The organism is Micromonospora sp. NPDC049679, from assembly GCF_040659735.1.
Taxonomy (GTDB): domain Bacteria; phylum Actinomycetota; class Actinomycetes; order Mycobacteriales; family Micromonosporaceae; genus Micromonospora_I.
On sequence record NZ_JBFANZ010000017.1, the window covers coordinates 1 to 55,728 of the forward strand.

Consider the following 55,728-nt stretch of genomic DNA (forward strand, 5'->3'; position numbering starts at 1 on the left):
GTGGCGTGGCCACCCGCCCCCCGCGTTCAGGTTCAGCGCTTGAGGTTGACGAGATCCTGCAGCAGCTCGTCGGAGGTCGTGATGACCCGCGAGTTGGCCTGGAAGCCGCGCTGCGCGATGATCAGGTTGGTGAACTCCTGCGCGAGATCGACATTGGACATTTCCAGCGCGAGGCCCTGCAGAGCGCCCCGGCCACCCGTGCCGGCGGTCCCGAGCTGCGCAACGCCGGAGTTGACGCTGGTCCGGTACATCGAGTCGCCGACCTTCTCCAGGCCGGGCGGGTTGTTGAAGTTGGCCATGGCGAGCTGCCCCAGCGACTGCTTGAGGCCGTTGGAGAAGACGCCGACGAGGGTGCCGTCGGGCGAGATGGTGTACGCCTGGAGCGAACCGGCCGCCGACCCGTTCTGGCTGCCGACCGACACCGTCTTGTCCCCGGCGTAGCTGGTCAGCTTCGCGAAGTCGACGGTGATGCCGTTGAAGACCATCGAGTTCGGCGCCGGGGTGCTGCCGTCGGCGGCGAAGATGACGCTCTGCGCGGGCGACGTCGCCCCGCCGTGGGTGACCGTTGCCGACCACTCGGTCGAGCTGACCTTGGTGAACTCCGTCGTGACCGTGACCTTGTTGCCCTGCTGGTCGTACCCGTCGATCGAGACGCTGATCGGGGTCGGGCTGGCGGTGTCGGCCGGCAGGTTGCCGCCGACGGTGACCGTCGTCGTCTTGGTCGCCGGCACCGTGGCGCCGAGCGGCAACCGGATGTCAGTCTGCGTCGCGTTGGTATCGATCACGCCGTTGGTGGCCATCCAACCCTGCACGACCCGGCCGCCGCTGGCGACCAGCCGCCCGTCGGTGTCGAAGTTGAAAGCGCCGGCGCGGGTGTAGAGCTGCTCGTTGCCGGAACGGACCACGAAGAACCCGTCGCCCTGGATCATCAGGTCCGTGCCGCGACCCGTGGACTGGACCGCGCCCTGTCCGAAGTTGGTGTTGATACCGGCGAGGCGCACGCCGAGACCGACCTGCGCGGGGTTCGTGCCGCCGTTGCCGTTGCCGGGGGCGCCCGCCGCCTGCACGAGCTGGCTGAGGGTGTCCTGGAAGGTAGCCTGGCTGGACTTGAATCCGGCGGTGTTCACGTTGGCGATGTTGTTGCCGGTCACGTCCATCATCTGCTGGTGAGCGCGGAGGCCGCTGATGCTGGAGAAAAGGGAACGGAGCATAGGTCTCTTCCTTCGCTGGTCTGTCGGTCGGTCTGTGGTGGTCGTGGCCCGGTCAGGCGCTGCGGCGGATCTCGGTGACGGCGAACATCGGCACATCCACGTCCCCGACCCGCAGGGTCGGCGAGCCGCCCGCGAACGAAGCGGAGGTCACGACCCCGGTGACGGGCTCGCCGTCTTCGCCCGGATAGCTGACGCTGCGGCCGATGAGACTGCCCGCGTTGAGCATCATCTGGCCGTAGAGCAGGTGCTCCTGGTCGGCGGCGATCTGACCCAGCTTTTCCACCTGGGTGAACTGCGCCGTCTGGGCCAGGAAGGCGGTGCCGTCGGCCGGATTGGTCGGGTCCTGGTACTTCAACTGCGCGACGAGCAGCTTGAGGAACGCGTCCTGCCCCATGCTCTTGTCGCCGGTCGTCTTCGTGGTGCTCGAACCGGTGTTGCCGGGCTTGCCGGTCACCGGCGTGTAGATGTCGGACGGAATCGGACTGGTCATCGTCGTCCCCTCAGAGGTGCAGGTCGAGTCGGCGGCCGCTGCCGTCGCCGGCGGATGCCGGGGCGGGCGCCGGCAGCGGTGCGGGCGCGGCGAGCGCGGTCCCCGGTTCCGCGTGGGCCGGTGCGGCCAGGGCCTGCCGGAAGGGGTGGCCCCCCTGCGGCGTGTCCTGGCGCAGGTCCAGAGAGCAGTTGGTGAAGCCCGCCTGCTGCAGTTCCCGACGCAGGTCGGTCAGCGCGCCACGCAGCGTCTCCCGTCCGGCTTCGGTCGCGCCGGCCAGTTGCAGGTGGATGCCGTTGTCGCGGATCTCCGCGAGCAGGCTGACCGGACCGAGTTCCTCGGGATGCAGGTGGACGGTGAGTCGGTGCACCCCGTCGACGTCCCGACGCAGCGGCACGACGTGCATCGCGATCTGGGTGGCTGGCGGGGCAGGCGGGGCGCTCGCCGTCGCGGGCGTCGTCGCCGCGGCGACCGGAGCGCTCGCCGGCGGTGCGCCGGCGATGAGCGTCATCGGTGCGGTCGGGTTCACGGAGGCCGGCGCGGTTTCCGCGGTCGGTGTGGCCAGGTTCGCTCCGGCGACCGGCGGCAGCATGCCGCGACCGGCGTCCGGCGCTGTCGTGCCGGGCGCCAGGGCGGCGTCGGTCGCGGTTGCGGGCGACTGCTGGCCACCCCGCGCGTCGCCGCCGGCCGGATCGCCGTTTCCCGCAGCGGCCGGCGGCAGGGTGATCGCCGGGTGCGGCGTCGCGGCGGGCTCGACCGGGCTGACGGGGGTGAACCCCGCGGGCAGCGGGATGTTCGCGCCGGCGCCGGGGAGCACGGTGGGCGCGCCGGGCCGCACATCCGTCGCGGTCGGTGGGGGAGTGGCGGGCCCGCCGGCCGGGACGACCGTGGGCGCATCGGGGTCGGCCGGTGCCGGTTGTGTGCCCGGCAGGGTCTGGCCGGTGAACGCGGCGGTGAACGCGCCGGTGAACGGGGCGACGGCGGGCACGGTGGTCGGCAGGTCGGCGGCCGCGGGTGCGGCCGTCGGTGTCGCCGTGGGCAGGGCCGCGGTGACGCCGGGCGCCGGAACGATCGCGGCGGCGGTCGCGCCGGTCACGGCGACGCCGGCGGCCGGATCGGGAGCCGCGGCCGGGACGGTCGTCATGCCGGCGCCGCCGGTGACGAGCATCGCGAGGATCGCCGTGAACTCGTCCGCGGCGGGCGCGGCCTCGCCGGGCTCGCCCGTCGTGCCGGCTCCACCTGTGTTGCAGCGGGTGGCGGGGGCGTCGGGAGTGCCGCTCCGCATCGACGGGGACAGCATCGTGGGCATGGTCATGGGGTGCCTTCCCAACCCAGGGCGGCCATGGCCGCCTGCACCTTCGGGACATACGCCTGGGTCTCCGCGTACGGCGGGATCCCGCCGTGCTTGCGCACCGCGCCGCCGCCGGCGTTGTACGCGGCGAGCGCCAGGGGCACGGAGTTGAACTCCTTCAGCAGGCTGGCGAGCATCCGGGCGGCGCCGTCCACCGCCTGCTTGGGGTTGAACGAGTCGGTGACGCCGAGCCCCTTCGCGGTGCCCGGCATCAGCTGCATCAGGCCCTGCGCGCCGGCCGGGCTCACGGCCTTCGGGTTGTAACCCGACTCGACCTTCGCCACGGCGGCGAGCAGCGTCGCGGGGACCCCGTGCTTCGCGCCGGCCTGCGTGAACAGATCCGCGTACGGCACACCGGCGAGGTTCCCCGCGCCGCGCAGCGCCTCCGGCCGGACAGCTGCCGGAACGCCGGCGGCGGGCGCGTCGGCGATGACGCGCCGGATGGTGACCGGCTTCTGGTAGACGTCCTGGATCTTCACGTTCTCGCCCGGCTGCGGCGCGGCGATCATCTTGCCGCCGCCGATGTAGATCGCGATGTGGTCCACCGGGGTGTTGAAGGCCAGCAGGTCGCCCGGGCGGGCCTGGGCCAGGCTCGGCACGGCCGTGCCGACCTTGGCCTGATCCGCGGCGATCCGCGGCAGCTTGATCCCCAGGTCCTGGTAGGCCCGCTGTACCAGCGCGGAACAGTCCAGCCCCTTCGCCGGGTCGGTGCCGCCGAAGACGTACGGGACGCCGAGGTACTTGCGGGCGGCCGCGACGACGTCACCGCCGGTCGCCGTGCCCGCCGAGCGCGACGCCGGATCGGTGGCGGACCGCGCCGCGGTGAGTTCGCTGGCGAAGGCGCCGGCGCTGCCCGAGGCGCCCCGTACGGCCACGCCACCGAACTGCTGCTGGATCTGCTGGACGCGGGAGACCAGCTCGATGATGGCGGTCACGACACCGTCTCCTGCATGGCGGCCCGCTGCGGACCGGTCGCCGCGAGTTCGTCGAGCACGCGCTGGTCGGCGGCGCGCGCGAGACGCTGCTCCTCGACGGCGTGCCGCTCCACGAGCTTCTCCACCGCGCGTCGGTTCTTCGCCTTCTCGGCGAGGTCGTTGATCCGCTCGGCGGTCTCCTGCTCGGCCTCGGCGACCAGTTGCCGCGCCATCGACAGCTCCGCGGCGAGCGTCTGCCGGGCGGCGAGCGCGGCGACGACGGCGCGGGCGACGCCCACCGCCGGCACGTCCGTCTCGTTCAGCGTCGTCTCGCGCTGGCTCGCCAGCGATGCGGCGTGCCGCGCGGCCCGCCGGACCCGGACGACCTCGCCCTTGGCCGCGTCTTCCTGTGCCTGACGCGCCCGTAGTACGGCGCCAAGGCGGAACAGTCGGCTCATGACAGTCTCTCCGGATCGTGTGTCGTGTCGAGCAGCGCGCTCAGCGCCGCCCAGGAATCCGTCATGCCGCACCGCTCGTCGAGTCCTTGCCGAAGGAAGGACTCGATGCGCGGCCACAGCGCCCGGGCCCGGTCCGCGTCCGGGTTGGTGCCCGGCACGTACGCGCCGATCTCCACGAGTTCGCGGATGTCGCGGTGCGCGGCGAGCAGTCGGCGCAGGGTCGTGGCATCGGCCCGCTGCGCCGGCGTGGTGACCGTGTTGGCGAGCCGGGAGATCGACTCCAGTGCGTCGATGCTCGGGAAGTGCCCGGCCGTGGCGAGGCGACGGTCGAGCGTGATGTGCCCGTCGAGAATGGAGCGTGCGGTGTCCGCGATCGGCTCGTTGTGGTCGTCGCCCTCGACGAGCACGGTGTAGAGCCCGGTGATGCTGCCGACGGAGCCGGGACCGGCCCGTTCCATCAGGGCGGCGAGCATCGCGAAGACCGAGGGCGGATAGCCGCGGGTCGCCGGTGGTTCTCCGACGGAGAGCCCCACCTCGCGCTGGGCCATGGCGGCCCGGGTGACGCTGTCCATCATCAGCAGCACGTCGGCGCCCTGGTCCCGGAAGGATTCGGCGATCCGGGTGGCGACGAATCCGGCCCGGAGCCGGACGAGCGGGGGCTGGTCCGCGGTGGCGACGACCACCACGGATCGGGCCAGGCCTTCGGGGCCGAGGTCGTTCTCCAGGAATTCGCGCACCTCCCGGCCACGCTCGCCGACGAGCGCCACGACGTTGATCTCCGCGCTGGTGCCCCGCGTGATCATCGACATCAGCGTCGACTTGCCGACGCCGGAGCCGGCGAAGATGCCGATGCGCTGCCCGCGGCCGCACGGCACGAGGGTGTCCAGGGCCCGGACGCCGAGTCCCATCGGTTCGGCGACCCGTTGCCGGTGCAGCGCCGACGGGGGCGTCGCGTCGACGCCGACCCAGTCGCAGTCCACCAGCGGCCCCGCGCCGTCCATCGGTCGGCCGAGCCCGTCGAGCACCCGTCCGCGCAGGCCGGGTCCGATCGGGATCTGCAGCGGCGCGCCCGTGCTGGTCACGGGACTGCCGGCGCCGATGCCGGTCAGGGGAGCCAGCGGCAGACAGCTGAGCCGGTCGCCGTCGATGGCGGCCACCTCGGCCAGCACCCGCGTCGGACCCTCGCCGATGTGCACCAGGTCGCCGACCCGCGCGGTGAGGCCCTCGGCCGTGACCCGCAGGCCGACGGCGCTGGTCACCCGTCCGGAGACGCGGGGGCGGGCAGCCTGCATCGCTGCCGTGAGGCGGTTGCGTAGCGCGGTGGTCACCGGGCAAGCACCTCTTTGACCCGGGCGAGCGCGGCGGGGAGCGTGGCGTCGACGGTTGTCGCGCCGGCCTCGGCGATGGCGTCGCCGGGCTGGAGCATCGGATCGGGCCGCAGGCGCACGGCCCGCCCGTCGATGTGGAACTCCTCGGTCCAGTCTTCCCTGAGCAGCGTCTGGTAGTCGTCGGGGTGGAGCCGGACGGTCACCGGTTCGGCCGGTGGCGTCAGCGACATCGCCCGACCTATCGCGTCCAGCGCGCGCGAGTCGACGGTCGCGAGCTCGCGCCCGAGGATGGCCTGGGTGAGCTCCACAGCGGCGGCGAGGATCAGCTCCTCCATCATGGCGATGGTCGGCGCGGTCCGCTGTTCCAGTTGGGCGGCGGCCTGGCCGAGCGCGCCGAGCGCCCGGCCCAGCGCCGCCTCGGCGGCGGCAGCCGCGGCCTGCTCGGCGGCGGCGGTCTGATCGGCCGCGGCGCGCGCGGCGATCCGCGCCGCCCGCTGTCCCTGCGCCCAGCCCTCGGCGTAGCCGGTGGCCCGAGCGCTCTCCCGGGCGCTGGCCGCGACGTCGGTGGGGGAGCTGGTGCTCGCCCGCAGATCGGTGTCGAAGCGCGCCGGGGTCACCCCGTCGGTCCGCGATCCGCGCAGCACCGGGTCGAGCCCGTGGAACTCACGCGACGAATTCATCCTCGTCACCGCCCCGCTGGATCTCGACCTGGCCGGACTGCTCGAGCGAGCGGATCACCTGCACGATCTTGGCCTGCGACTCTTCGACATTCCGCAGCCGCACGGGGCCGAGCAGCTCGATCTCCTCGACGAGGTTTTCCCGGGCGCGCTCGGAGAGGTTGCGGACCACCTTGTCGCGGACCTCATCGGCCACGCCCTTGAGCGCGGTCGCGAGGTCGACCATCTCGACCTGGCGGAGCACGAGCTGGACGGCCCGGTCCTCCAGCATCTTGATGTCCTCGAACATGAACATCCGTCGCCGGACCTCTTCGGCGAGCTCCGGGCTGCGCCCTTCCAGGCCCTCGAGGATGAGGCGTTCGGTGCCGCGGTCGGCGCGGTTGATGATGTCGACCAGCGGCTGCAGGCCACCGACGGTGGAGAGCTCGCTGGGCTGCAGAACCGAGGAGAGCTTGCGCTCCAACGCCATCTCGACCTGTCGGATGATCTCCGGCGAGGTGCGGTCCATCACCGCGATGCGGTGCGCCACGTCGGACTGGAGGTCCGGGGCGAGACCGGAGAGGATCGGCGAGGCGAGCGTCGCCGGCATGTGGGCGAGGACCAGCGCGATGATCTGCGGGTGCTCGTGCTGCACGTACGAGAGCACCTGACGCGGGTCCGCGTGACCGAGGAAGCCGAACGGCATGTCGGTCATCGAGACGGCGAGCCGATCCAGGATCGCCTTCGCCGCCTCCGCCCCCATCGAGGCCTCCAGCAGGTCGCGGGCGTAGTCCATACCGCCCTGGCCGACGTACCGGTGGGTGGTGGCCAGGGTGTGGAACTCCTCGAGGACCTGGTCCGCGACCGTGACGTCCAGCGCGCCGAGGCGGGCGATCTCGGCGGAGAGCTCCTCGACCTCGTTCTCGCGAAGGTGGGCCATCAGACGAACCGAGTCGTCCTTGCCCATCTGCACCATGAGCATCGCGGCCTTGCGCAGGCCGCTCATCGTCGCCGTCTCTGTCATCGGGTCACCTCCCTCGGGTCGTTGTGTGTGAGTGCGGGGACAGCTCTGTCGCCCTGGTCAGGCGCGCGCGACGGGATCATCGGCGCTCCGCCAGCCAGCCGCGGAGCAGGCTGGCCACGTCCTCCGGCTGATCCGCCACCATCTCGGTCAACTCGCGCCGACGCATCTCGCGCTGCTCGTCCTCCTGCGTGAGGCGGTCCTGGTCGGCCGAAGGACCGGGCCCGAGCGCGGCGGCCGCCTCGGCCTGCGCGCTCGCGATCGCCTGGAGGCGACTCTGGTCCAGCGCGGCCTGCATCTCCTCCAGCTGGGCCAACTCCTCCGGCGACAGCGCGGACCGCTTCTTCGCGCGGCGGTTCGCCCGCCAGGCCATGAAGAGCAGCACCAGCACCACCAGCGCCATCGCCCCGGTCTTCGCCCAGGACATCAGCTGCGCCTGCCGGTCGGCGGCGCTGGCATCGGCCACCGCCTTGTTCGCCTCGTCGGCGACGCCGGTGTCGAACGGGAGCGCGGTGACCGACATGCCATCGCCGCGGGCGGTGTCCAGGCCGGCTGCGGCCGTCACCATCTGCTGCACCTGGGCGTTGTCGATGCCCGCGGCGGTCTTGCTGTTGAGCAGGACCGAGACGCTGAGCCGGCGGACGTTTCCGGGGGCCGACTTGCGGGTCTCGGTGACCATGCCGACCGCGTTGTTCTTCGTTTCCTTGGTGGACTCGTAGGTACCGTTACCGGCCCCACCCGGCACCTGGATGTTGTCCGGGCCGAGCACACCGCCGGTCGCTCCGCCGGTGCCGGTGTACGTCTCCTTGGACGTGCTCTGCGACAGCGGCGGAATGGCCGGGTCGGCGGCGTAGCGCTGGCTCTTCGTCTCGGTCTGGTCGAAATCGAGGTCGGCGGTGGTCTGCACGACCGCGTTACCCGGGCCGACGACGCTGTCGAGCATGCGCTGCAGTGCCGTGTTCATCCGCTGCTCGAACTGGCCGGTCTGCTGCGAACGCAGGTCGCTGTCGGCGGCGAGCGACTGCCCGTCGCCCGCCGAGAGCACCTTGCCGTTGGAGCCGGCGACGGTCACCTGTTCCGGGCTGAGCCCCTCCACACTGGAGGCGACCAGGTGGACGATCGCCTGCACCTGGCTGTGCGCGACGGTCTGGCCGTTCTCGGAGGCCACCAGCACGGAGGCGGTCGGCTTCTTCTGGTCGTTGGAGAAGATGTCCTTCTGCGGGATGACCAGGTGCACGGTGGCCGCCTTGACCCCGTCGATCGATTTGATCGTCTTACTCAGCTCGCCCTCCAGGGCACGCTGGTAGCCGACGTGCTGCATGAACTCCGACGTCGTGATCCCCTGCTTGTCCAGGAGCGAGTAGCCGGTGTCGGCCTGCGCGGGGAGACCCTCGCCGCTCATCTGCAGCCGCACGTCGTACACCTGGTCCTGGGGGACCAGGATCGTCTGGCCGCCGTCGGCGAGCCGGTACGGCGTCCCCGCCGCGGTGAGCTTCTCGGTGATCGCGCTGGCGTCGGTGGCGGCCAGGTTGTTGAAGAGCGGCGCGTACGACGGGGTGGCCGCCCAGTTGGCGAAGAGCACCCCGCCGACGGCGAGCGCGACCACGGCGAAGACGGTGACGGCCTTCTGGCCTGCGGTGAACGAGGTGAAGATGTCAATCGGGCGCCGGAGAAACCCGGGGATCCGGTTACGCATCAGGCCTGCATCCTCATGATTTCCTGGAACGCCTCGACGGCCTTGTTACGGACGGCGACCGTCAGTTGGACGGCGAGCGCGGCCTCGGTGCTGGCGATCGTGTAGTCGTGCACGTCGGTGAGGGACCCGGTCGCCGCCTTCACCCCGAGGTCGCTGGCCTTGTCCTGCAGGGCCTGCACCTCCTGCAGCCCTTCCGCGAGCCGGGTGGCGAAGTCCTCGCCCGAGCCGGCGGCTCCGGTGGCCGGGGTCAGCGACGGGGTGGGGATGATCGGCAGGGCGGCGCTGATTGCGGAGATCGGTGCGGTCATCAGGCCCTCCCGAGCTGGATGGCGGCCTGGTAGGCGTCCTTGGCCCGGTCGACCACGGCGAGGTTCGCCTGGTAGCCGCGCTGGGCCATGATCAGCTGGCTCATCTGGCCGCTGAGGTCGATGTCGGGGTAGCGGACGTAGCCCTCGGCGTCGGCGAGTGGGTGCTCCGGCTCGTAAACGGTCCGTCCGTTCGCGTCGCCGAGCACGATGCCGCCGACCTGCGCGCCGTTGCCGTCGGCGGCCGGCTGCGCGATCACGTACCGCGCGCGGAACGCCTCGCCGTTCGTCCGGCTGGCGTTGTTGATGTTCGCGATGTTGTCGGAAACGGCGTCCAGCCACTTGCGGTGGACGGTCACGCCGGTCCCCGCGATCCCGATGGCGTTGAAGATGGTCATGTCAGCTACCCCGGATAACGGTGCGCAGCGTGTTGTACCGGCCGTCGAGGGCGCGCAGCGCGAGCTGGTAGCGCAGGCCGGTTTCCACGTTGGAGAGGGTTTCCTGGTCGAGGTTCACGTTGTTCCCGTTGAGCCGGGTGGGCTCCAGGGACTGCTCGACGCTCGGTCGTACCTCGATGGGGGAGCGACCGGCGGAGACGGCGCTGGCCAGCGCGCCCTCGAACTTGACCTTGCGGGCCCGATATCCCGGGGTCTCCACGTTGGCGATGTTGTCCGCGATGGCGCGCTGGCGCATCGCCAACCCGTCCAACGACACGCGCATGGCCGCCGACGAGACGTCGTCGAACACGGCAGCTCCCTTCAGGTCGTTCCAGGCCGCCGGTCCGTGGCGAGAAGTGAGCGCTCCGTGCTCTTTCCACCGATCGGCGGTCGGGGTGAAGTGTTGAGTTTTTTTCCGCCGGGTTTGGCGGAAGGCCGTAGCGCGCTGCCCCGGCGCCCTTCAGGGGCGCCGGAGGAACGCGCAGGTGTCACATGTCGCAGTCGACGTACGCCGGGCGGTTCAGCGACTCGCCGGTTTCGATCCGGGCCACCATCGCCGTCTGCTGCCGGTTGGCGACCATCTGGCGGGCCAACGCCTGCGCGGCGGCGGTCTGCCGGGCGAGGAGACGCTGGGCGCGGGGGAGCAGCTTCAGCGGGAGCGGGCCGATGCCGGCTGGTGGGCGCCACGGGTCGGGCAGGGCGGTGTCGCTCGCCCGGTGCGTCTCCGTGAGCAGCGCCTCGGCGGCCGCCACGTCCAGCTCCATTTCGTCGAGCGCCCTGGTCCAGGCCAGGCGCCAGTCAACCGTCACGGCGGTCATCCCACCGTGGTGGGGACTGCGGCGGCGGCTGCCGCGACGGCCGCTTCCCGCCACGCGTCGCGCAGGGGCTCGATCACCTGGCGACAGGCGGCCACCCGGTCCGCGTCACCGCGGACGTTGGCGGCGACGAGTTCGGTGAGCAGGAAGCCGTAGAGGCTCGCCAGCCCCGGGGCACCGGACCAGGCCGAGGTGTCGAGCGTGGTGCGCAGCTCCAGGATGATCTCCTGGGCGTGCATCAACTGCTCGGTGGCGGCGGCACGGTCGCCAGCGGTCAGGGCATGCTCTGCCCGGGCGAGGTCGAGCAGGAGCCGGTCGTAGAGCATCACCAGTAGCTTGGCCGGCGACGCCGTGGTGACGGAGTCGGCGAGGTAACGCTCGCGCAGGGCAGAGCTGGGCGTGGTCATCAGCTACTCAATTCATTGTCGGAAGACTGGCGATCTGCCCGGAGAGCCAGGAGGACTGCTGCTGCAGCTTGCCGAGGGCGACCTCCAGGCCCGAGAACTGCTTCTTCAGCGCCGCCTCGCGCGCCGCCAGTCGCAGGTCCCAGTTCTCGACCTGCTTGTTCAGATCCGTGACGAACTCGTTGCGGCGCTTGATCAGGCCGGGGATCAGCCCTTCCTTGGGTGCGTTCACCGGATCCGTCGGCAGAGCGATTCCCTCGGTGGCCTTGAGGCCGATCGTCTCCAGCTTGCGGGCGAGGCCGTGCGCCTTGTCGTGGCCGGGGTCGAACGCCGTCGTCGCCCGGCCGCCGGTCACGTTGTCGTACGAGTCGAAGAACTTCTGGGCCTTCGCCGGGTCGGCGGCGAACGCGTCGAGGAACTTCTGCTTGTCGAAGGAAAGGTTGCCCTTTTTGTCGAGCTCGATCCCGACGGCCTTGAGGCTGCCGAGCGCGCCGGCTCCGCTGCCGACCGCGCTGAGGATGTCCTGGCTGAGCTGACGCACGAGGGGGTCGCCGACCAGGGTTCCCGCCGGAGTGCTGCCGTTCTTGACGGCGCTCTGCGCCTTCATCTCACCGAGCGCGATGTTGGCGGCCTCGAACATCGCCTGCACCTTGGCGGCGATGCCGTCCTTGTCGGCGGCGACGCTGACCGTGACGGGCGCGTCCGTGGCCGATTGCACCCTGGCCACGGTGACGCTGACCCCGGGCATGATGTCGGTGAACGTGTTGCTGGTGGACGTCATCGTGTACGTGGCCGTGGTGCCGACGGTGAGCTTGGCGTCGGCGCCCTGCGTGGTGACGGCGGTGCTGCCGAGTCCGTCGAGCCCGGTCGGCACGTAGACGTCCGGGGCGGCGGCCGCGGAGGCGTTGGCGAAGGCGGAGGTCCCGCCGGAGGCGCTGGCCGTGAGCTGCAGCGAATACTGCCCCGGCGCGACCTGCACGGCGGCGGCCTTGTACGCGGCGTTCGTCGTTCCGTTGATCGCGGTCACGACGGATTGCAGTGACTTGTCCGTGGGCGTGACCGTCTTCGTGGTGCCGTCCGCGAGCAGCACGTCGAAGGTGTCGCCGGACATCACCGGCGCCGCGGTCGCATCGGTCAGCGAGGAGACGCGTCCGGTGAAGGTGACGGTGTGGGCGGCCGCGAGGCGGTCCACCTTGAAGGTGAGGGATCCGTTCGCCGCGCCCGGGGTGGCGGTGACGGCGGCGGCGTCCGAGTTGCTGGTCGCCTTCATGGCGGTCCAGGTCTTCGGGTCGTTGAGCGCCTTCGCCGCGTTGGTCAGCGCGGCCATCTTGGTGTTCACGTTCTGGAAGGCCGAGACGGCCCTGTTCTGGACCGTGACCTTGTTCTTGAGGGCCGTCTGGGGCATGGCCTCGATCTGCATGAGCTGCGAGATGAGTTGGGTCGTGCTCATACCACTGACAAGGCCGTCGAGACTCATGGCCATCGGTCGTACTTCCCTCCGTGTGCCGGATAAAAAAGGGGTGGGGCGGCCGGCCGTTTGCCAGCCGCCCCACCTATTCAGTTGTGAGTTCGGTATTCAGTTGTTGTTCTGTTCATGAAGTTGTGTGTTCAGTTATCAGCGGAGCAGCGAGAGCACCGACTGCGGCGCCTGGTTGGCCTGCGCCAGCATCGAGGTGCCGGCCTGGGACAGGATCTGGGCCCGGGTGAACGAGACCATCTCCTGCGCCATGTCGGTGTCACGGATGCGCGACTCCGACGCCGACAGGTTCTCGACCGCCACGTTCAGGTTGTTGATCGTGTGCTCGAACCGGTTCTGGTAGGCACCCAGCGTGGCTCGCTGGGTGGAGACCTGACCGATCGCGGTGTCGAGAAGGTCGATCGCGCCCGAGGCGTTGCTCACCAGGTCGACCCCGCCGAGACCGAGCGCGGAAGCGTCGACCTTCGCGATCGAGATCCGGATCTGCTCGGCGGAGTTGTTGTTGGCACCCACCTGGAACGTTCCGCCACCGACACCGGTGGTGGTCGAGGTTCCGCCGGCGGCCATGCCGACCGCGTTGCTGGCCGCGGCGATGACGAACGCCGCGCCGTCCGGCGCGGTGCCGGCGTCGGCACCGTCGGCCTGCAGAGCCTTGTCCGAGGTGAGCTCCACCTTCCAGACGCCGCCACCGTTGTCGGTGACGTTCGCCTTCACCGTGCCGGCCGAGAACCCGTCGCCGGTGAGCGCCGCGTCCAGTCCGTCCTGCACGGCCTTCTGGTAGGCGCCGGCGGAGTTGTAGGTGCCGGCCGCGACGGTGACGGTGAGGTCACCGCTCGGCGCGGCGAACGTGCCGTCGGACTTCTGGAAGCTGGTGCCGGCCGCCGTGATGTCGAACGTGTCGTCCGTGCCCGCCACGACCGTCAGGCCGCCGGTGGCGCCGGTGATCGCGCCGGAGATGCTGGCCGACGTGTTGCCGTAGGTGCCGTCGAGCAGCTTCGACTTGCCGAACGAGGTGGTCGAACCGATCCGGTCCAGCTCGGAGGAGAGCTGGTTGAACTCGGTCTGGGCCGCCGTGCGGGCCTCGGTGTTCTGCGAACCGGTGTTGTTCGCCTGAACGCCCAGGTCACGCATACGCTGAAGGATCGCGTGCACCTCGGTGAGCGCACCTTCAGCCGTCTGCACGACGCTGACACCCTCCTGCGCGTTGCGAACGGCGACCTTGAGGCCACCGATCTGGGCGCGCAGGCCCTCGCTGATGGACAGACCCGCCGCGTCGTCGGCCGCCCGGTTGATCCGGAAGCCGCTGGAGAGCTTCTCCAGAGACTTGGACATCTGGCCGTCGGTGACGGACAGGTTCCGGTAGGCGTTCTGAGCGGCGATGTTCTGGTTGATACGAAGACCCATGGTGATTTCCTCCTTGAGATCGGGTCCCTGCCGGCCCATCCGTGAGCCGTACGCCGAATCAATCGGCGGCAGGTCGTCTGGCTGTAGAACTCTGTGGGGACTTTTTCCGGTGGTGGCCGGCCGTCAGGCCGAGACCGCCAGCGGAAGTCCGAGCTGGTCCGTCATGGCCAACCGGGTACGCAGGTCACCGCGGGCGGCGATCTGGGCGTAGTAGGCGGTGCGCCGGCGGGCGACGCAGCCGTCGGGGCGCTCCTGCTCGGCGACGAGGCCCGGCTCGAGCTGGGTGTTGAGGCCGTCGCGGAGCAGCTCCAGCGCCTCGGCGCGCAGCTGGGAGACGCGGGAGCCGGTGACGCCGAGCTCGTCGGCGATCTCGGCCATCGGGCGCTCCTCCAGGAAGTACTGCTGGACGACGAGCTTCAGCCGCTCCGGCAGCGCCTCGATGGCGTCGTGCAGGTAGCCGATCCGCTCGCGGTGGATCAGCAACTCCTCCGGCCCGGCGGTCCGCTCGATCACCATCTCCTCGGCGGCGCCGGCGGTGAAGCCCTGCAGGCTCAGCACCACGGCGCGCTGCACGTCCTCCTCGACCGACTCCAGCTCCTCCATGCCGATGCCGAGGAACGCGGCCAACTCGGTGGACTCGGGCGTGCGGCCCAGCGTCGCGGTGAGCTCCTGGCGAGCGGTCTCGGCCCGGCGGGCGCGGTGTCGGACGGAGCGGCTGGCCCAGTCGAGTCCGCGCAGCTCGTCGAGGAGGCCGCCGCGGATCCGGGTGGTCGCGAAGCGGGCGAACGGGATGCCCCGCTCCGGGTCGTACGCCTTCGCGGCGGAAACCAGTGCGGCGAGACCGGCGGAGGTCAGGTCGTCGCGGTTGACGTGTGCCGGCAGCCGGTGGAGCAGTTCGCGGACCAGGTGGCCGACGAGAGGGATGTGCGAACGGATCAGGTCTTCCCGATCGCGGTCGATAGGGGTGGCGGCCGAGACAGCGGTCATGGGTTTCCCTCCGTGGGTGGCGACCCGCTGTCGCGGGGGCGCACCGAAGCTGATGGGGAAACACTCAGTGACCGGGGGTTCGAGTCGGTTTCGCGTTCCGTTGCCGCTCGGTTGCTGTTTTTTCACCCGATGGGCATGACCGGCGGGCGAAGTCCTCAGAATCCGGACGCTCCTGCCGACCACAAACATGACGAGGCGCGCGAGCGGGCGCACCCCTGGCGGCGGAGGAAAGCGTGAGCCTGACGGAACTGTCCAGCGTGCTCTGGCGTACCCGGGAGTTGCTGGAATTGCTCCTGTTCAAGCTGGAGGAGGAGCAGTTGCTGCTCGCCTCGGGCCGATCCCGGTGGTTGGCGCACGCCACCCGGGAGGTGGAGCTGGTGCTCGACCAGATCCGGCAGGTGGAGGTGCTCCGCGCGACGCACGCCCAGGCCGCGGCGCTCGACCTGGGGCTGGACGCCTACGCCAGCCTCGGCCAACTCGCCGACACCGCGCCGATGCCCTGGTCGGAGATGCTCCACCAGCACCGCAAGGCGTTCCTGACCCTCACCGCCGAGATCTCCGGTCTGGCCGAGACGAACCGTGAGCTGATCACGGTGGGGCAGCGCGCCGTCCGGGAGACGATGCTGATCGTCGCCGGCTCGGCGGAGATGGAGACCTACGGCCCGCAGGGCCAGACAGTGCCCGGAGCGCGCCGCGCCCGGCTCGTGGATGAGGCGATCTGATGAGCAGCAGTTTCTCCGGTATCTCCGGCGCGCTGAGCGCGCTGCACGCCGCCCGTCGCGGCTTGGACACCGCGGGCCAGAACATCGCCAACGCCAACACCGAGGGTTACACGCGGCAGCGGGTGAACCTGCAGGCGGTCGGGGGACAGACGATCCCCGCGCTCTTCGCCACGGACTCGGGGACGAGCGGTGGCGTGACGGTGCGTGGCATAGACCGGCTGCGCAACGACTTCCTGGAGGCGCGGGCGCGCGCCGAGCACACGCAGAGCGCCAACCTCGACGCGAAGCGGCAGGTGTACGCGCGGATCGAGGATGTGTTCGCCGAGCCGAGCGACACGGCGGTGCAGTCGCAGCTCTCCGAATTCTGGGCGGGCTGGGACGACGTGGCCAACAAACCGGGCGACGGCGGAGCCCGTACCCAGCTCATCCAACGCGGTTCGGTCGTCGCCGACGGGCTGCGCGCCGCGCACGAGGGGCTCTCCTCGCAGTGGCGAACCATCCGTACGCAGAGCGACGCCTACGCCCGCGACGTCAACGACAGCGCGGCGGCCGTGGCCCAGCTCAACCAGACGATCATGCGGGCGCAGGCCGCGGGAGTGCCGGTCAACGAGCTGGCCGACGAGCGCGACCTGCATCTGCTCAAGCTGGCCGAACTGGTCGGCGCCACCGCGACGCCCCGCCCGGACGGCACCGTTGACGTGCTCCTGGACGGTTCGGCGCTGGTCAGCGGGGGGCGCGCCCGCGCGATCGAGGTGGCCGGGGCGGCCGCGCTCGCCGACGAGACCGCGAATCCGGTCCAGGTGCGCTGGGTGGACACCCAGGCGGCGGTGACCCCGGGCGGCACGATCTCGGCCATGACGGAGACGCTCGGGGACATCCTGCCGACGTACGCCAAGGGCCTCGATGATGTGGCGGCGAAGCTCGCCGCGCTGGTCAACGCGCAGCACAGCATCGGATACGCCGTGGATGGGGGGACGGGTCGGGCGTTCTTCACCGGGACCACTGCCGCCACCATCGGCGTCGCTGTCACCGAGCGGCAGCTGGCGATCGCCAGCTCCGCCGGAACACTGGACGGGTCGAACGCCGACAAGTTGAGTGAACTGGGCCGGCGGACCGACGGCCCGGACGCGCTGTATCGGCAGGTCGTGGTCGGCCTCGGGGTCGCCGCGCTGGCGACGGACCGTCGGGCGGAGATCCAGGCCGCGGTGACCGCCAACGTGGACGCGGCGCGCTCGGCCGAGGCGGGGGTCAACCTTGACGAGGAGATGGTCGGTCTCCTCGGCCACCAGCGCGCCTTTGAAGCCGCCTCCCGCGTGCTCACCACGATCGACGGGATGCTCGACACCCTCATCAATCGCACCGGCCTGGTCGGAAGGTAGTCATGGCCATTCAAATGCGCGTCACCCAGCAGTCCGTCGCGGCCCGGGTCATGACCGGGCTGCAGGGAAACCTGAACCGCCTCGGCGACCTGCAGGAGCGGCTCTCCAGCGGGACGATGATCTCCCGACCCTCCGACTCGCCGACCGGAACCGTGTCGGCGATGCAATTCCGCAGCGAAATGCGTGCGGCGACGCAGTACGCCCGCAACGCGGACGATGGCCTGGGTTGGCTCAATACCGCGGAGGGCGCGTTGGGCAGTATGTCGACGCAGCTGAACCGGGCGCGCGACCTGGCGTTGCAGGGGATGTCCTCGGGGGCGGGCGGGTCGACGGAGGCCCGCGAGGCCCTCGCGGTCGAGGTCGACCACATCCGGGAATCGCTGATCGGCCTCGCCAACACCCGCTACCTGGATCGTCCCGTGTTCGGGGGCACCACGCCCGGCGACGTGGCCTACGACCCGAGCGGGGCGTATGTCGGCGACGCCGGCCAGGTGAACCGCACCATCGGGGATGGCACGAAGGTGCGGGTGGACGTGACCGGGCCGGAGGCCTTCGGGAGCGGGCCCGAGCAACTCTTCACCGTTCTCGCGTCGCTCGCCCAGAACCTGCGGCGGGGCGATTCTGCATCGCTTGGCGCGGACTTGGACAATCTGGACGGCGGTATGAGTACGATCAGGTCCCAGCTCGCTGATGTGGGAGCTCGAGCAAACCGGGTGACCAACATGCGCCAGACCGCAGAGGACAGGCTATTGACACTGAAGAGCCAGCTGTCCGACGTCGAGGGCATCGACCTGCCGGACACGATCATGCAGATCAAGCTGCAGGAGGTGGCGTACCAGGCGGCGCTCGGGGCGAGCGCGAGGGTCGTGCAACCATCGCTGATCGACTTCCTCCGGTGACCCGGTGCCCATGGTGATGCCCGCCGCTGCTTCGGACCGCTCCGAGGACCACGTGCCCGCTCAGCCGGCGGGCACGTCGGCCGTGCACACGCTGCCGACGATCGAGCTGGTCCATCCGATGCCGGGCTTTCCCGGCCACCGCAGGTTCGTCCTCGTCCGGCTGGACGAGGACGGCCTGCTTTACGCGTTCACCTCGGCCGACGATCCCGACCTGCGTTTCCTGGTGGTGCCGCCGCTGGCGTTCTTCCCGGACTACGCTCCCGAGATCGATGACGAGACCATGCAGCTGCTCGGGGTCGACGACCCCGAACGGGTGCTGATCCTGCTGGTGGTGACGGCGGGGGAGTCGGCCACCGACGCCACCGCCAACCTGATGGCCCCGGTCCTCGTTGATCAGGTCAACCGGCGGGCGGTCCAGGCGGTACTCACCGGCAGCGGGCTGCCGGTGCGCGCATCGCTCACGAGCTGACGGCAAACCGGTCGGGGCGCTCGCGCCCCACGATGCAAGGGGGGAGTCGTCGGTGCTCGTACTGACCCGCCGTCCCGGAGAGAGTGTGATGATCGGTGACGACGTCGTCGTCACCGTGCTGGAGGTCCGCGGCGACGTGATCCGGCTCGGGATCCGCGCGCCACGGAGCATCCAGGTGCACCGGGAAGAGGTCTACCGGGAGTTGCAGGCGGCCAACCAGGAGGCGGCCTCGCCGAGCGAGGACGCGGTCCGCAACCTGGCCCAGCTGCTGCGTCCGCCGTCCGGTGGGCAGTGACATCCACTGACCGGTAATCCGGCAGTCAATCTACAAATGGGGCCGTACCCGACACGTCGGGTACGGCCCCATTTGTATGCGCCGGATCAGAAGTAGACGCCCCGGGCGGACAGGAACGTCCGCGGGTTTGTCGCGTTCGCCCGGGTCGCCGGCGCGGCCCCGGTGTGCACCTCGAAGTGCAGGTGCGGCCCGGACGAGTTGCCGGAGCTACCGACGTTGCCGATGAGCTGTCCGGCGTTGACCCACTGGCCGACCCTGACGGGAGGGCGCCGGACCATGTGGCAGTAGCGGGTCACGACCCGGTTGGCGTGTTGGATCTCCACGTACCAGCCGCAGCCGTAGACGCTCGGTGAGCCGTCCTTGTCGCAGTTGTACGTCGACGAGTTGCAGACGACCACGATGACCGTGCCGGCCGCGGCCGCGACGATCGGCGTGTTGCGGTACGTCGAGAAGTCGATCCCGTCGTGCGTGGGCCGATCCTTGGTGCGGTAACCGCTGCCGCCCGGCGCCGGGACCGGGGCGACCCAACCGGCCAGCGAGGCCGGAAGCGGCGCGCACCGCGGCGGTACGACGGTACGGACGACGAACGCGTCCGACACGTACGTGCCGTTGGCCAGCCTGTTCCACATGTTGGTGCTGCGGACATTGCCGCTGATCTGCTCGCCCGCCTGCTGGCACGAGATCGTGATCGTGCTGCCGTCGGGCAGGGTGGCGGTGACGGCCGCATTTGTGCTGGGGCCGTACCGCACGTTCAGCTGCACGCCGTCGCTGTCCACCTTCCCCGTGGCGGGCGGCGGTGGCGGCGTCGGCTTCGGCGTGGGCGTGGGCGTGGGCGTCGGCTTCGGCGTGGGTGTGGGCGTGGGCTTCGGTGCGACCACCGGCAGATCACATCGTTGCGGGGTCACCGTCCGTTTCACGAACGCGTCCGCCACGTACTGGCCGTTCGTCAGCCTGTTCCACATGTTGGTCGTGCGGACGTTGCCGCGGACGCTCTGGCCCGGCTGCTGACACGCGATCGTGATCCGGCTACCGTCGCGGAGCGTGCTCTTGACGGCTGACGCGGTGGTCGCGCCGGCGCGTACGTTGAGCAGGCTGCCGCGCGTGTAGATCTGGCCGCTGCTGTTCGCCGCCGAGTTGCCGCCGGTGCCGCCCGTCTGGTCACAGCGCGGGGGGGTCACCGACCGCCGCACGAACGCGTCCGACACGTAGGCGCCATTGCTCAGGCGGTTCCACATGTTGGTCGACCGGACGTCTCCGCGGATCTGCTGCCCCGGCTGCTGACAGACGATCGTGACCTGGCTGCCGTCCGCGATGGTGCCGGCACGGGCGGCAGTGGTCGTCGGCCCGCTCCTCAGGTTGAGCGGCACGCGGTTGGTGCTGACTTGGCCGGTGACCGTGGCGGCCTGGGCCGCCGCGGCCGGGGCCGCGGCGACGATTCCGCCTCCCATGATCGGCCCGGCCATCACGAGCAGGCCGAGGAGGCTCTGATGTCGTCGTTTCATGGACGGTGTCCCCTTACTGGCGCGTCCGGTGCGCGCCATAGGGGTCAGGCTGCCCACCGAGGGCTGACGGTCCAGGTGCCCGACGGTCGCAGGGCGGTTGCAGCCGTCGATTTGCTCGGGTTCAGGTGTGAAACGCTTTAAAGGATCTTGATTTAGCCGAATTTTCGCGTAACGGGCATTAAATCTGAATTTGCGGAGGGTTCCATGGCGCGACTGGCCGATCTCGCTGTCGCGAAGCGGTTGTCACTGATCGTCGCGGCCGGCGCGATCACGGCGGCCACGGTCGCGGCCGCGGGCATGTTCTCCCAGCAGACGCTGAACACGCAGGCGGAGTACCTCCGCAACCTGCAGGCGGCGAAGGGCGCGCTGAACCACCTGGACACCCGGCAGAGCGAGCTCAAGGTGGACGGTTACCGCGCGGTGACCGGGGTGGAGCTCGACAAGATCGCCGGTGAAGTGAAGGGCGACGTCGCCTCGGCCTCGGATGCGCTCGCCGCCGTCGAGGCGCTCAACCTGCCCGCCGATGTGCGCGCCCAGCTCGACGGCGTGAAGCCCGATGTCGAGGCGTTCGGCCAGCTCATTGAGAATGTCGTCGCGACCGCGCAGAAGAGCCCGGCGGGCGCGCGGGAGCAGATGCCCGCGATCGCCGAACGCAACCACAAGGTGGACGACAAGCTCGGCGCGTTGCACGACGCCCTGGACGCGGATATCGCCCGCGAACGTGCCGACATGCAGAGCACGGTGGCGACCGCCCGCACGACGGCGATCATCGTGTCCGTGGCGGGCATCGCGCTGCTCGTGCTGCTGTCGATCCCGCTCACCCGGTCGATCATCCGGCCGGTGCGGCGGGTGGGGGAGGTCGTCGCGGGGCTCGCCGAGGGTGACCTGACCCGCCGGACCGGCGTGTCCAGCCGGGACGAGCTGGGACGGATGGCCGCAGGACTGGACCAGGCGGTCGAGAGCCTGCGACGGTCGTTCCACGTGATGGGCGGCAACGCGGACACGTTGGCGGCCGCGTCGGCGCAACTGTCGACGGTGAACACCGAGATCGCCGGCGCGGTGGAGGAGACCAGCAGCCAGACCAACTCCGCGTCCGGGGAGGCCGACGAGATCTCCCGGCACGTGCAGACCGTCGCCGCCGGCTCCGAGGAGATGGGGCTCTCGATCCGCGAGATCTCGCGCAGCACCAACGAGGCGGCGCAGATCGCCGGGACGGCGGTCGCGGAGGCGGCCCGGGCGACCGGCACGATCGAGCAGCTCGGGACGTCGTCCGCGGAGATCGGCAATGTGCTCAAGCTGATCACCTCCATCGCCGAGCAGACCAATCTGCTCGCGCTGAACGCGACCATCGAGGCCGCGCGTGCCGGCGACGCGGGCAAGGGCTTCGCCGTGGTGGCGAGCGAGGTGAAGGACCTGGCCCAGGAGACCGCGAAGGCCACTGAGGACATCAGCGCGCGGGTCAGCGCGATCCAGAACGACACCGGCGACGCGGTCGAGGTGATCAAGCGGATCAGCGAGGTCATCGGAAAGATCCACGAATACCAGACGACGATCGCCAGCGCGGTCGAGGAGCAGACCGCGACCACCCAGGAGATGAGCCGCAGCATCGCCGAGGTCGCCTCCGGCGCCTCCCGCATCGCCGGCAACATCGCCGACGTGGCCAGCACCAGCTCCGCCTCGATGGGCGGCGTCAACCAGGCCCGGCAGGCCAGCACCGAGGTCGCCCGCACCGCCGACGAGCTGCGGACGCTGGTGGGTCAGTTCCGGGTGGAGTGAACGGCACGCCCCACCGGCGACGTGTCATCGGGTGCGGCTCGAGTGCAGGCGCTGCACCCGAGCCGCACCTTTGCCGTACCCGACGGATAAACGGCCGCGCCGTTGAGTGGTGGTTATCACCAGAGGAGGTGGCCAATGTCCCGCCCGATGCTCATCACCGCCCGCGCCGAGGCACTCTGTGCCTCTTTGGCACCCACCGGCGCCCCGCTGGACCGCGCCGCGGCTGATGCCGTCATCGAGGAAGCGGTGCGCGCGCACGGGGTGCGCGGGTGCGCCGCCGAGATGGCCTACGAATACGGCGAGCACCCCGAGATCGCGATGCGGCGGATGCGCTGGGCTCTCGAGCTCGTCGACGCCCTTTACACCCAGCGATGAACCATCACGGCGTCGGTGGGAGCGTCCGTCGGTAGGACCCTCGCCCGCGTCACGCCTGCGACGTATCGACCGACGCGCTATCCGGGTGAATGCGCCCCGGCCGCCGGCTCGAGCCGGAGCACCAGCCGGGCGCCCCGCGGCTCCGCCGGCTCGTACCGGATCCCGCCGCCGTTGGCCTCGACGAGGTGTCGGGCGATGAACAGCCCCAGCCCGCCCCCGCGGCCGAACCGGTCGAACAGGCGCGGGGCGGCCTCCGCCGGCACGCCGGGCCCGTGGTCCCGGACGGTGATGATCAGCCCGTCCCGGTCTTGGCTGGCCGTGATCTCGATCGGTGGCTCACCGTGCCGGATCGCGTTCGACACCAGGTGCCGGACGACCTGCCAGAGGTGTGCCCGGTCGCTCAGCGCGTACAGCTCCGCGTTCATTGTCACGGTGATCGTGGGAGCGGGCGCCGGCAGGGCCTCGATGACCGCCTCGACGATGTCGGCGACGGGTACGGGGGCCCGCCGGGCGGTGACCGCGCCGGCGTCGAGCTGAAAGAGCAACGTCATGTCGCTGATCATCGTGATCAACCGTCGGGTGTTCTTGTCGATCTTCGTCGCCAGCTCGAACCGGATGTCGTCCGGCAGCTCCGACCAGTCCGAGGCGAGCAGCTCGGCCAGGCTCGCCATCGAACTGAGCGGTTGCGATATCTCGTGGGAGACCATCGACATCAGGTCCGACTTGAACGCGACGCCCTGCTCCAGCCGACGGTTCGCGTGCCGGAGCTCGTCGTTGACCTGTTCCAGCGCGCTCGCGTGGGCGGCGAGAAAGTCCTCGGTACGCTTGCGATCCGTGATGTCCACGTAGGTCGCGACGTAGGCGCGCGGCCGACCGTCCTCGGCCGGCACCTCCGCGGTCGCGGTCAGCACCGGCACCATGCTGCCGTCCGGGCGCCTGATGAGATCGTCCGGAGCGTCGCCGCCGTCGGTTGCCGGCTGCCACGGGTACGGCGGCGCCTGACCGATCAGCTCGGCGCGCGACCGGCCGGATAGCTCGCACCAGCGGCGGTTCACCTCGATCACCCGCCGGTCGGCGTCGAGCACCACCACGCCCTCGTTGAGCGACTGCAGGAGCGTCGCGGTGAAATCGCGCTCGTCGCGCAGGTCGGCGAAGAGCGTGCGCTGCCGCGCGTCGGTGTCGTTCAGTGCCCGGACCGTGCGCGCGACGATGAAGACCAGGATCAGGATGGTCAGCACAGTGCTGACGGTGATCGCCGCTCCCGGGCGGCCCAGACCGGCCCGGACCGCCGCCATGCTGAGCATGCCGGTGCCGAACGGCAACAGGATCAGCGCCGGGGCGAGTCGGCGGGCGACGGTGTTGCCCAACCCGGTGCCGAAGAACGCGTTCAGCGGGCCGTGTTCGGGGCGGGCGAACATGATCCCCAGCGAGAGTTCGAGCAGCGCCAGCGCCGCGAGCAGCGGCATCGCCGCCAGCGGCTGTGCCGCGGGGTGGTAGGCCTGCTCGAACACGTAGCCGAGCATGGCGACGAGCGCGACCCCGACGGCGGACGTGACCAGCGCGCCGGTCAGCGCGACCCGCCATCGGGGTCGGACGTCGAGGCTGATCAGTGCCGCTCCGTTGAGCAGGAGGGCGACGGCGGCGGCGGTGGCGGGCTGCTGGTGCGCGGAGGCGGGGGAGCCCAGCAGCCAGGCGGTCGTGGAGGTGGCGAACTCCCCGGCGGCACCCGTGCCCGGCTGGATCAGGCCGATGAGTCCGGCGGTGGCGGTCAGCGCGCCACAGATCCGGCCGGCCCGGCGTCGCGCCGCCGCGGGCTGCGGCCGCGCGAGCAGCAGCAGGCCGATGCCGCCGCAGAAGAGGCCGGCGGCGGCGAACGGGGTCAGCGGGACGACGGTGGGGAGCACGGGAAACTGTTCGAGGTGGACGATCCGCCACTCGGCGAGCGCCAGGAGCCCGATCAGTGTCACGGCGATGCCGGCGCCGACGGAGAGGATGCTGCGCAGCCGCGGCGAACGCACCCAGACAGCAGCCGCCGTGGGGTCCCCGGCCCGGGCCACGGCGTGCAATTGGGATCCGATCGCCTGAAAAGGCACGAAATTGATCGTAACCACGGAAGTCGAAACTTAAGGGTATTGACCAGCTCAACGGCGCGCGTGGCGTCGCCGCCGAGCCCCGCTACCGCGTCAGCTGACTGGCCCCGGTCCAGTCGAATCCGTCTTCGAGGATGATCAGACGAGCCGTGCGCACGATCCTGTCCGCGTGCCGGTTGGCGTGATGCCCGCAGAACGTCAGTTCTCCGCCGTTCGCCAGCCGCAGGCCGAGTCTCGCGGCGGCGCCGCAGCCATCGCACTGGTCCTGTACGGACGGCACGACCTCGACCTGTGGTGACGGGACCAGCACGGGCCTCATGGGGCCTCCTCGTTCCGGGATCCGATCCAACTCTCGGGAGATCGGCGCGGACCGCGCGGGGGTTAGCCGATTCGGCGCGCGCGGATGTGTCATGCGCCTCCGCCGCGTCGCAGGGCCGGTTGCGGCCACGGCGGCAACCGTCCGGCAACCGACCTGAACCCGGACGGATCCCCACGAGCCGCAGGATCGGGGCCACCGATCCCGACCGGCGGAGGAACTGATGGCGCACGACCGACGCATCCGGCTGGTGACGCGCTCCGTCCTCGTCGGCGCCGTGACGCTGCTGGGCCTGAACACGGCCGTGCTTCCCGCATCGGCCGACCCGACGGGACCGGCGATCCTGCAGGAGGGCGCGGCCGGCGCGGTGAAGGACAGTTACATCGTCGTGTTCCGGGCCGACGCTCCCGAGTTTCGCCGCGCCGCCGTAGCGGCGGGGGAGCTGAGCCGCCGGTACGGCGCTGCCGTACGCCGCTCGTTCACCGCCAGCGTACGTGGCTTCTCCGCGACCATGCCGAGGTCCGCCGCCCGGCGGCTCGCCGGGGACCCGTCGGTGGCCTACGTGGAGCAGGACCGGCTGGTGCGGCTGGATGGCGCCCAGGCGGACCCGCCGTGGGGGCTCGACCGGCTGGATCAGCGTGACCTTCCGCTGTCCCGGTCGTACACCACCCCCCGCTCCGTCGGGGTGACCGCGTACGTATTGGACACCGGAATCCGGACCAGCCACCGTGACTTCGGCGGCCGGGCCAGGTACGGCTGGGACTTCGTGGACAACGCCGCGACCGGCGGCGACTGCAACGGCCACGGCACACACGTCGCGGGCACGATCGGCGGCACCACGTACGGCGTCGCCAAGGACGTCAGCCTGGTCGCCGTCCGGGTGCTGGACTGCACGGGCTACGGCAGGTACTCGCAGATCATCGCGGGGGTCGACTGGGTCACCGCCCACGCGGTGAAGCCGGCCGTGGCCAACATGAGCCTCGGTGGCCCGGGCAGCACAGCTCTCGACGACGCGGTGCGCCGCTCCGTCCAGTCCGGTGTGACGTACGCGGTCTCGGCCGGCAACGACAACGTCGACGCCTGCACCCAGTCCCCGGCGCGGGCCGCGGTGGCCATCACGGTCGGCGCGACGGACCGCAACGACGTCCGCGCCTCCTTCTCCAACTACGGCCGGTGCCTCGATCTGTTCGCACCCGGCGTGCAGATCGCGTCGGCGGGTCACGCGTCCGACACCGCGGTCGCCACCAAGAGCGGCACGTCCATGTCGTCGCCGCACGTCGCCGGCGCCGCGGCGCTCCTGCTCTCGGCGAAACCCGGCGCGACCCCGGCGCAGGTGCAGGCGTCGCTCTCCGCCGCCGCGACGACCGGCAAGGTCGGCGAGGCCGGGACGGGTTCGGCGAATCTGTTGCTCCGCGCGCCCGCCCCGGCGGCTCCCGCTTCCGCTCCCGCTCCGGTGGTGGTCAAGAAGCCGCCGGCCCCGCCCCGCCGTTGTGGTCCGTTCACGGCCGGGAAGAAGATGAACATCAGGGACTTCCGCACCGTCAGCAGTTCGGCGCGGGTCGCAGGTTGCTCCGGCAAGGCGGCGAAGACCAGCAAGGTGCAGGTGCGCATCAAGCACACGCACCGGGGCAGCCTGCAGATCGACCTGGTGGCGCCGGACCGCTCGGTCTACCGCCTCAAGAGCACGCGCCGCTACGACTCGAAGAACAATCTGTACGTCACCTACACCGTCAACCTGTCCCGCGAATACCGGAACGGGACCTGGACGTTGCGGGTACGGGACACCGCGCGCTGGAACAGCGGGCAACTGGTCGCCTGGACGTTCACTCCGTGACCCCGCCCGAGCGTTGGCCGGCGATGTGCGCCGTCCGAGTGTGACGTACGCCGCCCGTGCCCGGGCCGGGTGGGCTGACCTCGACGTCGGTGGGCTTGACTCGCCTTTTCAGTGTCGGAACCCACCGTTCAGCCGATGATCTCGAACCAGAGATGTGATCCCGATCTGCACCTGATTGCCCAAAATTGACTCGCTGATCGTGATTTCCTGATATCCGGCGTCGCAGAAAGCGTTTGCCAACTGACTACGTGCGCGCTGCGCCCTGCCGCCGCATCAGTGGCTGTAGGAGGAACCATGGTTGTCGCGGCCTCCGGTCGGCGGGTGCGAGCGGTGGCCCGTTGGGCGGTCCCCGCGGGGCCCGTGCGGCGGTTGCTCGCCGTCGAGGCGCTGCTCGGTCTGGTCGCGCTGCTGGCTCCCCGGACGATGCGCGAGTTCGTGACGCTGACCATGGCCGCGATCGCCATCGGCGCGATGGTCGTGGGCGTCCGACGGCACCGACCCGCCCCGGCGGCCGGGTGGTGGGTGCTGCTGGCCAGTGCGGTGACGACCTTCGTCGGAGTGGCCGCGGTGCCGGTGATCCATTCCCGCACCGGGCGGATCGAGGTCCTCACCGGCGTCCCCGGCATCCTGTTCATGGTGACGCACGTGCTGGTGATCGCCGGCCTGGCCCTGGTCGGCAGGCCCGCCGGCCGTCGCCGCGGCTGTGCCGACCTGCTCGACGCGTCGGCGGTGGCCGCAGCCGTGTTCCCGTTGCTCTGGGTGCTCGTCATCGCGCCCGCGCTCGCCGCCGAGGGCTTCTCGATGACCGGGGCGCTCGCGTTCCCCTTCGCCAATCTGCTGACCATGATCCTGGCTGTCCGGCTGGTCTTCGCCGGCGGTCTGCGTCACCGGGCGGCGGTCTGGCTGCTGCTCGGCGCGGGCGCGCTGCTGGCGTTGAACATCAGCCTGCTGGCGGGCCCGTTGCTGCACGGCGAGGCGCAGCCCAGCACGGCGGCCGCCCTGCTGTGGGTGGGCCATCCGGTCGCGTTCGGGCTCGCCGGCCTGTGTCGGTCCACCGCACAGGGTTCGGCCGCCACGCCGCCCCGGGAGCCGGCGATCTCACTGCCCCGGCTGGTGCTGCTGGGCCTGCTCGCCATGGTCGTGCCGCTGGTCTGCGTGATCGCCTACTACCGGTCGGCGCGGGACGGGCTGACGTGGGCCGACTACAACGCGCTGGCGTTTCTCGGTCCGCTGGTCGTGGTGGCGTTCCTGCTCGTGGGGAGGCTGTTCGTGATCGCGCGGCTGGCGCAGCAGCGGGCCGCCGAGCTCGGTCGTCAGGCGCGCGCGCTGGCCGAGGCCGCCCGCGCGCAGGAGGCGCTGCAGCAGCAGCTCACCTACCGCGCGCTGCACGACCCGCTCACCGGGCTGGCCAACCGGGTGGTGTTGGCCGAGCGGCTCGAGTGGGCGCTGTCCCGGCAGGGCGGCACGGGACGGCACGCGCTCCTCGTGCTCGACCTCGACGGCTTCAAGGACGTCAACGACGATCTTGGCCATCCGGTGGGCGACGAGGTGCTGATCGCGACCGCGCACCGGCTGCTCGGGCTGGTGCCGCAAGGGGGCACGCTCGCGCGGCTGGGCGGCGACGAGTTCGCGGTGCTGCTCGAGGATGTGCACGGTGACCAGGCGATGGCCGGTGCCGAGGAGATCCTGGCGGCGCTGCGCCGCCCCTTCGACATCGCGGCGGGGCAACTGTTCCTGACGACCAGCATCGGGCTGCTGCTGGCTGACACGGCCGACGGCCAGACGACGGCCTCCACCGCGCTGCGGGACGCGGATCTGGCGCTGAACGCCGCGAAGCGCGCCGGCAAGGACCGCGTGGTCGCCTTCCAGCCCGCGATCCGCGAAGCCCGGTTGGGCCACAGCCGACTCAGCGCCGCACTGCGCCGGGCGGTCACCAACGGCGAATTCACCGTGCATTACCAGCCCCTCGTCGACCTCAACACCCGCGAGACCCACGCGGTCGAGGCGCTCGTGCGCTGGATTCCGCCGGAGGGTCCGCCGGTGCCGCCGGGGGAGTTCATCCCGGTCGCCGAGGAGACCGGTCTCATCAAGGAGATCGGCGCGTGGGTGCTGCGGCGGGCATGCCTGGACGCCCGTGCCTGGTACGCGGCGGCCGGCGTCGCCGTCTCGGTGAACGTCTCCGGGCGCCAGCTCGTCGAACCCGGATTCGCCGACGTCGTCATCGACGCGATCACCTCGGCCGGGCTGCCGGGGCCGGCGCTGATCCTCGAGATCACCGAGACCAGCCTCATCGCGACCGCCACCGTGGCCACCGCCGCCGCCCAGCTGAACGAGCTGCGCAAGCGGGGCGTGCGGGTGGCCATCGACGACTTCGGCACCGGCTACTCGTCGCTGTCGTACCTCGCCCAGCTGCCGGTCGACATTCTGAAGATCGACAGCTCGTTCACCCGGCACGGCGAACGCCTCGACTTCGGCCCCGACGACTGGCCCTTCGCGCGGGCGATCGTCGCGTTGGGGCACGGCCTCAACCTCACGACGGTGGCCGAGGGGATCGAGACGGTCGAGCAGGCCGAAGCGCTCCGTGGGCTGCGCTGCCAGTTGGCGCAGGGGTATTTCTTCTCCCGGCCGGTGCCCGCCGAGGTCATCGACGGGCTGATCTCCGCACCGCTGCCGCAGGAACCCGAGGCCGCGGCGCAGTTCCGGATCGCGTCGCACCCGCGCCCCGCGCAGTGCTCAGCGGAAACGGAACTGAACGATGTTCCGAAAAACGAAGATTCCCTGGTCCGGGGGGCCTAACGTCGACAGGTATGACCGAAGGAGGGTCGGTGCCTGATTACTCGAGTTTCCCGTTCCCGGCGACCGTGCTGGTTGTCGACGACGAGGACGACCTGCGCGAAGCCATGCGCCGCATGTTGGATCGGCGGGGCTTCCAGACGTTGGTGGCCGCCGGCCCGGTGGAGGCGGAGTCGCTCTGCGAGCACTACGACGGCGTGATCGACGTCCTGCTGACCGATCTCGGTATGCCGGCCGCCTCCGGCGGTGACCTGGCCCGCACTCTGACCCGGATGCGCCCGGAGCTGCGGGTGGTCTACGTGTCCGGGCTGCCGAAGGAGGTCGCTGTCGACAAGGGCCTGCTCGGCCCCGCAGACCCGCTGCTGCAGAAGCCGTTCACGTTCGACGCGCTGGTCACCGCCGTACGGGACATGCTGATGGTGAGGTCACCCGCGGTGGTCGAGAACGCCGCGGACTGCGGCTAGCAGCTCGGTCTCCGAGAACGGCTTCTCCACCAGGCGCACGCCGGGATCGAGCGTGCCCTGCTCGGCGAGCACCGGTCGCGCGTACCCGGACATATAGAGCACGCGGGCCGACGGGCGGAGCGCGGTAACCCGGCCGGCGACGTCCTTGCCGAGCATCTGCGGCATCACCACGTCGGTGAGCAGCAGGTGGATCGACCCGTCGTGCCGTTGTGCCAGCTCCACCGCCTCGACGCCGCCCGACGCCGTCATCACGTCGTACCCGTTGCGGTGCAGGATCCGGTGCGTCACCTCGCGCATCGCGTCCTCGTCCTCCACGACGAGGATGGTCTCACCGCCTCCCGTCCGCGGGCTCGGACTCGGCCGCTCCTCGATGACGGGGAGCTCGCTGGTCGCGGGGATGAACGCCGTGATGGTCGTGCCGAAGCCTGGTTCGGAGTAGATCTGCGCGGTCCCGCCGGTCTGGGCGAGGATGCCGTAGACGGTGGCCAGTCCCAGACCCGTGCCGGCACCCTTCGGCTTGGTGGTGAAGAAGGGCTCGAACGCGCGGCGGGCGACGTCGCTCGTCATGCCCCGGCCGGTGTCGCTGACCCGGAGTTGGACGTAGCGGCCGGGGTGCAGTCCGGGGACCCGCACGTCCATCTCCTTGTCCACCACGACGTTCCTGGTCTCGATGGTCAACGTGCCGCCGCCCGGCATCGCGTCGCGGGCGTTGACGGCGAGGTTGACCAGGACCTGCTCGAGCTGGCCCGGGTCCGCCTTGACCGCCCACAGGTCGGGCGCGAGCGTGGCCGCGAGGCGTACGTGTTCGCCGATCGTCCGGCACAGCAACTGCTCGACCTCGATGACCACCTCGTTGACGTCGAGCACGCGCGGACGGGTCACCTCCTGCCGCCCGAACGCGAGCAGCTGATGGGTGAGCGCGGTGGCGCGGTCGGCGGCGCGTTGGATCTGGGCGACGTCCCGCGCGACCGGCTTCCACCGTTCGGCGTCGTCGAGCTCCGCGGCGTCGAGCTCCTCGGCGACGAAGGCCGTGTAGTTGAGGATCACGGCGAGCAGATTGTTGAAGTCGTGTGCCACGCCGCCCGCCAGCTGGCCGAGGCTCTCCAGACGCTGCGACTGCTGCAACCGGCTTTCCAGACGTTCCCGTTCGGCCTGGGCCATCAGCCGCTCGCGCTCCGCCTGTGCCTCCAACCGGTCGGTCACGTCCCGGACCGCGGCCAGGACGATCGAGCCGTCCTGGGTCTGGAGCGCGCTGAGGCTGATCTCGACCGGGATTTCACTCCCGTCGCGCCGGCGCGCGCGCAGTTGCCGGCCGGCGCCCATCGGGCGGGGGACGGGGTCGGCGATGTAGCGGTCGCGGTGGCGGTCGTGGATGCCCTGCGCCGCCCCGGGCACCAGGATCTCCACCGTCTCGCCGATCAGCTGTTCGCGGGCGTATCCGAAGAGCCGCTCCGCCTGCGGGTTCGCCAACACGATCCGGCCGTCGGGCTCCACACCCACGATGGCGTCCGGCGCGGCTTCCAGCAGTCCCTGGAATTTTGCCTCGGCGAGCTCCTCGTCGGTGAGGTCCCGTGACATCGAGGCGGCCCCGACGACGACACCGCGGGGGTCGATGATCGGCGATACGGTCAACGAGACTTTGATCGTCTTCCCGTCCCGGCGGACCCGTTCCGTGCGCGTACGCCGCAGTCGTTCGCCGTCCGCGATCCGCCGCAGCAGCTGCCGCTCGGCATCGTGCTGCGCCGGTGGCACGAGGAGGAGAACGTCCCTGCCGAGGACGTCCGCCTCGCGGTAGCCGTAGATCTCCTCCGCGGCGGGGTTCCAGCTGGTGATCACACCGTCGAGGGTGTGACTCATGATCGCTTCCTGCGAGGACTGGACGAGCGACGCCAGCCGCGCCTGCGCCTCGGCCGCCTGTCGTCGCTCCGTGACGTCCCGGATGACGGCGGCGACCAGCAGCTCGTCTTCGGTGTCCACTACGGAGAGCGAGACCTCGGCGGGGAACTCGGCCCCGCTCTTGCGTCGTCCGGACAGCTCCATCTGCGTCATCGGGCGGGGCCGCTGGTCGGCCAGGAACTTGTCGCGGTAGGTCGGATGGATCGCCCGGATCGAGTCGGGAACCAGGATCTCCACGGGTTGCCCGATCAGTTCGTCGCGCCGGTATCCGAACAGCCGCTCGGTCTCGGCGTTGACGAGCGTGATGAGGCCGTCCGCGGTGACCACGACGACGGCGTCGGGTGCCGCTTCGAGCAGGCCCTGCGAGCGCTTCGGCACGACGGTGACCATCCAGGGGAGAAGAGCTGAGGGGTGGATTATTCCACAAAAGGGATGAACTGCGCGGGCCGATCGGCCGGCTCCCCCTCATCCGAATCGCGAATCCCGCCCCTGTGTCCGAAGCCGCCGCACCCGTCCCGAACATCGACCTGCTCTCCCTGCGAAGGACCGTCGTCCTCGACCGGCCGGCATCGGCTCGGCCGCCGCGGTGGCGACCCAGGAGTTGGGGGTCCGGGCGAGCGACGACAGCTACACGTCGACCGCGCGCAGGAGCTACAACGGCGGACAGGCGACGAAGCTGGAGGTCGGCCGGATCGGCCGCGACACCAGGGTCACGTACCTCAAGTTCACGGTCGGCAAGCTCGGCAGCGGGGCCAGCGTGGCCGGCGCCCAACTGCGACTGGTGACCGACGGACGCGCGCTGCCCGGCACGCTCACCCTGGCACGGGTCGCCGACACGAAGTGGACGGAGAAGACCGTCACCGCGTGACCAACGCGGTCAGCGTCGTGGCGTACCTGGGCAACGAGAAGTGGATGGCCCAGCCGTGGTGGGCCGACCTCTACCCCGGTGACGACGTGGTCCACTGGATCGGGCTGGACTCCTATGCCAACGCCGAGCCCGGTCAGTACCACTACGGCAACTTCGCCGCCCTGCTCGACCGGGCACCGACCGGCGGTGGCACCGGCTTCTACGACTGGGCGACCCGCCACCACCCGGGTAAGCCGATCATGGTTGCCGAATGGGGCGTCTACCACAGCACCACCAGGACCGCCCCGAAGGCGGCGATCTACGGCAGCGTCGTGCCCGAGCTGAGGAAACGCCCGGCGATCATGGCCCTGGTCTACTTCGACACCGTCCGGGACGACACCGGCGACCGCAACATCAGCGTCGAGAGCACCCCCGAGGGGCTCGCCGCGTTCCGGCGGCTGGCCGCCGATCCGATATTCGCCGTCCGGCTCCGCTGAGCCGGGCCGCGTCGTGGCGGGCCCGCCGGCCATCGGTGGGCGGGTCCGTCGCTCTGTGGTGGTCACAGTCAGCCAACGGGTGTTGCGTCGTGTGGCCTGCGTCGGTAAAACCGCTATTCTTCTGATGTGCCCCTTACCGTCGCCCGGAGGCGTTTTTGCCCTGAATTGCGCGGGCGATGGAACTGGCTGGCGTACTGCCTGACCGGTGCCGTCGCCGTGCTCGGGCTGGCGACCTCGGGTGTGCTGGCCGTCGTGCTGAAACAACAACAGGACCGGTATGTCGCGCACGCTCTCGCCCGGCGCGCCGAACTCGTCCAGGCGACCGTCTCCGCCGAGACCGGCCGCTACGTCGACGTGCTGCAGGACCTCGCCGTCGCCGTGGCCGCGCAGAGCTCACTGACCGCCGCCGACTTCACCCACATCACCTCGACGGTCACCGCGCAGCGCCTCTCCGGGGTGACCGGGGTGTCGCTCGTGGTCCCCTCCGAAGGTGACGGGGTCGCCGCGGTGCAGGCGCAGTGGCGCAAGCGCGGAGCGAAGGACCTCGCACTCCGGCCGGCCGTCAACACCGGACGACAGCACCGCTTCGCGGTGCTCACCCGCAACCTCGTCGCGACGCCCGTGCTGGCGGGGCAGGACCTGGCCGAGGCACCGGAGTCCTATGAGGCCATGGACCGGGCCGCCCGCACCGGCAAGGTCGCCGTCACCCGGACGTACGTGTTCCTCCGCGACCGCGTGCTCCCGGCCGAGCAGCAACAGACGTCGTTCGCCTTCGCCGCGCCGATCTACGAGACGCGCGGCGGCGACCTCACCGGCTGGCTCGTCATGGGTATGCGGGGACAGGACTTCCTCTCCCGTGCGCTCGAGAGCATCTCGCAGGGACTGGTCGAGGTCGCGCTCTTCGACCGGTCCACACCGCAGGGACATGTCCCGGTCGCCCGGTGGCCGAGGGGCCAACTCGAGAACCCGACCATGTCCCACACCGTCTCCGTCCAGGTCGCCCAGCGGAGGTGGGAGCTCGTCGCGTACGGGACAGAGCAGCTCGGGGAGCGTCGCGGTTACCTGCCCGCCGGTGCGGCGGGCGCGGGGGGCCTGATCACGCTCCTGCTGACCGGACTGGTGCTGAGCCTGGCGACCTCTCGGCAGCGCGCGCTGGTCCGGGTGGCCGCGGCGACCGCGGCCCTGCAGGCGGACATCGACCGTCGGGAGGAGACCGAACGGCAGTTGCGGCAGCGCGACGCCGAGCTGCGCGGGTTCGTGGCGATGGCGACCCACGACCTACGGGGGCCGCTGGCCAGCGCGACCGCGCACACCGAGCTCCTCACCGACCAGGTTCAGGCGGCGTTCGACGAGGAGGGCCGCGAGGACCTGCGCCGCATCAAGCGGGGACTCGGGCAGATGAGTGAGCTCATCGAGGATCTGCTCGTCTACGCGACCGCGGACGCCGCGCCGTTGCGACAGAGTGAGGTGGACCTCAACGCCCTTGTCCGCGACGTGGTGCTGGACCGCATCGCCGCCACCATCCCGCCCACCCACGTCCGGGTCGGCACGCTCCCCACCGTGGTCGGTGACGCGGGGCTTCTCCGCCAACTGCTCGACAACCTCGTGGGTAACGCGATCAAGTACGCCGCGGCCGGAGCCGTACCGGATATCGAGATCAGCGCGAGCGCGGACGGGGACGGCGCGCACCGTATCGAGATCGCGGACCGGGGGATCGGCATACCGGAAGCACACCACGCGACCGTCTTCGACGCCTTCCACCGCGCTCCGGGAAGCGAAGGGCGCGCCGGGACCGGCCTCGGCCTCGCCATCTGCCGCCGGGTGGTCACCCGGCACGGCGGCACGATCGGCGTGACCGGAAACCAGGGTGGCGGGACGCGCATCTGGTTCACTCTGCCGTCGCGCTGACGCACGGGCCCGCGTATCGGCGTTGTCGCGATCGGCGGGCGCCCCCGACCTCGGATAGTGTGATCACCGGTGTGCCGGGAAGCCTGGTCGGCGGCACGTTCATGCTGACCAGTGACAAGGGGACCGACCGTCGTGACCGACCCGACTCCGATCGTGCCCGGCCCCGTGCGGCGGCTCTTCCACCGACCGTCCCTGCGTGAGGCGCGGTACGTCGCCGACATCCTGCGCACCGAAACCGTCGGTGGCGGGTTGCTGCTGTTCGCCGCGGTCGTCGGGCTCATCTGGGCCAACTCGCCCTGGGCGGGCAGCTACACGGCGCTCGGCAGGTACGTGCCGTGGCCGGGCGGCGAGCGGTTCCACCTCGCCCTGACCCTCTCGCAATGGGCCGCCGACGGACTGCTGGCGATCTTCTTCTTCGTGGTCGGGCTGGAGCTCAAGCGCGAGTTCATCGCCGGCGACCTCCGCGATCCCCGGCGCGCGGTGCTGCCGGTCATCGCCGCCGTGGGGGGCATGACGCTGCCCGCGGTCATCTACGTGTTGACCAACCTGAGCGCCGGCGGCGACGCCCTACGGGGCTGGGCGATCCCCACCGCGACGGACATCGCGTTCGCCCTGGCCGTGCTCGCGGTGATCAGCTCGCACCTGCCCCACGGCCTGCGCGCCTTCCTGCTCACCCTGGCCGTCGTCGACGACCTGCTCGCGATCACGATCATCGCGATCTTCTACACCACTCATTTCGAGTTCCTGCCCCTGGTGGCCGCGCTCGTGCCGATCGGCCTCTTCGCTCTGCTGGTCCGGCGCCGCAGGAGCTGGTGGTGGCTGCTCATCCCGCTCGCGGTGGCCGCCTGGGCCCTCGTACACGCCTCCGGGGTGCACGCCACCGTGGCCGGAGTGCTGCTCGGGTTCACCGTGCCGGTCCGACCCCGGAAGGAGAAGCAGCCCGACCTGGATCAGCAGACCGGGATGGCTGAGCAGACCGGGATGGCTGAGCAGACCGGGATGGCTGAGCACTTCGAGCACGTGTGGCGTCCGGTCTCGGCGGGCGTCGCCGTGCCGGTCTTCGCGTTCTTCGCCGCCGGGGTCTCGCTCCGGGAGGCCGGCCTCACCACGATGCTGACCGAACCGGTGGCGGTCGGGGTGGCCTCCGGTCTGGTCGTCGGCAAGCTCGTGGGGGTGCTCGGCTCCACCTACCTGGTCGCCCGGTTCACCCGGGCCGAACTCGCCGAGGACCTCACCTGGACCGACATGCTCGGTGTCGCGCTGCTCGCCGGGATCGGCTTCACCGTCTCCCTGCTCATCGGCGAACTCGCCTTCGGCGCCGACAGCGACCGCGACGGGCAGGTCAAGACGGCCGTGCTGGTCGGCTCCACCATCTCCGCGCTGCTCGCCTCGCTGGTGCTCGTCCGGCGCAACGCGGCCTACCGCCGCCTGCACGAGGAGGAGACGCGCGACGCGGATGGCGATGGCATTCCCGACGTCTACCAACGCCCCCCTGATTCATCCGCGTGATCAGGGAGTACGCCGTGTGGCGAGCGTCCCGCCCCCTGATCATCGCCGTCGCCTGTGCGGCGGCCTACGCGCTGAGCGCGGCGCGGACGGTCTCGCGCAGCCCGGTCGGCGGGCGGCCCAGCAGCGCCTCCAGTTGACGGGGCTCCTGTTGCAGTTCGCCGGCGAGGATCGCCGCGTAGATCGGGCTCATCGGACCGGTCTCGGCGAGTTCGACCGGACGGTGCGCCACCGGCGTCCCGGAAACCTCGGTGAGCACCTCGGCGAGTTCGGGAAACGTCCAGCCCGGTCCGGCGAGCTCGTACGCCCGGTTGTCGTGCCCCTTGCCCACCAGCACCGCGGCGGCGGCGTGGGCGAGGTCCTCCCGGGTCGCCGTGTTCAACCGGTGGTTCCCCGCCGCCGAGGTGATCTCGCCGGCCGTGACCGCCGCGGTCAGCCCGGGATTGACGAAGACCTCCGTGTAGAAGGAGTTGCGGAGGAACGTGTAGATCAGGGCGGACTCGGCGATGGCCTTCTCGGTCGCCACGTGGGCTCCGGCGAGTGGCAGCTCGGAGGTGGGCGCGCCGAGGAAACTCGTGTAGACCACGTGCCCCACCCCGGCGTCCGCAGCGGCGGCCACCACGTTCTGGTGCTGGAGCACGCGGATCTCCTCCTCGATCACCGGTGACGACACGAAGAGGAGACGGTCGGCGCCGACGAAGGCGGCACGGAGAGCGGCGGGGTCGTCGTACTCGCCGCGGTGAACCCGGACCCCGATCGTGGCGAGCCCGGCGGCGCGTGCCGGCTCGCGGACGACGATGGCGAAACCATCCGGACCGACCGAGTCGATCAGATCCGCGACCACGGTGCGGCCGAGCGCGCCGGTCGCTCCCGTGACGACGATCATGATCGCTGCTCCTTCGGCCGAAAGCCTTTCCATCGTGGCCTCGCGGGCCACCCGGCCGCAGCGCTTCCGGCAACTCGCCCGCGCGGCGCCGCCTGACGCGGCACGGCGACGGCACGGCGCGGCGGGGGCGCGCGGCACCGCGGCGAACAATCTCGTGCGTGCCGGTTTGCCGGTGGTTCAGTCTGGTACCCCTGCGCCATGAGACTGGTCAACTGGGGATCGGCCGCGGCGGTGGCAGCTGTCGGCGGCGCCGTCGCGCGTCGACTGCTCGGCCCGAACGACGGTCAGTGGCCGCCGCGATCGGCCGCGCCCTCGGGCGAAGCCCGCTGGCACGTCGTGACGGTCAACCGTCCACTCGACCGGATCACCCCGAGCGGGGGACTGCCGGAGCCGCTGGCCCAGCTCGGCGACGCCGTCGAGGTGCAGCTGCGGCCCGCGCCCGGCGACCGCGGCACCGAGATCGCGGTACGCCTGCGGCAGGGTGAGCCGCACGGCGTCGCCGGCGCCGCCGCCCGGATCAGTGGGGAGGATCCCCGGCGGGCGCTGCGGGCCGCGCTGCGTCAGGCCAAGCAGATCGCGGAGACGGGGGAGGTGCTCAGCCCGGACCAGCCGCCGACGAGCAGGGAGACGCTGCTCAACCGTCCACTGGAGTACGCCACCCGGCACGGACGCGAGGAGGGACGGCTGTGAAGGCGGTCTGCTGGGAAGGGGTGAACGAGGTCGCGGTGGAGCAGGTGCCGGACCCGCAACTGCTCAACGCGCAGGACGCGATCGTGAAGGTGCGCCGCACTGTCACCTGCGGGTCGGACCTGCACCTGCTCGGCGGCTACATCCCGTTCATGAAGCGGGGCGACGTCCTCGGCCACGAGTTCCTCGGCGAGATCGTCGAGGTCGGCTCCGAGGTGCGCAAGCACAAGGTGGGGGACCGGGTCGTCGTCTGCTCGTTCATCTCCTGCGGCCGCTGCTGGTACTGCGAGCAGGGGCTCTTCTCGTGCTGCGACAACGGCAACACCAACCCCGCGATCACCGAGACGCTCTGGGGCTTCGCCCCTGGCGGCTGCTACGGCTACTCGCACGCCCTGGGCGGCTTCGCCGGCAGCCACGCCGAGTACATCCGGGTGCCCTTCGCCGACCAGGGCGCGTTCACGGTGCCGGACGGGGTCAGCGATGAGCGCGCCCTGTTCGCCTCGGACTCCGCCCCGACCGGCTGGATGGGGGCGGACATGGCGGGCATCCGCCCGGACGACGTGGTCGCGGTCTGGGGCTGCGGCGCGGTCGGTCAGATGGCGGCGCGCGCCGCGATGCTGCTCGGCGCCGGACGGGTGATCGTGATCGACCGGTACGACTACCGGCTGCAGATGGCCGAGCGGGTGCTCGGGGTGGAGACGCTCAACTACGAACGCACCGACGTGGGGGCCGAGCTGCTGGAGCGCAGCGGCGGCCGCGGCCCGGACGTCTGCATCGAGGCGGTGGGGATGGAGGCGCACAGCCCGGGCCCGCAGTTCATCTACGACCAGATCAAGCAGCAGCTGCGGATCGAGTCGGACCGGCCGATCGCCGTACGCGACGCGATCTACAACTGCCGCAAGGGCGGAAGCGTGTTCATCCTCGGCGTCTTCGGCGGGCTGGTCGACAAGTTTCCGCTCGGCGCGGTGATGAACAAGGGGCTGACGCTGCGCAGCGCTCAGCAGCACGGCCAGCGCTACATCCCGATGCTCCTGGAACGGATGGCGAGAGACGAGCTGATCACCGAGCACCTGGCCACCCACGTGATGCCGCTGAGCGAGGCCCCGCGCGGCTACCAGATGTTCCAGAAGAAAGAGGACGAGTGCGTACGGGCGGTCTTCACACCCTGACCGCTCAGCGGTCGCGGACCCGTCCGGCGTCGACCTCGATGTGCCGGGTGGTCGCGACCGCATCGAGCATCCGGCGGTCGTGGGTCACCAGGAGCAACGTCCCGGGGTACGACGCGAGCGCCGACTCCAGTTGCTCGATCGCCGCCAGATCGAGGTGATTCGTCGGCTCGTCCAGAACCAGCAGGTTGACGCCACGGGCCTGCAACAGGGCGAGCGCGGCCCGGGTGCGCTCGCCGGGGGAGAGGGTCTCGGCCGGACGGAGCACGTGCGCGGCGCGCAGTCCGAACTTCGCCAGCAGCGTCCGCACCTCGGCCGGGGTCAACTCCGGGGTCGCCGCGCCGAACGCGTCGAGCAGCGTCTCCGTGCCGAGGAACAGCGCGCGTGCCTGGTCGACCTCGCCCACCACCACACCCGGACCGAGCGCCGCGTGCCCCTCGTCGAGGGGCAGCCGGCCGAGCAACGCGGCGAGCAGAGTGGATTTCCCCGACCCGTTGGCGCCGGTGATCGCCACCCGGTCCGCCCAGTCGATCTGCAGGTCGACGGGGCCGAGGGTGAACCCGCCCCGGCGTACCACCGCCGCCCGCAGCGCCGCGACCACCGCACCCGCCCGGGGCGCGACCGCGATCTCCATCTGCAGCTCCCATTCCTTGCGCGGCTCCTCGACCACCTCCAGCCGCTCGATCAGCCGTTCGGTCTGGCGCGCCTTGGCGGCCTGCTTCTCCGTCGCCTCGCTCCGGAACTTCCGGCCGATCTTGTCGTTGTCGGTGGCCTTGCGGCGGGCGTTCTTCACGCCCTTCTCCATCCAGCTCCGCTGCGTTCGCGCCCGCGCCTCCAGGCCGCCCCGCTTGTCCGCGTACTCCTCGTACTCCTCACGCGCGTGCCGGCGCGCGACCTCGCGCTCCTCGAGGTAGGCGCCGTAACCGCCCCCGAAGTGGTTGACCTGCTGCTGCGGCAGGTCGAGTTCGAGTACCCGGGTCACCGTCCGGGCGAGGAACTCGCGGTCGTGGCTGACCAGCACGGTGCCGGCCCGCAGCCCGGTGACGAAGGCCTCCAGCCGCTCCAGCCCGTCCAGGTCCAGGTCGTTGGTCGGCTCGTCGAGCAGGAAGATGTCGTAGCGGCTGAGCAGCAGGGACGCCATGCCGGCGCGGGCCGCCTGGCCACCGGAGAGCCGGGTCATCGCGGCGTCCAGATCGATCGCCAACCCCAGCTCCGCCGTCACCTGCTCGGCCCGCTCGTCGAGATCGGCTCCGCCGAGGTCGAGCCAGCGCTCCAGCGCCGTCGCGTACGCGTCGTCGGCGCCCAACGCGCCGGCGGTCAGCGCCGCGGTCGCCGCGTCGAGGTCGGCCTGCGCCTGCGCCACTCCGGTGCGCCGCGCCAGGAACGCCCGCACCGACTCCCCAACCCGTCGCTCCGGCTCCTGCGGCAGATGGCCGACGTTGGCCGACGGCGGGTTCAGCTGCACCCTGCCCTGATCGGCCGGGTGCCGACCGGCGAGCATGCGCAGCAGCGTCGACTTTCCGGCGCCGTTCGCCCCGACGAGGCCGACCACGTCGCCGGGGGCCACGACAAGGTCGAGCCCGGAGAAGAGGATGCGGTCGCCGTGGGCGGCGGTGAGGTCCTTGGCGATCAGCGTTGCGGTCATGAGAACGCCGATGCTATCCGGCCGGGCAGCGGGTCCCGGCGAGGCAGGCCCCCGGATAGCAGCCATCCGGGCGGGGCAGCCATCCGGGCGCGTGCCCATCGTCGCGGAACTCGGGGCAGACTATGAGCCATGGTCACGACGCTGGCGATCGACTGCGGTGGTGGGGGGATCAAGGGGTCCGTTCTCGACGAGGCGGGCACCATGCGCGCGCGTCCGCTGCGGGTGCCCACCCCCTATCCTCTGCCGCCCGCGCTCTTCGTCAAGACGCTGCTCGACCTGGGCGGCCAACTCCCGCCGGCCGAACGGATCACGGTCGGCATGCCGGGCATGATCCGGCACGGCGTCGTCGTGGCCACCCCGCACTACGTCACACGCAGCGGGCCCCGTACCCGGATCGACCCGGACCTGGTCGCGGAGTGGGCGGGCTTCGACGCGCGGGGCGCGATCAGCGAGGCGTTCGGCCTGCCGGCCCTGGTCCTCAACGACGCCGAGGTGCACGGCGCCGGAGTGGTCGCCGGCACCGGCCTGGAGCTGGTGCTCACCCTCGGCACCGGGCTCGGCTGCGCGCTCTTCGACGGGGGCGTGCTCGCCCCGCACCTGGAGCTGTCGCAGGCGCCCGCGCGGTGGGGGCAGAGCTACGACACCTACATCGGCGAACACGAGCGTCGCCGGCTGGGCGACGCGTTCTGGTCGCGGCGGGTACGCGGCGTCGTCGAGGCGCTGCGACCGGTCTTCCTCTGGGACCGGCTCTACGTCGGCGGCGGCAACTCCCGCCGCATCCGTCCCGACCAGCTTCTCCGGATGGGTGACGATGTGGTGGTCGTGCCCAACACCGCGGGCATCGTGGGCGGGGTACGCGCCTGGGCGATCAACGGCAGCTGACGCGATGGTTCCGACACGAGAGGGTGGAGCTGGTGGATCTTCTGGAGGAATACCGGCGGGCGACCATGTTCTTCGAGGCCGGCGACCCCGGCGGCGCCGCCCGGCTGCTTGAACCCATCGTCGCCGCCGAACCCGACAACGCCTCCGTGCGGCAGTTGCTCGCCCGGGCCTACTTCCAGTCCGCTCAGCTCGTGCGGGCAGAGGAACAGTTGCGGGCGCTCCTCGAACTCGATCCCACCGACCACTACGCCCACCATGTGCTCGGCCGCACCCTGGAGCGGCAGGGCCGGGCCGAGGAGGCGTTGCGTTACCTGCGGATCGCCGCCGCGATGCATCCCGACAACGACGACTACCGCACAGCGCGGCACCGCGTCGAGGCGCGGACCGGCGGACGCGCGCGGTGACCGGCCTACCATTGGCCGTCATGGGACATGATCACCCGGTGGGTCGGCGATGAAGCTCAAGCTCGACCTGCACGACATCTTCAACAAGGGCCACGACATCGACCGCGCGCTGCGCGGAATCATGGATGAGGCGGTCGCGAAGAAGGCGACGCTCGTGGAGATCATCCCGGGCAAGGGATCGGGGCAGCTCAAGAAGAAGGTGCTGCGGTTCCTGGACCAGAAGGAGATCAAGCAGCTCTACCACCGGGTGGAGAAGGACTCGAAGAACTTCGGCCGCCTCTTCGTCCACTTCCGCTGGAAATAGCGGCGGTAGGCCCTCTGACCTGCACTTTCAGCCGCTCAGATGGGCCCTGAACCATGATCATGCCGTTTCCAGGCCGTCGCCGGGCTCCGGAGCGTCGTCCTGGTCCTGGTCCTCACCCAGCGCCTTGTCGATGGATCGTCGGGTGCGGTCCTCGCTCGTCAGCAGCAGGTGCGTGTAGGTCCGGGAGGGTGAAGCCGGGGTCCGCGTGGCCCAGGTACGCCGAGAGGGCCTTGATGCTCTCCCCGGCGTCCAGCAGCACCGAGGCGTAGGTGTGCCGGAGCACGTGCATCCCGTTGTGCCGGTCGTCCGGCGCGCCGGTCGCGCGGATCGCGGGTTTCCAGACGCCGGAATTGAACATCGAGCGGGTGAGGGCCAGCCCGGCGGGAGTCGACAGGTACAGCTCGACGGTCCGCGGTTCGCCGGTCAGGCTGGCCCACGGCAGTGTGACCGCGACTGGTGGATAGTCGACCGCATGCCGCTTCAGCCGGTCGGCGACGGACCTCGGTAGGGGCACCTCCCGGGACTTGCCGCCCTTCGGTGGCGCGAAGATCAGTTGCCCGCGAACGAGCTTGATCTGACGGGTGACGTGTAGGACGGGCCGTGTTTCGTCCAGGTCCGCTGGACTGGCCCCGAATATCTCGCCCTGCCGGAGACCGCACCCGGCGACCAGGTCCACCGCCACCCGATACCGCTCCGGCATGTTCTCCCGGAACGCCGCGAGCCGGGCTACGCGCGAGTGCTTAGCTCAACCCACCGATAGGAATGCATCGGCCCGGCCTCCTCGCGGGAGCCGGGCCTTCCGCGTTGATCAGGCTGCTGTTAGCTTCCGTACGACGTATTGGTTGAGGCTCAGTCCATCCTCCGCAGCATGGGTTGCCAGCTCGCGGTGCAGGCTTTCTCCGACGCGAACGTTGAACTTGCCTGAGTAGCTACGCTCGGCGAACGGCTCCGGCGCTTCCTCGCCTTGCTGCTCCATGTCCGCGATTACCTCACGCAGTAGGTCTTCGAGTCCCCGCAGGGCATCGATTTGGGAGGAAGCCAGCCACGAAAGGGACGGAAACTCGGCGCAGGTGGCGACGAATTCGTTGTCCTGGGCCGACCACGTAACGCGGTAGGTGTAGTGGGTTACCTCGGGACGGGCAACGGTCTGCATCACATGGCCTCCTTCTTTTCGATCGCCTTTAGCACTTGTCGTACTTGGTACGCCTTTGCCTTGCCTTTGTCATTCTGGATATTTACGCGCGGGTCCCCCGCCCACGGCATCTTGAAGACTGCGTGGGAAGTCCCGTCTTGCCGCGGCTCCCCGAAGTAGTGCTCGCACACCCTCTTGAGATCGTTGTAGGCGATGTTCTGCGGGTTGCTTCGCATCGCTTCTATGATTTTGTTTACCGAGGGCACACCTCGATGGTACTACGTGTGGTACCACATGGCAACCGCTTCGGATGCACGCCTACCCGTAACCATGCGTGCGCATGCTGGGGCTAGTTCTTTCGACTGCGCCAGAGAAGGCGGGATGTTGCGCCCGGCACCATCGTCATGTAGTCCGGGTGATCGTCCCGCTCAGGGGCGCTCGGAAGTTTGTTCTGTCGGCTCCACGTGATGCGTGACGGATTGCGCTCAGTTGATCCGTGACAAGTCCGGCTAGACGATCATGCCTGCGTTCAGGCAAGCTACGGCCGTGGAGCAGTCGGCATGGACTGAGGTGTCCGCAGCGGTGACGGCGGCCCCGTACCCGGTTGAGGTGCTGCCCGCCGAGCCTGTGCGCGCGGAAGCCTGCCTGGCGGCGCTGGGAATCACGACTCGTTCGTGGCTTGGTGCGGTTGTCGCCAACACTGGCGGGCTGCTGGTGGACCATGGTTGGCTACGCGTCCTCGGTAGCGGCCACGATGGGCTTCCGGACGTAGCAATCGAGTCGGACCCGACGGGCCCCTGGGTCGTCGTCGGTTACGACGTCATGGGCGGCCAGTACGTGTGGGTGCCGGCACAGCCTGGCGGGAAGCCGACCGTCCATTACTTCGGTCCGGATGATCTCGAATGGCTGGACCTCGACCAGGGGTACGCCGACTGGCTGTATGCGGTCCTCGCTGGTTCGCTGACTCAGTTCTACGACACTCTGCGGTGGCCGGGGTGGGAATCGGAAGTCGATGCGCTCGCCGCCGACCAGGGAATCAGCGCATGGCCGCCGCCGTGGTCAGAGGAGGGAAAGGATCTCTCCACAGCGTCCCGGAAGGCGGTTCCATTGCCGCAGCTGGTGTCGTTCTACCAGGACACCGCACGCCAACTGGGGTCCACGGAAGAGCGTTAGCGACGCCCATCCATTGTCTGGGCTGCCCTCATCCGTTCCATCAGCTCCCCGCCAGTGTCACCCATCAAGTGGAGCCACCGCGTAACGCATCAAGCGAAGTACGACACTCGGAAGTTTGTTTCCCTGTGAGAAGTTTCTGTACGTCTATCAAGGCGGCCCGCTTCGCAGGCCGCGCGCGCCGCCGAACCTGGGCCGGGCCGAAGGCCCGCCGCCGCGCCTCTGGCCTTCGGCCGCCAGCGCGTCGGTTGCAGCCCGCCGGCGGCGCGACATGCGACGAAGCCCCGGCCGCCATGGGTACTGGCAGATCCGGGGCTTCGGTATCAGTCGACACAAGGGGAGTGCCTCCGGCGGGGTCCTCAGGCACTGCGGGATGGCTAGGGGTGCGGAGAGGGAGCGACGCGTGGGTCAAGGCAGCTGACAGTGCGTCCAGGCCTGCCTTGCAGTGACTTGACTGAGGCGCCACACGCGTCAGGCCCCGATCTCAGCGACCATCGTGTCCGCGTCCTCGAACGACTCAACCGTGCGAAACCCTTCAGCGGCGTACAGCCTCGCAGCGAAGTTCGCCCGCTCCACGCTCAGCGACACCGTGCGGATGCCACGTTCTCGTGCGGCGTCCAGAACAGCGCGCAAAAGCATCCGGCCCACACCCCGGCCCCTCCAGGTTTCCACCACGCCGATACTCAGCTCCGGCACGTCGTCACTCACGTACCCGTAGCCCGGATCAGCGGCGGTCAGGTATCGGAACCAGGCCGCGCCGACTGGCCGATCAGCCGGGTCCACCGCGACCAGGCCGAAGTCGTTTGGCTGCGTCCAACCGGTGACATAGTGAGCCAGCGCGGGATTCGCCATGATCTGCTCGCGAGACCAGTTGCGCTCAGACAGCCAGTTCACGGCCTCGACGAGCATGTCAACCAGGAATTCGGATTCAGCCGACGTGGCTGCGCGGATGCCGAGGTCAGTCAACGCCGAAGCCTCGCACACAAGACAAGATCGGACAGAGCCAAGATCATGCCGTCTCCAGGCCGTCCAACGCGAACCAACAGCGACCATCATTGGCCATCGACGCCTGATGCGGGTGCAGCTCAGGGGCCGTCTCGTCCGATTCGACCGAGTACTTCCACGAACTGGATCAATACCGCTGGAAGTAGCGCGAGGACTGCGGCTTGCCACTAAACCGGTCGCGGTCTGTCGTACCGGACCCAGAGAATCAGCCTCATGCTGCGTCTCGCTCTGCCCCGCCGCCCGGAAGCGCGGCGGATCCTCGTCGGCACTTTCCTGTCGGCGGTCGGCCGCGGCCTCACTCTGCCGTTCCTGTTCATCTACCTGACCGACGTCCGGGGGCTGTCTGACGCCCGCGCCGGCCTGGTGATCGGCTGGTACGGCGCGGTGACGCTCGCCCTGTCGCCGTTGGGCGGCACGCTCATCGACCGGTTCGGGGCGCGGCGCATCGTCGTGCCCTGTCTGTTCATCGAGGCCGCGGGCGTGGCCTCGCTGGCACTCGTCGACTCGACGGCCTCCGCCTTCGGCGCGGCCTCGCTGATGGCTCTGGGCGGCTCGGCGATCTGGTCGGGGCAGGCGACCATCCTCGCCTCGGTCACCGGCGAGGGGGAGCGGCAGCGGGTCTTCGGGCTGCAGTTCGCCCTACTCAACCTCGGCATCGGGGTCGGTGGCCTGACGTCCGGCGCGATCGTCGACACCGCCCGCCTGGTGACCTTCCAGGCAATCTATGTGATCGATGCGCTGAGCTATCTCGCGCCGGCGGTGATCCTGCTGACCATGCCGGCCGTCGGCCGCCGGCTCGCCGACCCCGCGGAGACCGGTGTTGCCAAGTCGGGCGGGGGGTACCTCACCGTCCTGCGCGACCGTCCGTTCCGGCGGCTGGTGATTTTCGGTCTCGTGCTCACCACCTGTGGCTACGCCCAGATCGAGGTCGGCTTCACCGCGTACGCGGTCCGGGTCGCGGAGGTGACCCCCCGGGTGGTGGCGTGGGCGCTCGCGGCGAACACGGTGATGATCGTGCTGTCGCAGCTTGTGGTGATCCGCCGGATGGAGGGGCGGAGCCGGTCCGGTGCGCTCGCCGTGGTGGGCGTGGTGTTCGCGACCGCCTGGCTGGTGCTCGGCGCCGCCGGCCTCGTCGGCGCCGGTAGCGCGTTCGCCGGGGCGCTCTGTGTCGTGGCCTGCGCCGCGATCTTCGGTTTCGGCGAGACCATGCTCTCGCCGGTGATGCCCGCTCTTACCAACGCGCTGGCCACCGATGAGCTGCGTGGCCGGTACAACGCCATGAGCTCGATGATTTTCGGGATCAGCGGGGTGATCGGTCCGGTGACGGCCGGTCCGCTCATCGGCGCGGGCGGCGGGGCGATCTGGGTGGGGGTGGTGACCGGCGGGTGCCTGCTGGCGTCGTTGCTGGCGTTGTCGCTGCGGCCGCTGCTCTCGGCGGCGCAGGACGGGCGCATCGTGGTGAGGGAGACGGTCGACGAGCCGGAGCCGGCCCACCGGTGACGGTGGCGGTGGCAATGGACGCGGGGCGTGCGTGGTGCGCCGGTTCTTGATCGACCCGGCCACCTATTGACACACGCGTAACACGCTGCAAATATGCGGAACAGATTGGGAGCGCTCCCAGCTTCTCACCGCACTCTTTCGATGCCCCGCACGACACCCCCGGCAGCGGCACCCGCCCCGGTCGCCGCTCACCCATCGGAAGGAATCACGTGGTCACACGATCCCGGCGGCGGGCCGCACCGCTCGCCGTCACCGTCGCGGCCGCGCTGGCCGCCGCCGGCCTGACCGGCTCCGCCGCCTACGCCGACGCGCCCGAACAGATCGTCAACGGCACCTTCGACAACGGCCACGCCCCCTGGTGGGGCACCGCCAACCTCACCCTCGACTCCAGCGCCGGCCAGCTCTGCGCCACCATCCCGGGCGGCACCGTCAACCCATGGGACGTGATCATCGGGCAGGACAACGTGCCGCTGGTCGCGGGTGAGACGTACGAGTTCCGGTTCTTCGGCAAGGCCACTCCGGCCAAGGTCGGCAAGGCGCTCGTCCAGCTCCCGGTGGACCCGTACACGCAGTATCTGGCGGTCAACCCGGAGCTCAGCGTCTCCGGCAACGACTACACGTACACCTTCACCTCCCCGGTGGATCTCCCCAACGCGCAGGTCGCGTTCCAGCTCGGCGGCAGTGCCACGGCGTGGACCTTCTGCGCGGACAACGTGTCGCTGAAGGGTGGCGCGGAGCCCGGCGGCCACGTGCCCGACACGGGGCCGCGGGTGCGGGTCAACCAGGTGGGCTACCTGCCGAAGGGGCCCAAGAACGCGACCATCGTCACCGATGCCACCGCGGCTCTGCCATGGCAGCTCAAGAACGGCGCCGGGCAGGTGGTCGCCAGCGGGCAGAGCACCCCGCGCGGGCTGGACGCCTCGTCCGGGCAGCGCGTGCACTCGGTGGACTTCGGGGCCTACCGCACCGAGGGCACTGGATACACGCTGACCGCGGACGGCGAGACGAGCCGGCCGTTCGACATCGGTGCGGGCCTCTACGAGCAACTGCGCGCCGACGCGCTCAAGTTCTACTACCCGCAGCGCAGCGGCATCGAGATCCTCGAGCGCCTCCGGCCCGGCTACGGTCGCCCGGCCGGTCACGTCGGCGTCGCGCCCAACCAGGGCGACACCCAGGTGCCGTGCCAGCCGGGAGTCTGCGACTACACGCTGAACGTCGCGGGCGGCTGGTACGACGCGGGCGACCACGGCAAGTACGTGGTCAACGGGGGCGTCTCGGTCTACCAGCTGATGAGCGAGTACGAGCGTTCGCTGGTGGCCCGGACCGGCAGGCCGTGGAACCTGCGCGACGGGTCGCTCAACGTGCCGGAGAGCGGCAACACGGTGCCGGACATTCTCGACGAGGCGCGCTGGGAGCAGGAGTTCCTGCTCAGCATGCAGGTGCCGGCGGGCAAGCCACGGGCGGGCATGGCCCACCACAAGATCCACGATGAGTCGTGGACCGGCCTGCCGCTGCTGCCGCACCTCGACGCGAAGAAGCGCGAGCTGCACCCGCCGTCGACCGCGGCGACGCTCAACCTGGCGGCCACCGCGGCCCAGGCGGCGCGCGTCTTCCTCCCGTACGACCGGGCCTTCGCCGCCCGCAACCTGGCGGCGGCGAAGACGGCCTGGGCCGCGGCGAAGGCGAACCCGGCGAGCTACGCCGACCCGGCCGACGGTAACGGCGGGGGCGCGTACAACGACAGTGACGTGAGCGACGAGTTCTACTGGGCCGCCGCCGAGCTCTACATCACCACCGGCGGCAGGGAGTTCCGCGACTTTGTCCTCGCCTCCCCGCACCACACCGCCGACATCTGGCGGGAGCGCGGCTTCGACTGGGGAAGCACCGCCCAGCTCGGTCGCCTCGACCTGGCGACGTTGCCGAACCGGCTGCCCGACCGGGAACGGGTACGGGCCTCGGTCGTGCAGGGCGCCGACAAGTACCTCGTCACGCTCAAGGCCCACCCGTACGGCATCCCGTACGCGCCGAGCGACAACACGTACGACTGGGGTTCCAACAACCTGATCCTCAACAACGCCGTCGTCATGGCGACCGCCTTCGACATCACCGGCAGGTCGACGTACCGCGAGGGGGTGCTGGAGACGATGGACTACATCTTCGGCCGCAATGCGCTCAACCAGTCCTATGTGACCGGTTACGGAGAGGTGGCGTCCCGCAACCAGCACAGCCGCTGGTACGCCCACCAACTCAACCCGGACCTGCCGAACCCGCCCCGCGGGACGTTGGCCGGTGGTCCAAACTCCTCGATCCAGGACCCGGTGGCGCAGCAGAAGCTGCGTAATTGCGCCCCGCAGTTCTGCTACATCGACGACATCGAGTCCTGGTCCACCAACGAGTTGACCATCAACTGGAACTCCCCGCTCGCCTGGGTCGCCGCGTTCGTCGCGGATCAGGGCGCCGGGGACGCCCGCGGCCGGGGCTAGCCCGGTGGATCGTGGTCTGTTGCTGCCCTTCCCGGGAAGCAACAGACCACGATCTACGCTGCTAGAGCTCGTACGTCCGCGCCACGGCCATGGGTCCGTCCGCCGCGGCGGGCCAGCCAGCCGAGCGGGCCGACGGCGAGCAGCGCGAGCGCCGCCAGCGGCCAGATCAGTAGGGCCGGGTACGACACCAGCCCGGCCGGCACCGGGAAGTAGGTGGCGTCACCGTCGGCGCGCGGTGCCGGGATGTCGGCCGCGCCGAGGGCACGGGCGAGGGCACGGGCGAGGGCGAGGAGACTTCTCGCCGTGCTGCTGCAGACCCGGCCGGTCGACGGAGGCCCGAGCACGAACACGATGTCGTTGCGGGGCCGGGGACCGCCGGAAACACGCGGGCGACCTCCAGGATCGCCGGGGTGCCACCGGCGCCCCCGCCGAGCTTGACCGGCCTCCGGGCCGACCGGGTCCTGCACCTCGGTCTCCAGGCCCAGGCCACGCAACGTCGACACGATGTGCTGCCTGGCCCGGTCGTTCGCCGTCCTGCCGGCCACGTGCACCTCGCTGGCGATGGTCCGCACGTGCCCGTGAGCCCGACCGGCGCTGAACTCCCCGGCGGGCGTCGCCGTACCCAATGGCGTGGGCGGACGGAGCGCGAGCAGCGTGAGCGTGCCGAGCGCGTGGGGCGCGGCGAGACCGTCCGGCGCGCGGCGGCCGGGACGGAGCAGCGCGCGAAGGGGTGTCCCGAGGGGTGCGCCCGCGGTGCCTCCTGCCTGTGACGGGTCGCACCATCCTGTCCGTGCGGATCACCCCGGGTTATCCACCACCGGCCATTGGCCGGCGTGGGGGGCTGCGCCCAGCCCCCGTTCCATCCGCCGTGCGAGACATCGCTGTGACGCCTCGTCCCGCCGTGGCGCTGAAAAAGGGTGTGGACGCGTTCGATCCGGAAGACGGGCGTCGATGCGGCGGGGCGGCCGGACAACCCGCGGTCGCGGGACCACGGGCGGCCGCGTGGCATCCTTGGCGAGGCGATTGCTGGCCGAGCGACGCAGGCCAGCCGGGGGACGGCCCCGGGAGACCGCCGATTGAGTCCAGTGCGCGACACTTGCCGTAGCTCGACCGTTACCACCCGTCGTGTTGTGTGGGAGCGTTGGCTGGTGGACCATCAGCCGGACAACCGACGAAGGAGCCCAGAATAAGAATGCAGCGTCCGCGACGCGCCGCCAGCACGCGGTCGATCGAGGCCCGGGCATGACCGGCTCTTCCGTCGTGCCGCTGCCGGCCCAGCCCCACGGGGGGTTGGGGCGGGGGATCGTGCTGCCGCAGACCGAGCGGCTGCGGGTGTTGCTGGTCGAGGATGACGAGGGGGACGCGTTCCTCGTCGGCGAGCTGCTCGCCGAGGCGGGGGCGGCGGTCGACCTCATCGTGGCGACGAGCCTCACCCAGGCGCGCCAGCGGATCGCCGGCGTCGACTGCGTCCTGCTCGACCTCGGCCTCCCCGACGCGCAGGGGCTCGACGGGCTGCGGCACGTGCTCGGCATGGCCGGTGGAGCCGCGGTGTGCGTGCTCACCGGCCGTCAGGACGAGCACCTGGGCATGGGCGCGGTGGCCGAGGGAGCGCAGGACTACCTCGTCAAGGGCCAGGTCGACGGGGTCCTGCTGAGCCGGTCGCTGCGCTACGCCGTCGAGCGCAAGCGCGCGGACGAGAACGCCCGCCGGCTGCGGGAGGTGGAGCTGCGCCAGGCGGAGTCCGCGCGGCTGGAGCGGGGTCTGCTCCCGCAGCCGCTGATGACCACCGACAAGGTGGCGGTGCACACCTTCTACCGTCCGGGCCGGCATGCGGCGCTGATCGGGGGCGACTTCTTCGACGTGGTGCAGACCGCTCCCGACCGGATCGATCTGATCGTGGGCGACGTCTGCGGGCACGGCGCCGACGAGGCGGCGCTCGGCGTCGAGCTGCGGGTCGCCTGGCGGGCGCTCATCCTCGCGGGCGTGCCGGACGACGAGGTGCTGCCGGCGCTGGAGCAGGTGCTGATGAGCGAGCGGCGGCTGCGGGAAATATTCGCGAGCGTCGCCGCGGTGCAGCTCGACCTCGCGGGCAACCGGGCCACGGTACGGATGGCGGGCCATCCGCCGCCGCTGCTCCTGTCGGGGGGTAAGGTCGCGCCGGTGCCCGCACCGGGCGGCCTGCTGCTCGGTGTGCGGCCGCGCCGCCCCCGCGCCTTCGACCTGGAGTTTGAAAGCGATGACTGGTCCTTGCTGATGTATACCGATGGACTCATCGAGGGTCGGATCGGCGGCGGCAACGAGCGACTCGACGTGCCGGGGCTGCAGACGCTGGTCGCCGACCCGGCGACCCGCGGGGTTCCCCTCGCCGAGTTGCCGGGCTGGCTGGTCGGTCGCGCCGAGGAGATCAACGGTGGGCCGCTCGCCGACGACGTGGCGATGCTGGTGGTCAGCCGGGGCGGTGGCCGGTGATCAAGACAGGAAACCGCACGTTGCGACAGCGGGTGACGGCGCTGTGCGTCGTGGTCGGCACGGTGTTGGCCCTGCTGGCGACCGTCGCCGCCGTGGTCGGCGCGAACAACCGCGCCCACCTCGACAACCTGCTCAACAAGAGTGGTCCGCTGCGCGCCCACGCGGAGTCCCTGATGGCCACGCTCGTCGACCAGGAGACCGGCGTCCGGGGCTACGCGGTCTCCGGCGACCGGGCCGACCTGGTCCCGTACGACGACGGGCTGCGGCGTGAGCGGGAGCTCCTCGCGTCGATGAACGGGCTGCTCGACGATGACCGGGCCATCCGGCAGAAGTTGCGGGTGGTCGAGGAGCAGGCACAGCTGTGGCGGCGGACGGTGGCCGAGCCGGTGATCCGGACGGTGTCGGAGTCAGGGCCGGCCACGGCGCAGGGTCTGCTGACGCCGGCGGCGCGGCAACAGTTCGGCGACGTGCGGGCGGCCGTGGAAGCCCTGCAGTCGGAGATCATGAAGTTGCGTGATCAGGTCGGACGGAACGCGCGGCGGACGAGCAGCATGCTCGTCCTGTTGTTGATCATCGCGGCGGTCGTGGTGGTGCTCGCCGGCGTCGCCCTCCGCCTCGCGCTCAATCGGCTGGTGATCGCGCCGGTGACCCAACTGGCCGCGCAGGTGCGCGACGTCGCGGGCGGCGACTACCAACGGGACATCGGGACGGCCGGTCCGCCGGAGCTGGCGGGGCTGGCCAGCGACGTCGACGGGATGCGCCGCAAGATCGCGGCGGACCTGACCGAGATGCGCGAAGCGCGCGCCCGGATCGAGTGGGTCAACAGCCAGCTGCAGAAGCAGGCGGAGGAGCTGACCCGGTCCAACCGCGACCTGGAGCAGTTCGCCTACGTCGCGTCGCACGACCTGCAGGAGCCGCTGCGCAAGGTGGCGAGCTTCTGCCAGTTGCTGCAGCGCCGCTACGGGGGGCAGATCGACGAGCGCGCCGACCAGTACATCGCGTTCGCGGTCGACGGCGCGCAGCGGATGCAGCGACTGATCAACGACCTTCTCGCGTTCTCCCGCATCGGCCGCCTCACGACCGGCTTCACCGAGGTCGATCTCAACGCAGTGATGCGGGAGATCGAGGGGCAGACCGACGCGGCCCGGCAGTACGCCGACGGCGAGCTGACCTGGTCGGAGCTGCCGGTGGTGCTCGGCGAGGAGCCACTGCTCGCCAACCTGATCGCGAATCTGGTCAGCAACTCGCTGAAGTTCCGTCGCCCCGACGTGCCGCCGCGGGTGCACGTCTCCGCCCGTCGCGTCGGCGACGAGTGGGAGATCACCTGCCGGGACAACGGCATCGGGATCGAGCCCGAGTTCGCCGACAAGATCTTCGTGATTTTCCAGCGGTTGCACGCGAAGGACGCCTACCCCGGCACCGGGATCGGGCTGGCGATCGCCAAGAAGATCGTTGAGTACCACAACGGGCAGATCTGGATTGATCCGGATGCGACGGAGGGGACGGCGATCAGCTTTACCCTCCCGGTGCTGCCCGAGCAGCGAGGGACCGCCGAGGTCCCGGAGCCGCGCAACGAAGAGAACGGCCGGGAGTCGTCCGCCGCCGCGGCCGACCAGGCTGAGGAGACGGTGGCGTGAAGGAGATGCGGGCATGACAGCACCGGTCGACGGGCAGAGTCCGATCGAGGTTCTTCTGGTCGAGGACGACCCCGGCGACGTGCTGATGACGCAGGAGGCGTTCGAGGAGCACAAGGTCCGCAACCGGCTGAGCGTGGTGTCCGACGGCGCGGAGGCGCTGGCCTACCTGCGCCGTGAGGGGAAGTACGCGGACGTGGTCCTGCCGGACCTCATCCTCCTCGACCTCAACCTGCCGCGCCGCGACGGGCGAGAGGTGCTCGCCGAGATAAAGAAGGACGAGAAGCTCGGCAGGATCCCGGTCGTGGTGCTCACCACCTCTCAGGCCGACGAGGACATCCTGCGCAGCTACCAGCTCCATGCCAACGCCTACGTGACCAAGCCGGTCGACTTCGAGCGGTTCATCGCGGTGATCCGTCAGATCGACGAGTTCTTCGTCAGCGTGGTGAAGCTGCCGCCGCGCGGCTGACCGCATGATCGACGAGGTCGCCGCACTGGTCCGGGAAGCCGCCGCCACGGCGGTGCTGCCGATGTACCGCCGGCTGGCCGAGACGGACGTGCGTGAGAAGGCCCCCGGCGACCTGGTCACCGTCGCCGACCGGCGGGCGGAGGAGTTTCTCACCGCCGGGCTGCGACGGCTGCTCCCCGGCTCCGTCGTGGTCGGGGAGGAGGGGGTCGGCGCCGACCCGACCCGACTCGACCTGCTCCGCGGTACGGGCGACGTCTGGGTTGTCGATCCGCTCGACGGCACCGCGAACTTCGCCGCCGGCCACCCCCCGTTCGTGGTGATGGTGGCGCTGCTGCGCGCCGGCGCGCCGGTGGCGAGCTGGATCTACGACCCGATCGCCGAGAGCCTGGCGGTCGCCGAGCGCGGGGCGGGGGCGTACCTCGACGGGCGTCGGATCGTGGCGGCGGCGGAGCAGCCCGCGCGGAGCGTGCTGCGCGGCCCCGCGATGATCCGGTTTCTGCCGACGCGGTTGCGGGCCGGAGCGGAGGCGGGTAGCGCCGAGCTGGGCGAGGTGCTCACGGGTCAGCACTGCGCGGGGCGCGAATACCTCGACATCATCGCCGGTCGCCAGCACTTCGCCCTCTTCTGGCGCACCCTGCCGTGGGACCACGCGCCGGGGGCGCTGCTGGTGCGGGAGGCGGGCGGCGCGGCCCGCCGTTTCGACGGCGGCCCCTACGATCCGGTGGACGATCGGTCCGGGCTGCTGGTGGCGGCGACCGAGGAGATCTGGCAGACGGTCAGCGAGACGTTGCTTCCCGACCGGTGAGGTTCGCCCGGCGTGGTCGGGTCACGGCGTTGTCGGCGGGTCCTGCGGCCGCCGGCCGCGTCATGTGCTATTGCGGGGCCCTGCGGTGACTCGACAGGGCGGGCGGGTCGGGTAAGCTGACCGCCGGTCTTCGCCAGGCGGTGCCCCCAGGCGCCGGTGAGGGCCGCCGCCGAAATCGTCCACGGGCGATCCGGGGAAGCATCTCCGTGGGGTGAATCCGCGCCAGCGGTAGGGAGCGCCACGTCCCGAACCCGTCAGCTGACTCGGTAGGCGGCCGACGGAAGGAACAGCTTTGGTCGGCAAGACGAGCTCTCCCCGGCGCCGGGCCCTGGCACCGATCGCGGCGCTGTTCACCGCCGTGGCGCTCCTCGTCGCGGCGCCCGTCACCGCCGGTGCGGCGCCCAAGCCCGCCCCCAACGAGGGCGGCAGCCAGAGTCTGCGCGCCGCGCTCGAAGCGGCGGCCAAGGGGCACATCGAGGCCAAGGCCAAGCTGGACAACTCCAAGAAGCGTCAGCTCGAGCTCAGGCTGGAGCTGGAGAAGGTGGAGCAGCGTCTGGTGACAGTCACC

The 55,728-nt window shown here is 70.6% G+C and carries 55 protein-coding genes and 1 riboswitch (1 of these 56 only partly in view); of the genes, 27 read left to right on the plus strand and 28 right to left on the minus strand.

Going from position 1 to position 55,728, the window contains the following annotated elements; all coding sequences use genetic code 11:
• Nucleotides 1-32 precede the first annotated feature (32 nt).
• The 17 genes from AB0J06_RS13335 to AB0J06_RS13415 all read right to left on the minus strand — a co-directional run bounded on the left by AB0J06_RS13335 (nucleotide 33) and on the right by AB0J06_RS13415 (nucleotide 14,951).
• Nucleotides 33-1,211 carry a flagellar hook protein FlgE gene (locus AB0J06_RS13335; RefSeq protein ID WP_357428009.1) on the minus strand — a complete coding sequence of 393 codons (1,179 nt, stop codon included), beginning with the start codon at nucleotides 1,209-1,211 and terminating at the stop codon, nucleotides 33-35.
• A 52-nt stretch (nucleotides 1,212-1,263) separates the two neighbouring features.
• Nucleotides 1,264-1,701: a flagellar hook capping FlgD N-terminal domain-containing protein gene (locus AB0J06_RS13340; RefSeq protein WP_357428011.1), complete on the minus strand. Its 438-nt coding sequence runs from the start codon at nucleotides 1,699-1,701 to the stop codon at nucleotides 1,264-1,266.
• Between the two features lie 10 nt (nucleotides 1,702-1,711).
• Nucleotides 1,712-3,013 carry a flagellar hook-length control protein FliK gene (locus AB0J06_RS13345; RefSeq protein WP_357428013.1) on the minus strand — a complete coding sequence of 434 codons (1,302 nt, stop codon included), beginning with the start codon at nucleotides 3,011-3,013 and terminating at the stop codon, nucleotides 1,712-1,714.
• Nucleotides 3,010-3,984, minus strand: a complete 975-nt coding sequence (locus AB0J06_RS13350; RefSeq protein ID WP_357428015.1) for a transglycosylase SLT domain-containing protein — start codon at nucleotides 3,982-3,984, stop codon at nucleotides 3,010-3,012. Before AB0J06_RS13350 ends, AB0J06_RS13345 begins: the two co-directional genes overlap by 4 nt.
• Complete coding sequence (locus AB0J06_RS13355; RefSeq protein WP_357428017.1) at nucleotides 3,981-4,421, minus strand: flagellar FliJ family protein; 441 nt, start codon at nucleotides 4,419-4,421, stop codon at nucleotides 3,981-3,983. The genes AB0J06_RS13350 and AB0J06_RS13355 overlap by 4 nt, the downstream gene beginning before the upstream one ends.
• A complete protein-coding gene (locus AB0J06_RS13360; protein ID WP_357428019.1) occupies nucleotides 4,418-5,749 on the minus strand; it encodes a FliI/YscN family ATPase in 1,332 nt (443 codons plus the stop codon). Before AB0J06_RS13360 ends, AB0J06_RS13355 begins: the two co-directional genes overlap by 4 nt.
• Entirely contained in the window at nucleotides 5,746-6,429 is a 684-nt protein-coding gene (locus AB0J06_RS13365) for a FliH/SctL family protein (protein ID WP_357428021.1), read from the minus strand. The genes AB0J06_RS13360 and AB0J06_RS13365 overlap by 4 nt, the downstream gene beginning before the upstream one ends.
• Nucleotides 6,413-7,429, minus strand: coding sequence for a flagellar motor switch protein FliG (gene fliG, locus AB0J06_RS13370; RefSeq protein ID WP_357428023.1), 1,017 nt, complete (start codon nucleotides 7,427-7,429; stop codon nucleotides 6,413-6,415). Before fliG ends, AB0J06_RS13365 begins: the two co-directional genes overlap by 17 nt.
• A gap of 76 nt (nucleotides 7,430-7,505) precedes the next feature.
• Nucleotides 7,506-9,122 (minus strand): flagellar basal-body MS-ring/collar protein FliF, encoded by a 1,617-nt coding sequence (fliF, locus tag AB0J06_RS13375; RefSeq protein WP_357428025.1) that lies wholly within the window; start codon nucleotides 9,120-9,122, stop codon nucleotides 7,506-7,508.
• Entirely contained in the window at nucleotides 9,122-9,430 is a 309-nt protein-coding gene (fliE, locus tag AB0J06_RS13380; RefSeq protein WP_357428027.1) for a flagellar hook-basal body complex protein FliE, read from the minus strand. The genes fliF and fliE overlap by 1 nt, the downstream gene beginning before the upstream one ends.
• Entirely contained in the window at nucleotides 9,430-9,825 is a 396-nt protein-coding gene (locus AB0J06_RS13385) for a flagellar basal body rod C-terminal domain-containing protein (protein ID WP_357428029.1), read from the minus strand. Before AB0J06_RS13385 ends, fliE begins: the two co-directional genes overlap by 1 nt.
• 1 nt (nucleotide 9,826) lies before the next feature.
• Nucleotides 9,827-10,174, minus strand: coding sequence for a flagellar basal body protein (locus tag AB0J06_RS13390; RefSeq protein WP_357428031.1), 348 nt, complete (start codon nucleotides 10,172-10,174; stop codon nucleotides 9,827-9,829).
• 178 nt (nucleotides 10,175-10,352) lie between these two features.
• Nucleotides 10,353-10,682 (minus strand): hypothetical protein, encoded by a 330-nt coding sequence (locus AB0J06_RS13395; protein ID WP_357428033.1) that lies wholly within the window; start codon nucleotides 10,680-10,682, stop codon nucleotides 10,353-10,355.
• Entirely contained in the window at nucleotides 10,679-11,086 is a 408-nt protein-coding gene (fliS, locus tag AB0J06_RS13400) for a flagellar export chaperone FliS (protein ID WP_357428035.1), read from the minus strand. Before fliS ends, AB0J06_RS13395 begins: the two co-directional genes overlap by 4 nt.
• Before the next feature lie 7 nt (nucleotides 11,087-11,093).
• Nucleotides 11,094-12,533 carry a flagellar filament capping protein FliD gene (fliD, locus tag AB0J06_RS13405; RefSeq protein WP_357428037.1) on the minus strand — a complete coding sequence of 480 codons (1,440 nt, stop codon included), beginning with the start codon at nucleotides 12,531-12,533 and terminating at the stop codon, nucleotides 11,094-11,096.
• A 165-nt stretch (nucleotides 12,534-12,698) separates the two neighbouring features.
• A complete protein-coding gene (locus AB0J06_RS13410; protein WP_357428039.1) occupies nucleotides 12,699-13,964 on the minus strand; it encodes a flagellin in 1,266 nt (421 codons plus the stop codon).
• Nucleotides 13,965-14,087: 123 nt separating this feature from the next.
• Nucleotides 14,088-14,951: a FliA/WhiG family RNA polymerase sigma factor gene (locus AB0J06_RS13415; protein WP_357428041.1), complete on the minus strand. Its 864-nt coding sequence runs from the start codon at nucleotides 14,949-14,951 to the stop codon at nucleotides 14,088-14,090.
• A 233-nt stretch (nucleotides 14,952-15,184) separates the two neighbouring features.
• On the opposite strand from AB0J06_RS13415, the gene flgN reads away from it, so the two are divergent.
• Genes flgN through csrA form a run of 5 tightly spaced genes read left to right on the plus strand, consistent with a single transcriptional unit; the run spans nucleotide 15,185 to nucleotide 18,715 of the window.
• On the plus strand, nucleotides 15,185-15,673 hold the full coding sequence (gene flgN / locus AB0J06_RS13420; RefSeq protein ID WP_357428042.1) for a flagellar export chaperone FlgN: 489 nt from the start codon (nucleotides 15,185-15,187) through the stop codon (nucleotides 15,671-15,673).
• Nucleotides 15,673-17,052: a flagellar hook-associated protein FlgK gene (flgK, locus tag AB0J06_RS13425; RefSeq protein ID WP_357428043.1), complete on the plus strand. Its 1,380-nt coding sequence runs from the start codon at nucleotides 15,673-15,675 to the stop codon at nucleotides 17,050-17,052. The genes flgN and flgK overlap by 1 nt, the downstream gene beginning before the upstream one ends.
• Nucleotides 17,053-17,066: 14 nt before the next feature.
• A complete protein-coding gene (gene flgL, locus AB0J06_RS13430; RefSeq protein WP_357428045.1) occupies nucleotides 17,067-17,951 on the plus strand; it encodes a flagellar hook-associated protein FlgL in 885 nt (294 codons plus the stop codon).
• 10 nt (nucleotides 17,952-17,961) lie between these two features.
• Entirely contained in the window at nucleotides 17,962-18,420 is a 459-nt protein-coding gene (locus AB0J06_RS13435) for a flagellar assembly protein FliW (RefSeq protein WP_357428226.1), read from the plus strand.
• A 52-nt stretch (nucleotides 18,421-18,472) separates the two neighbouring features.
• Nucleotides 18,473-18,715, plus strand: coding sequence for a carbon storage regulator CsrA (gene csrA, locus AB0J06_RS13440; RefSeq protein WP_357428047.1), 243 nt, complete (start codon nucleotides 18,473-18,475; stop codon nucleotides 18,713-18,715).
• Between the two features lie 86 nt (nucleotides 18,716-18,801).
• On the opposite strand, the gene AB0J06_RS13445 is transcribed toward csrA, so the two are convergent.
• Nucleotides 18,802-20,217, minus strand: coding sequence for a peptidoglycan DD-metalloendopeptidase family protein (locus tag AB0J06_RS13445; RefSeq protein ID WP_357428049.1), 1,416 nt, complete (start codon nucleotides 20,215-20,217; stop codon nucleotides 18,802-18,804).
• A 204-nt stretch (nucleotides 20,218-20,421) separates the two neighbouring features.
• On the opposite strand from AB0J06_RS13445, the gene AB0J06_RS13450 reads away from it, so the two are divergent.
• Entirely contained in the window at nucleotides 20,422-21,993 is a 1,572-nt protein-coding gene (locus AB0J06_RS13450; RefSeq protein ID WP_357428051.1) for a methyl-accepting chemotaxis protein, read from the plus strand.
• A gap of 135 nt (nucleotides 21,994-22,128) precedes the next feature.
• Nucleotides 22,129-22,368, plus strand: coding sequence for a hypothetical protein (locus AB0J06_RS13455; protein WP_357428053.1), 240 nt, complete (start codon nucleotides 22,129-22,131; stop codon nucleotides 22,366-22,368).
• 77 nt (nucleotides 22,369-22,445) lie between these two features.
• Here the strand turns inward: AB0J06_RS13455 and AB0J06_RS13460 are convergent, their stop codons facing one another.
• The gene (locus AB0J06_RS13460) at nucleotides 22,446-24,461 is read right to left on the minus strand and encodes a PAS domain-containing sensor histidine kinase (protein WP_357428055.1); all 2,016 of its coding nucleotides are present in this window, start codon (nucleotides 24,459-24,461) and stop codon (nucleotides 22,446-22,448) included.
• Between the two features lie 82 nt (nucleotides 24,462-24,543).
• Nucleotides 24,544-24,777, minus strand: a complete 234-nt coding sequence (locus AB0J06_RS13465; RefSeq protein WP_357428057.1) for a hypothetical protein — start codon at nucleotides 24,775-24,777, stop codon at nucleotides 24,544-24,546.
• 220 nt (nucleotides 24,778-24,997) lie between these two features.
• Between AB0J06_RS13465 and AB0J06_RS13470 the strand changes: the two genes are divergently transcribed.
• From AB0J06_RS13470 to AB0J06_RS13480, 3 genes are all read left to right on the plus strand, one after another.
• A complete protein-coding gene (locus tag AB0J06_RS13470) occupies nucleotides 24,998-26,608 on the plus strand; it encodes a S8 family serine peptidase (RefSeq protein WP_357428059.1) in 1,611 nt (536 codons plus the stop codon).
• 294 nt (nucleotides 26,609-26,902) lie between these two features.
• Nucleotides 26,903-29,404: a bifunctional diguanylate cyclase/phosphodiesterase gene (locus AB0J06_RS13475; RefSeq protein ID WP_357428061.1), complete on the plus strand. Its 2,502-nt coding sequence runs from the start codon at nucleotides 26,903-26,905 to the stop codon at nucleotides 29,402-29,404.
• Nucleotides 29,405-29,433: 29 nt separating this feature from the next.
• A complete protein-coding gene (locus AB0J06_RS13480) occupies nucleotides 29,434-29,865 on the plus strand; it encodes a response regulator (protein WP_357428063.1) in 432 nt (143 codons plus the stop codon).
• On the opposite strand, the gene AB0J06_RS13485 is transcribed toward AB0J06_RS13480, so the two are convergent.
• Nucleotides 29,827-32,151 carry a PAS domain S-box protein gene (locus AB0J06_RS13485; RefSeq protein WP_357428065.1) on the minus strand — a complete coding sequence of 775 codons (2,325 nt, stop codon included), beginning with the start codon at nucleotides 32,149-32,151 and terminating at the stop codon, nucleotides 29,827-29,829. The genes AB0J06_RS13480 and AB0J06_RS13485 overlap by 39 nt on opposite strands.
• A 196-nt stretch (nucleotides 32,152-32,347) precedes the next feature.
• Here AB0J06_RS13485 and AB0J06_RS13490 point away from each other — a divergent pair, with 196 nt between their 5' ends.
• From AB0J06_RS13490 to nhaA, 4 genes are all read left to right on the plus strand, one after another.
• Complete coding sequence (locus tag AB0J06_RS13490) at nucleotides 32,348-32,629, plus strand: DNRLRE domain-containing protein (protein WP_357428067.1); 282 nt, start codon at nucleotides 32,348-32,350, stop codon at nucleotides 32,627-32,629.
• Complete coding sequence (locus tag AB0J06_RS13495; protein WP_357428069.1) at nucleotides 32,626-33,105, plus strand: hypothetical protein; 480 nt, start codon at nucleotides 32,626-32,628, stop codon at nucleotides 33,103-33,105. The genes AB0J06_RS13490 and AB0J06_RS13495 overlap by 4 nt, the downstream gene beginning before the upstream one ends.
• Nucleotides 33,106-33,270: 165 nt before the next feature.
• Nucleotides 33,271-35,013, plus strand: coding sequence for an ATP-binding protein (locus AB0J06_RS13500; RefSeq protein WP_357428071.1), 1,743 nt, complete (start codon nucleotides 33,271-33,273; stop codon nucleotides 35,011-35,013).
• A gap of 132 nt (nucleotides 35,014-35,145) precedes the next feature.
• On the plus strand, nucleotides 35,146-36,522 hold the full coding sequence (gene nhaA / locus AB0J06_RS13505) for a Na+/H+ antiporter NhaA (RefSeq protein WP_357428073.1): 1,377 nt from the start codon (nucleotides 35,146-35,148) through the stop codon (nucleotides 36,520-36,522).
• A 64-nt stretch (nucleotides 36,523-36,586) separates the two neighbouring features.
• Here the strand turns inward: nhaA and AB0J06_RS13510 are convergent, their stop codons facing one another.
• On the minus strand, nucleotides 36,587-37,405 hold the full coding sequence (locus AB0J06_RS13510) for an NmrA family NAD(P)-binding protein (RefSeq protein WP_357428075.1): 819 nt from the start codon (nucleotides 37,403-37,405) through the stop codon (nucleotides 36,587-36,589).
• 198 nt (nucleotides 37,406-37,603) lie between these two features.
• On the opposite strand from AB0J06_RS13510, the gene AB0J06_RS13515 reads away from it, so the two are divergent.
• Complete coding sequence (locus tag AB0J06_RS13515; protein WP_357428077.1) at nucleotides 37,604-38,095, plus strand: hypothetical protein; 492 nt, start codon at nucleotides 37,604-37,606, stop codon at nucleotides 38,093-38,095.
• Nucleotides 38,092-39,261 (plus strand): zinc-dependent alcohol dehydrogenase, encoded by a 1,170-nt coding sequence (locus tag AB0J06_RS13520; RefSeq protein WP_357428079.1) that lies wholly within the window; start codon nucleotides 38,092-38,094, stop codon nucleotides 39,259-39,261. The genes AB0J06_RS13515 and AB0J06_RS13520 overlap by 4 nt, the downstream gene beginning before the upstream one ends.
• A gap of 4 nt (nucleotides 39,262-39,265) precedes the next feature.
• Here the strand turns inward: AB0J06_RS13520 and AB0J06_RS13525 are convergent, their stop codons facing one another.
• Nucleotides 39,266-40,903: an ABC-F family ATP-binding cassette domain-containing protein gene (locus AB0J06_RS13525; protein ID WP_357428081.1), complete on the minus strand. Its 1,638-nt coding sequence runs from the start codon at nucleotides 40,901-40,903 to the stop codon at nucleotides 39,266-39,268.
• A gap of 129 nt (nucleotides 40,904-41,032) precedes the next feature.
• Between AB0J06_RS13525 and AB0J06_RS13530 the strand changes: the two genes are divergently transcribed.
• The 3 genes from AB0J06_RS13530 to AB0J06_RS13540 are packed head-to-tail and all read left to right on the plus strand — an operon-like array spanning nucleotide 41,033 to nucleotide 42,493.
• On the plus strand, nucleotides 41,033-41,785 hold the full coding sequence (locus AB0J06_RS13530; RefSeq protein WP_357428083.1) for an ROK family protein: 753 nt from the start codon (nucleotides 41,033-41,035) through the stop codon (nucleotides 41,783-41,785).
• Between the two features lie 32 nt (nucleotides 41,786-41,817).
• Nucleotides 41,818-42,189, plus strand: a complete 372-nt coding sequence (locus AB0J06_RS13535) for a tetratricopeptide repeat protein (RefSeq protein ID WP_357428085.1) — start codon at nucleotides 41,818-41,820, stop codon at nucleotides 42,187-42,189.
• 49 nt (nucleotides 42,190-42,238) lie between these two features.
• Nucleotides 42,239-42,493 carry a Smr/MutS family protein gene (locus AB0J06_RS13540; protein ID WP_357428087.1) on the plus strand — a complete coding sequence of 85 codons (255 nt, stop codon included), beginning with the start codon at nucleotides 42,239-42,241 and terminating at the stop codon, nucleotides 42,491-42,493.
• A gap of 112 nt (nucleotides 42,494-42,605) precedes the next feature.
• Here the strand turns inward: AB0J06_RS13540 and AB0J06_RS13545 are convergent, their stop codons facing one another.
• The 3 genes from AB0J06_RS13545 to AB0J06_RS13555 form a co-directional block, all read right to left on the minus strand.
• Entirely contained in the window at nucleotides 42,606-43,193 is a 588-nt protein-coding gene (locus tag AB0J06_RS13545) for a site-specific integrase (RefSeq protein ID WP_357428089.1), read from the minus strand.
• 108 nt (nucleotides 43,194-43,301) lie between these two features.
• Entirely contained in the window at nucleotides 43,302-43,646 is a 345-nt protein-coding gene (locus tag AB0J06_RS13550; RefSeq protein ID WP_357428228.1) for a toxin-antitoxin system HicB family antitoxin, read from the minus strand.
• Nucleotides 43,646-43,891 carry a toxin HicA gene (locus tag AB0J06_RS13555; protein WP_357428091.1) on the minus strand — a complete coding sequence of 82 codons (246 nt, stop codon included), beginning with the start codon at nucleotides 43,889-43,891 and terminating at the stop codon, nucleotides 43,646-43,648. The genes AB0J06_RS13550 and AB0J06_RS13555 overlap by 1 nt, the downstream gene beginning before the upstream one ends.
• A gap of 280 nt (nucleotides 43,892-44,171) precedes the next feature.
• On the opposite strand from AB0J06_RS13555, the gene AB0J06_RS13560 reads away from it, so the two are divergent.
• Entirely contained in the window at nucleotides 44,172-44,798 is a 627-nt protein-coding gene (locus tag AB0J06_RS13560) for a DUF2625 family protein (RefSeq protein ID WP_357428093.1), read from the plus strand.
• A gap of 468 nt (nucleotides 44,799-45,266) precedes the next feature.
• Here AB0J06_RS13560 and AB0J06_RS13565 read toward each other — a convergent pair whose 3' ends face one another.
• Entirely contained in the window at nucleotides 45,267-45,761 is a 495-nt protein-coding gene (locus AB0J06_RS13565) for a GNAT family N-acetyltransferase (RefSeq protein WP_357428095.1), read from the minus strand.
• A 252-nt stretch (nucleotides 45,762-46,013) separates the two neighbouring features.
• On the opposite strand from AB0J06_RS13565, the gene AB0J06_RS13570 reads away from it, so the two are divergent.
• The gene (locus AB0J06_RS13570; protein ID WP_357428097.1) at nucleotides 46,014-47,300 is read left to right on the plus strand and encodes an MFS transporter; all 1,287 of its coding nucleotides are present in this window, start codon (nucleotides 46,014-46,016) and stop codon (nucleotides 47,298-47,300) included.
• 209 nt (nucleotides 47,301-47,509) lie between these two features.
• Nucleotides 47,510-49,783, plus strand: a complete 2,274-nt coding sequence (locus AB0J06_RS13575) for a glycoside hydrolase family 9 protein (protein ID WP_357428100.1) — start codon at nucleotides 47,510-47,512, stop codon at nucleotides 49,781-49,783.
• A 53-nt stretch (nucleotides 49,784-49,836) separates the two neighbouring features.
• Here the strand turns inward: AB0J06_RS13575 and AB0J06_RS13580 are convergent, their stop codons facing one another.
• Nucleotides 49,837-50,355: a hypothetical protein gene (locus AB0J06_RS13580; RefSeq protein WP_357428102.1), complete on the minus strand. Its 519-nt coding sequence runs from the start codon at nucleotides 50,353-50,355 to the stop codon at nucleotides 49,837-49,839.
• A gap of 670 nt (nucleotides 50,356-51,025) precedes the next feature.
• Here AB0J06_RS13580 and AB0J06_RS13585 point away from each other — a divergent pair.
• From AB0J06_RS13585 to AB0J06_RS13605, 5 genes are all read left to right on the plus strand, one after another.
• Nucleotides 51,026-52,252, plus strand: a complete 1,227-nt coding sequence (locus AB0J06_RS13585; protein WP_357428103.1) for a SpoIIE family protein phosphatase — start codon at nucleotides 51,026-51,028, stop codon at nucleotides 52,250-52,252.
• Complete coding sequence (locus AB0J06_RS13590) at nucleotides 52,249-53,889, plus strand: ATP-binding protein (RefSeq protein ID WP_357428105.1); 1,641 nt, start codon at nucleotides 52,249-52,251, stop codon at nucleotides 53,887-53,889. The genes AB0J06_RS13585 and AB0J06_RS13590 overlap by 4 nt, the downstream gene beginning before the upstream one ends.
• Before the next feature lie 13 nt (nucleotides 53,890-53,902).
• Nucleotides 53,903-54,355: a response regulator gene (locus tag AB0J06_RS13595; protein WP_357428107.1), complete on the plus strand. Its 453-nt coding sequence runs from the start codon at nucleotides 53,903-53,905 to the stop codon at nucleotides 54,353-54,355.
• A 4-nt stretch (nucleotides 54,356-54,359) separates the two neighbouring features.
• Complete coding sequence (locus AB0J06_RS13600; protein WP_357428109.1) at nucleotides 54,360-55,160, plus strand: inositol monophosphatase family protein; 801 nt, start codon at nucleotides 54,360-54,362, stop codon at nucleotides 55,158-55,160.
• A gap of 157 nt (nucleotides 55,161-55,317) precedes the next feature.
• Nucleotides 55,318-55,449, plus strand: a riboswitch (cyclic di-AMP (ydaO/yuaA leader).
• A 69-nt stretch (nucleotides 55,450-55,518) separates the two neighbouring features.
• A protein-coding gene (locus AB0J06_RS13605; protein ID WP_357428230.1) for a hypothetical protein crosses the window boundary here: on the plus strand, nucleotides 55,519-55,728 show its 5' portion. The gene runs 753 nt beyond the window's last position; only the first 210 of its 963 coding nucleotides appear in the window; its start codon is at nucleotides 55,519-55,521; the stop codon falls past the right edge of the window.

Bases quoted from the DNA above. Each gene is read 5' to 3' on its own strand.
- AB0J06_RS13395 (WP_357428033.1), bottom strand. From the start codon at position 10,682: ATGACCGCCGTGACGGTTGACTGGCGCCTGGCCTGGACCAGGGCGCTC.
- AB0J06_RS13540 (WP_357428087.1), top strand. From the start codon at position 42,239: ATGAAGCTCAAGCTCGACCTGCACGACATCTTCAACAAGGGCCACGAC.
- AB0J06_RS13515 (WP_357428077.1), top strand. From the start codon at position 37,604: ATGAGACTGGTCAACTGGGGATCGGCCGCGGCGGTGGCAGCTGTCGGC.
- AB0J06_RS13415 (WP_357428041.1), bottom strand. From the start codon at position 14,951: ATGACCGCTGTCTCGGCCGCCACCCCTATCGACCGCGATCGGGAAGAC.
- AB0J06_RS13550 (WP_357428228.1), bottom strand. From the start codon at position 43,646: ATGCAGACCGTTGCCCGTCCCGAGGTAACCCACTACACCTACCGCGTT.
- AB0J06_RS13525 (WP_357428081.1), bottom strand. From the start codon at position 40,903: ATGACCGCAACGCTGATCGCCAAGGACCTCACCGCCGCCCACGGCGAC.
- AB0J06_RS13365 (WP_357428021.1), bottom strand. From the start codon at position 6,429: ATGAATTCGTCGCGTGAGTTCCACGGGCTCGACCCGGTGCTGCGCGGA.
- AB0J06_RS13475 (WP_357428061.1), top strand. From the start codon at position 26,903: ATGGTTGTCGCGGCCTCCGGTCGGCGGGTGCGAGCGGTGGCCCGTTGG.
- fliF (WP_357428025.1), bottom strand. From the start codon at position 9,122: ATGCGTAACCGGATCCCCGGGTTTCTCCGGCGCCCGATTGACATCTTC.
- AB0J06_RS13435 (WP_357428226.1), top strand. From the start codon at position 17,962: ATGGTGATGCCCGCCGCTGCTTCGGACCGCTCCGAGGACCACGTGCCC.
- AB0J06_RS13530 (WP_357428083.1), top strand. From the start codon at position 41,033: ATGGTCACGACGCTGGCGATCGACTGCGGTGGTGGGGGGATCAAGGGG.
- AB0J06_RS13345 (WP_357428013.1), bottom strand. From the start codon at position 3,013: ATGACCATGCCCACGATGCTGTCCCCGTCGATGCGGAGCGGCACTCCC.
- AB0J06_RS13355 (WP_357428017.1), bottom strand. From the start codon at position 4,421: ATGAGCCGACTGTTCCGCCTTGGCGCCGTACTACGGGCGCGTCAGGCA.
- AB0J06_RS13450 (WP_357428051.1), top strand. From the start codon at position 20,422: ATGGCGCGACTGGCCGATCTCGCTGTCGCGAAGCGGTTGTCACTGATC.
- AB0J06_RS13385 (WP_357428029.1), bottom strand. From the start codon at position 9,825: ATGACCATCTTCAACGCCATCGGGATCGCGGGGACCGGCGTGACCGTC.
- fliD (WP_357428037.1), bottom strand. From the start codon at position 12,533: ATGAGCACGACCCAACTCATCTCGCAGCTCATGCAGATCGAGGCCATG.
- AB0J06_RS13410 (WP_357428039.1), bottom strand. From the start codon at position 13,964: ATGGGTCTTCGTATCAACCAGAACATCGCCGCTCAGAACGCCTACCGG.
- AB0J06_RS13595 (WP_357428107.1), top strand. From the start codon at position 53,903: ATGACAGCACCGGTCGACGGGCAGAGTCCGATCGAGGTTCTTCTGGTC.
- fliE (WP_357428027.1), bottom strand. From the start codon at position 9,430: ATGACCGCACCGATCTCCGCAATCAGCGCCGCCCTGCCGATCATCCCC.
- AB0J06_RS13470 (WP_357428059.1), top strand. From the start codon at position 24,998: ATGGCGCACGACCGACGCATCCGGCTGGTGACGCGCTCCGTCCTCGTC.
- AB0J06_RS13510 (WP_357428075.1), bottom strand. From the start codon at position 37,405: ATGATCGTCGTCACGGGAGCGACCGGCGCGCTCGGCCGCACCGTGGTC.
- fliG (WP_357428023.1), bottom strand. From the start codon at position 7,429: ATGACAGAGACGGCGACGATGAGCGGCCTGCGCAAGGCCGCGATGCTC.
- AB0J06_RS13600 (WP_357428109.1), top strand. From the start codon at position 54,360: ATGATCGACGAGGTCGCCGCACTGGTCCGGGAAGCCGCCGCCACGGCG.
- AB0J06_RS13585 (WP_357428103.1), top strand. From the start codon at position 51,026: ATGACCGGCTCTTCCGTCGTGCCGCTGCCGGCCCAGCCCCACGGGGGG.
- fliS (WP_357428035.1), bottom strand. From the start codon at position 11,086: ATGACCACGCCCAGCTCTGCCCTGCGCGAGCGTTACCTCGCCGACTCC.
- AB0J06_RS13485 (WP_357428065.1), bottom strand. From the start codon at position 32,151: ATGGTCACCGTCGTGCCGAAGCGCTCGCAGGGCCTGCTCGAAGCGGCA.
- AB0J06_RS13545 (WP_357428089.1), bottom strand. From the start codon at position 43,193: ATGCCGGAGCGGTATCGGGTGGCGGTGGACCTGGTCGCCGGGTGCGGT.
- AB0J06_RS13455 (WP_357428053.1), top strand. From the start codon at position 22,129: ATGTCCCGCCCGATGCTCATCACCGCCCGCGCCGAGGCACTCTGTGCC.
- AB0J06_RS13335 (WP_357428009.1), bottom strand. From the start codon at position 1,211: ATGCTCCGTTCCCTTTTCTCCAGCATCAGCGGCCTCCGCGCTCACCAG.
- AB0J06_RS13445 (WP_357428049.1), bottom strand. From the start codon at position 20,217: ATGAAACGACGACATCAGAGCCTCCTCGGCCTGCTCGTGATGGCCGGG.
- AB0J06_RS13570 (WP_357428097.1), top strand. From the start codon at position 46,014: ATGCTGCGTCTCGCTCTGCCCCGCCGCCCGGAAGCGCGGCGGATCCTC.
- flgK (WP_357428043.1), top strand. From the start codon at position 15,673: ATGAGCAGCAGTTTCTCCGGTATCTCCGGCGCGCTGAGCGCGCTGCAC.
- AB0J06_RS13340 (WP_357428011.1), bottom strand. From the start codon at position 1,701: ATGACCAGTCCGATTCCGTCCGACATCTACACGCCGGTGACCGGCAAG.
- flgL (WP_357428045.1), top strand. From the start codon at position 17,067: ATGCGCGTCACCCAGCAGTCCGTCGCGGCCCGGGTCATGACCGGGCTG.
- AB0J06_RS13465 (WP_357428057.1), bottom strand. From the start codon at position 24,777: ATGAGGCCCGTGCTGGTCCCGTCACCACAGGTCGAGGTCGTGCCGTCC.